Origin of the sequence: Marinibium conchae (assembly GCF_015595035.1) — a bacterium.
Classification (GTDB): Bacteria; Pseudomonadota; Gammaproteobacteria; order Enterobacterales; family Alteromonadaceae; genus Glaciecola.
Genome location: NZ_JADNRN010000004.1, coordinates 230,686 through 288,356, shown reverse-complemented (window position 1 = coordinate 288,356; position 57,671 = coordinate 230,686). Strand labels below are relative to the sequence as shown.

The following is a 57,671-nucleotide window of genomic DNA, read 5'->3' as shown; positions in this document are numbered from 1 at the left end:
CCAACCTATGATGTTGTATGGTTACGGCGCATACGGTTCCACCGTTGATCCGCGCTTCTCAACGCTTCGCTTAAGTATGCTCGACCGTGGAATGTCTTATGCCATCGCTCATGTCCGCGGCAGCGACATGCTAGGGTATCAATGGTATCTCGACGGCAAGCTTACTAAGAGAACTAATACCTTTAACGACTTTGTTGACGTGGCTCGCCACTTAATTGACGAAAAGTATGTTGCTAAAGGAAATATCAGTATTTCAGGTAGAAGTGCCGGTGGTGAGCTTATGGGGGCTGTCACCATTCAAGCTCCTGAATTATGGAGTTCAGTGAATTTAGGTGTTCCTTTCGTAGATGTATTGAACACCATGTTAGACGCTACACTGCCTCTTACACCGCCTGAGTGGACTGAATGGGGTAATCCTATTGAAGATCCTGTTGCCTATGATTACATCCAGAGTTATTCTCCTTACGACAATATAGAAGCCCGAGAGTATCCTCCTATGCTGGTAACCGGCGGCTTAAATGATCCTCGAGTAACGTATTGGGAGCCTGCAAAGTGGACTGCAAAAATGCGTGATCTGAAAACTGATGACAACCTATTAGTTATGCGCATAAATATGGGCGCCGGGCACTTTGCAAACAGCGGTCGTTATGGTCGTTTGCGCGATTATGCCGAAGAGTATGCATTTACCTTACTTTCTCATGGAATAAGCGAATAAAGCGGTCTTATGTTTGAAGATTCTTTAGCTTAGCAATCAATATTAGCTTGCTAAAACATTCAAAACGCCCTTTACTGTGATTCAGTGTTGGGCGTTTTTTTATCCTTCATTTGCCCTATTAGATTTTGATGATATACGAATAATATAACAGGTGGAAACCTATCAGATTAAAGGAATATTTGATGTTAAAAAGTATATTTGCGATAGTTATTGTTTTATTTTTGATTGCTTCTACCAGTGCACATGCAAGTTTGCGGGGGGAATCGAAACTCGACAGTTTACCGTCTAAGATATTAGGCGAAAAGCGCGAACTGATAGTGCGCCTGCCAAATAATTATTATCAAAATACTGACTTGAGTTACCCCGTACTTTATCTTTTGGATGGCCAGAGAAACTTTAGTCATACCGCAGGTACTCTTGATTTTCTGAATCAAGATGGAAAGTCGCAAGAAATGATCATTATTGCGATCAAAAATACTCATAGATCGAGAGATTATACGCCCACCTATGATGAAAACTACAATCGATGGGGCACTTCTGGTGGTGCTGATAACTTTTTGGATTTTATCGAAAAAGAGTTAGTTCCATATGTTAATAAAAATTACCGCGCTAACAACTTTAAAATACTATCTGGTCATTCTTTGGGAGGTTTATTGGCACTGTACTCGTTGCAGTCAAGGCCGCACCTTTTTCAAGCGCATTTTGCTTTCAGCCCAAGTATATGGTGGCACAATCAGGTCATCATGGAAAATGCAAAGACTTTCTTTGGTACTGATACTGCATTAAATAACTTCTTGTATATAAACTTAGGAAATGAAACCGGAAATATGCTCACCGCATTTGAGGTATATACCGAAATATTGAAAACAAATGCTCGTAGCGAATTTAGTTATCACGCAGATATTGACGTTAACGAATCTCACGGAACTACAGCCCTTATTGGACAAACACACGCTTTTCGTCATCTTTATAGGTCATTGCAATGCCCCGACGAGATAATTGCTCAGGGCTTACCCGCGATCAATGCCTATTATAAAAAGCAGTCGGATAAATTTGGTTACCCAATACAAGCTTCCTACCGTGCAATAAATAGTGCTGGTTACAACGCACTAAAAGCCAAAAACTTCGCCAAAGCGATTGAAATATTTAGAATCAATGTAGAAAATTATTCATATAAGGCTGATGCATATGACAGTTTGGCAGATGGCCTTGAAGCAAATGGTCAGCTCAATGAAGCGCTTAAGATGAGAGAGATGACTATTCAAAAAAGCCTCATTGAAAATGTCGAAAATAACGCTTATAAAACTCGTCTTATTAATTTAAAAGCCCTGATCAGCCAACAATCGTCAATGTGAAAGAGTATCGGCATTGATCTTGGCCATTAGCGGAAAGATCAATGCTCTTAGCTTTTATTAGACAGCCCTGATGATCGCTCTTCTAAGCAAAGTGGCAAGTGTTAGGCTTACTAGCAGCCAAACGCCTGTCGACCCTCCACGCTCAACAACCACAACATCCACTGGCTCGACATACTCATAGTTTTCACTTTCTAAACTAATAAAAGCTAAGTCGGCATCATCAGTACCGTCAGACACAGCGACAACTTCATCGGTGTCGGCATCATAAACGACCACCATCAGCTCATAATCATTGCTGGGAAAGCCGGAAAGTAACGTGTTCTCTATGACTATTGAATCATTTGTGCTATCGCTGTTGATTCGATAAATGTCAGTTGTATAAAACAGTGAAAACACATCAGTTGTCGTCGAGTAAACTTCAGCATATATTGCTGCTTGGTTATAAATGGTGTCAACATCGAACTCTAAGGTGAAGGCCGAGTAGTAACCATCGTAGTCGATGTCAGCATCAAGAGTGATATAGCTGTCGTAGATCCAAAAATCTGGGTCATCACTTGCTCTCGCCATTTCCCTACTGAGTGAAATCGTTTTGTTTTGGCTTGACTTGGGTGTTGCAATAAGGTCGTTTTTAGCCTTGTTCGAAGAGCTGCTACTTAGCTTGCGTTGTTTACCATCACTCAGTGACTTCGCTGTAATGAAAGGATTACCTTCGGCATCAATGAGGCTCGGTTGATACTCTTTAGCACTTACTTGCTTTTGCTCAGTGTTGCGGGGTTCAACTTTTTGCGTTGCCGCCTCTGAAGAGTTATTCGCATTAGCAATTGAAGCACCAGAAAATAATGTGAGTGCAAAAGAAGCAAGCAGTGTTTTGGTGAATTGGATAGCCATAATCTACAACCTTTAGTTTAAAACTTGTTGTAGAGTATGGCTCAGTGAAGCTGAACAGAATCTGAAAATTAGCTGAACCTTAGCTGACTAAGTTAGCGACTCTAGTCATCGTACTCGTCAAAGTTGTCGCTATTATCGATCTGGTCTGGGCCTAGTGCGCCATCGCCTATGAAATAAGTTCCCCAGCCATCGTAGAAGACTTTGTGTTTATCAGCAATTGCGATTAGTTTGTCTGAATCAGCATTAAAAACATCTAGCGATAGTTTTTTTTCAACAATTGCGTCGAAGCAAAATACCGTTTCACCATCATCCAACATTAGCTCTTCCGCATCAGTTACCTCGAAACCTGCTTTAAAAGCGTCGACGGCGGCTTTCTCTAATGCGTCAAAATCACTGCTAGCTATGTGATGCTCTATCTGATGTGGCTTCGATATATCAGTGCCATCAGCAGTCAATGCCTCGATAGTCTCTTTATTAAATTCATACCACTGTGATGCATCATGTTGACTCATAATTCGTCCTGTTTGTCCTGTTTTTGTTGCAATGTGCTATTGGCTTATACGCTTCGATGTTGCCCATCAATATTCTGGGCTTCAATATTGAGCTCAGCGATTTTTTTAGCCATTATTTCGTGGTAATACACTGACAATTCTTTTGCACTCATACCTTCAGGCATTTCGATTGGTGCTAAGGCTTCTATGACCACTGTACCGTTATTCCACCGATTTAATTTGACCTTGTTGTGTAATTCACTTGCGCACACCGGCACAATAGCCTCTTTCGCTGCAAGGGCAAGTCTAAATGCACCCGTCTTAAATGGCAGTAAACCTCGTCCATAACTGCGAGTGCCTTCAGGGAAAAACCAAATGCTCAATTTATTTGCACGCATCTTCTCTAGCGTTGCGGTGAGCGTGTCGCGTGCTCGCCCGGTATTTTTTCGGTCTATCATGATATTAGCCGACAGCCAGTATATGACACCAAAAATGGGGATCCACTTCAGGCTCTTTTTGCCAACAGTGACAACACCTGGAAGCGCAGCTTTGCATATAGTAATGAGGTCATAGCTATTTTGATGGTTCGCTATAAATATATAATTTTTGTTCGGATCAATTTGCTTAGATACCCGCAGTTCAATTTTGAGCCCAACGATAGTGGCCATGGTCGCATACATCTTGCCGCATAGGTTCACGTTATTTCTGTGAAACGGGCGAAATAGAAATATAACGAACAACACGGCGTTAACACCGATAAAATAAGCAAGAAGTGCAATGAAACGAATAATAGCTAGCACAGAAATTCCAAATTACTGACAGTATCGGTAATTATACGGACATTTCTCACTGATGATAGCGCAGCAATTAATTTAATACATGAAATCTGTCTATTAGCCGATATACTTATCATTGGAATAGACATTAAAAGAGCAGTTACATGCCAGTATTTAAGCATGAAGAATTGGAAGACGACATTCTACACGACTTAATGGATGAAATTAACGAGCTATATGAAGCGAGTGAGCAAACTCTCATTGAGTTAGAGTTAACACCCAAAGACAATGAGTTGCAGCGAGCTCTTTTTAGGTCTGTACATACCATAAAAGGTGATCTTGGTTTGGTCTCGTTCACGCCGATGATCGCCATACTGCAGCATTTAGAAGACCTTCTGGATTTGCTTCGTAAAGGTGAAATTGATTACACCAGTAATATGAGTGATTTAGTCTTGTTACTGATGGATAAAGTAAAGGTCTTTGTTGAAAGCTGCATGGAAAATGGATATGCAGAATACGATGAGCAACTCAACAATTCAGTCATCGACGTTATTAGCAAAATCAATCCAAGTAATAAAAACCGTCACGAGTTCTTATTTGCTAACGCAGTCAATTTGATTGATCCCAGTCGAAATTTAGAACAAGGCGAAGAAGGGTTTGCTGAAGCTCCAATTCGTCTAGCACGAACAGGTATCCCACAAAATTTAAGTCCTGAGCAGCAAGTCGACTTATTGTTTTTTCGCGAATTAATGAAACCTATTGAAAAAAGAGTGGGTTATGAGGAAGGTCGAGGCGATCGAATTGCTAAATTAGCATTTTATATCAACAAGTTAAGCGACCAGCCAATTGATGAAGCGCAATTAGCAGTTGCGTGCTATGTACATGATTTTGGGATGTCTTTTATGCCGGCCGAAGTGGTCAATAAAAAAGAGGCTCTGAGCAGTTTAGAGCAAAATTTAATGCGTTCTCATGTTTATAAGAGCGCTAGATTACTCGAAAACCTATCATTGTGGGATGAAGCCAGAAAAATCGTGATGGAACATCATGAGTGCATGGATGGTAGCGGTTATCCATTGGGCCTCAAGCGTGAGCAAATATGCGAAGGTGCTAAGTTACTTGGTATACTTGATCGCTACGACAGCATGATAAACCCAAGATCAACTGAAAAAATATCGAAAAAAGATGCTGTTATTGCACTAAATAAGAACTTTAAAGGCCAAGTAAGCGGCACATGGTTAAGATTGTTTAACCAAGCAATGACTAAACTACTCAGTCAGTCAGCTTAGATTCAGTTTCGTCATGCTACTTTATTACCAATAAAATGTGATACGTTGACTATAGCCACTACTAAGCAGGTCGTATTTATCAACTATCCTAATTGAGCAAATTTACCGAGTGATAACATGAATTATTTTAAGCTTATAGCAAAATTATCAACCTTCTTAATCGTCCTGGCTGTAAGTCAAAATCTGTTGTCAAAGGAAGCGGTTGTCAAGCAAAACCCTGCACCTTCAGTGTCTAAGCAGTCATATGAGCAAGGTACTAAAGCGAACAAATGGAAGTTAGACAAAAAGTTCGCTGAGATTGCTAAGTGGCAACACCGTCAGTATTCAGCCTGCAACACAGTAGAGACAAATTGCAAAAGTAGTTGTTCGCGCGAAGTGCCTGAATTGTTCGACAGCTGCATTCAGTTTTGTGATAGTCCTGTGCCTTGCCAACAAAAGGGAAGTGAGTTAGCGCAGCAATACAGAGATGAGGCAAAGCTTGATTACACAGAATCTGTGATGATAGATAAACAAAATATCGCGATTAATACTGGAACGATAGAGGCTGAAGAATGTGTAAGCGGAGTAGATGTTGGAAGCCGTCTCAAAAATGAGATATTGGCAAGTGTCAGTGCAGAAGCTAAAACAGAAAAGGAAGCAATAAAAGATTTTAGTTTTAAGTCGCATAATGCTTCATCTAGCATAGCCAATGTAAACAAAGCTGATACAAAAGTCTTGTGTCAGTAATGTAAGCTGATTCTCACAGCGACTAAAATAAGCTGATATTGATACTATTGTTAACCAATATTGTTCTAAATACGCTAGCACTTCACTCTTAATTCCTAATAATCCCTGCATTCATCTCCTTTTATATAATCCAAATGAAAAATTAAATTGTTAATTGCAAGTAAATTGGATAACATTGAGCTTAACAATGTATAGTGAAATTGTATTACCAAAAATCATTTTTTGGTAATTGCATTGGTGCTGTGGTTCTTAGCAGCATTGCTCGCATGCCAAATAGTTAATTGGACTATCGCACCAGCAGTAAATAGGGATATATTAATGAAAATAAGTAAAGTGCTATCAGTTAACATCACCGTATTGTTAATAATGATGTCCTCAGCGGTATTTTCCCAAAACTCCAGACCAAGTGAGCATGGTCCACATGCTAATCTTGAGCAGGGGCGCTTGCTTGGCGATTTATCAACACTTGACCCTAGAAAAAAACCAAGCCAAAACTTCGATCTACAAGACTGGTCGCTCACCCTGCCAACTGATATTAATAAAGACAAAAAAGCAGACATTATCTATGAGCCAGCTTTAGATAAGGGCTTTGAACTTAAACCTTTTTTTTATACTGGCGGTGATGGGGGGCTTGTTATGGCCTGTCCCAATATTGGCTCTACACCTTCATTGAATGCAAAGTACTCACGAACAGAATTGCGTGAGATGCTGCGTCGAGGCAACCCGAGAGTTAAAGTCAGTGGCGTTAACAAAAATAATTGGGTTTTTGGGTCCGCACATGGCTCCATGAAAAGAAAAGCGGGTGGTATCGATGGGAGTTTGGAAGGGACTCTTGCGGTAAATCGAGTGTCAACCAGCGGTGACGAAGACATGATTGGACGCGTCGCTATCGCACAGATCAACGCCACAAAACATGAACCGCTTCGTTTGTATTATCGAAAATTGCCAGGTAACTCTAAAGGCTCGGTGTACTTTATTCATGAGGTAAATGGCGTATTGGATGCAACTGTCAGGTTAGTTGGTTCTAAGTCAAATACACTAGAGAATCCTGCCGATGGCATAGAGTTGAACGAAAAATTTTCCTATAAAGTGTCGGTAGAAAATGAAATATTATATGTTACCTTGATTAGAGAGGGTAAGAAAAACATTACTGGTAGTTATAATATGTCGAGAAGCGGTTACGACGGTGGTGATCAATTTATGTATTTTAAAGCTGGTGTGTATAACCAAAATAACGGTGGTGTGAAAGGGGACTACGCCCAAGCCACATATTATCACCTTAAAAATTCTCATGCTGGTTACAAGTACTAATTATTATAGTGTCTCGCTCAGAGAGCAATTACACTAGTGAAGTCTTTCCACTACTAATTTCAGCTCGTCAAGGCTGCTATCGCCTTTCACCAAATAATCGCTCACGCAGTCGAAGCTGAGCGCCCGCTCTTTATCTTCTTCTAAACTGGAAGACGAATAGATGACTACTTTGCAGCGTTGGTATGCTTTTTCTTTAGCCATTTCAACAAAACGCTCAAGAAAGTCAAAGCCATTAACAATAGGCATGTTTATGTCGAGGAATATAATGGTTGGAGGGAACTTTTCTTTAAGTGTGCGCATGTTTTCTTCAAGCGCAGAGAGAAAGGATAGGGCGCTACTACCATCGTCGTTCTCAAAAATATGCTCTATACCCACAAGCTTCAGTTGCCTATTAAGTATGTAGCGATTTATTTCACTATCATCAATGATGAGTGCGCTTATGTTGTTCATTAATTTCTCGTTTTGCATATGCTTATTCAACTACCGTATTGTTAGGTGCTGGTATATTAATCTCAATAACAGACCCTAGTGATTCCGTGCTTGCTTGTGAGGGCGATATGCTTATCGAGCCTCCCATTAATTCTATATGTTTTTTTACTATTGCTAGGCCCAAACCTGATCCTGAGCTTAAGGAGCTATGAAAGCGAGTAAACATCTCGAACGCTTCTTTTTCTCTATTTTCAGGAAAGCCTACACCATTATCCTCGAAGCATAAATTGAGGCTGTTTTTATCAATATTTGCGCTTATAGTTAACCAACTTGTTAAACGCCTGTCACGGTATTTAACGGCATTGCTTAGCAGATTATCAACTACTTGTTGCAATCTCACCTTATTTGCCTCGAAAAATAACTTATCGTCGGCAGTCATTCTGATATCAAGCTTGGGCTCTGTCGACCGCCTCTCTAAAACAGCGATCCTTTCTCTTAGGAGTTCCGCGACATTGATGATATTGGATGAGTCTTCAATTTCTGTCGCTTTAGTCAATGACAAAATACCACTTATATGGGCTTCTAGATCTTTCATTTGCAACTCTACCTTCATTGCATCGGCTTTTGCTGCCGTATAGTTGCCTGCATCAATATCTTGTTGAATGAACTGGGCAAGGCTTTTAGAAGCAGAGACCGGTCCCTTTAAGTCATGTGATGTTCTGTAAGCAAATCTAGTGAGTTCGTCATTAGCGTGACTCAGCGATTCGGTCCGCTTGAATACAAGTTGCTCAAGTTTTTCATTAATCTCTTCTTGCAATACCGTCTCCCGTGCTCGCTCACTTGCTACGATCAAAAGTTCCCGTAACTCACCCGTAGTCGTCGCAAAAATATCCTCTTGAGAGAGAGACGAATTCTTTTCCTTCATTACCCGAATGGTGCTGCCAATTGATTGGGTAATATTCCTCGACAAGAAGGTAATAAGTAAAATGTTTAACAGTGAAATAATAACAACTAAAGGAATGAAAACCGCTAAGAGAAAATTAACTGTTTGCGTGATGGGTTTTTCAAACAGAGCTGAATTTTCTGTAAATATTATTGCGGATGCTTCCATGTTACTTAGAAAGGCTGGCAGACTAAGTTTCTGCGCTCTAAACTGGTCAATGCTATCCAAAGCTTTATCCACATCCTTAATGTCTTTTTCGCAAAGCAGATAAGCTTCATAAGTGCCAATAGCTTTCATTATGATGATATTTAGTGCATTTACGATATCTAAGCAGTCCAAAGGTTGCTGTTTTATTTCTAGTACGGTCTTTTCCATCGAATTCACTTTTGTGTCAATGTCAGTATCAATGTCACTAACAAAATCACTGACTTGCCGAGAAAAGATAGCACTGTTTTTAAGATGTAAAGAATTTAGTTGATGCAAGGTCGCACCTTTTGAGAGCTCTACAACAGACCAAAGAGTGATGCTAATTTCGATGAGCGTTAATACAACGATAAACATCAATTTATAGGAAATTCTCAAATCCTTGCTCCATTATTGAACTGACTGACAATTAATTTATCTGGATTAGGTGTTTTGTTGATGGAAGCCATTGATAGTAGCCATAGATGGTAAATACATGTGTATTGTTCAAGAGTCACACAGAAAGACGCTTGATGAATATGCTAAGTGTGAGTCACTAAAGTGTATTTCTCAATTAAACTTTAGTGCTAAATTCGACCGGAATAACTCACTTTATCGCCATTTGATAGTGAACGCTAGTAACCTCGCTCGAAATTGATGATCCCTTCCGGTGTACCGCCGTTGACGAAACAATTAAGGTTTTGTTCAAAAAATTCCCACACCAAGGTGTGCTGACTAGATGCAGCGGTATGGTTTGTTACCAAAAGGTTCTTCGTTTCCCAATATACATGGCTCGATGGCAAAGGCTCAGTTTTAAATACGTCGAGTACAGCGCCGCATAAACGTCCGTCATCAAGTGCTGCCACGATATCATCGTCGTTTGCAATGACATTTCCTCTCCCTGCATTAATGAAAAGCGTAGCAGGATTGAGGGCCTCAAAAAAGGCCTTGTCACATAGTCCGTTGGTTGTGTCTGTGTGGGGAAGCAAGTTCAGTATAACATCGCAGTGTTGCACAAAGCTCTGAACGTCATTTAGAAAGAAGTGTTGGTTTGCGACGCTCGGACGAGAACGGGCATTTAGACTATATACTTTCATATCAAAGGCTTTAGCTGCAATTGCCACTTCGTAACCAATATTGCCAAGGCCCATAATGCCAAGACGTTTTCCTTTGAGCGTGGGGAGCGTTTGCTGCTGCCAGTTTTTTTGTTGCTGATAGGTGCCGAAATCTCCAATTTTGCGCTGAAAGTATAGAATATAAGCCATCACATATTCGCGCATTTGACCACCAAAAACATCTTTTAAGCCGCTTAGATGATAGTCTCTTTTAGTGACGTCAATAAGCGGTTTAACGCCTGCCCATGTTGACTGAAGCCAGCGTAGCTTATCGCAATGATGGACAAACTGAGCGGCAATGTTCGGATTCGCCAAGATGAGTTCTACATCTGCAAGGCCCGAAAAGCCCTCTACACTAGCACCAGACCAAAGTAGCTCGACATTCTCAAATGCTCCAAGACACTTTTTCGCAGTAAATGCCCGCTCATATTCTTTGTGATCTCTTGAAACTATAGCAAGTTTGAACATACAAAAAGTCTTAATTTTAGGTGAAGAAAATCAGAAAATAGCCGATATAATTTTTAACACAAGTAACAATAAAAAGTGAAGTAGATACCATGTATGATTTTACCATCAACGGGACATTGAACGCCGGTCTAAACGATGTTTATAGTGCGTTTCATGACCCCAACGTATTAGTACGGTGGTTTGCACCGGGAAACATGATGGTATCTCAGTTCATGTCTAACTTTACTGAAGGTGGCAATTACCGCTTAATTTTGCAATCACCTGACGGTTTCCAACAAACCATTATCGGCAGTTACGAATCGATCAATCAAAACGAGGAGCTTTGCTTCACATGGCGATGGGAAGATACTAACGATATTACCAAAGTGAGTATAGCGTTTACTTGTGACAATGACACAACAACCTCAATTCGCTTAAGTCAAAGTGGTTTCAAGCGAGAAGAGGACATGCTTCATCAACAGTATGGTTGGATTGCCTCGTTAGAAAAGCTCAGCCTCGTCACACGTAAACAAGCTATGGTTGCCTAGTTGTTACTCGGCAACATGCATGGCGAGCATGATTCGTTTGTTGTTGTCCAACATAGCAACTTTTTTATCTGCAATAATTGCAAATTTAGCCGCCTCAGACTTAGCAATAGGTTCGGCTTGAGGTAGCTTGACTGTTCGTGGATTCCTGTGAACACCATTAACCAAAAATTCATAATGTAGATGCGGCCCTGTGACCATACCAGTGGCTCCTAAGTATCCGATCGTTTGCCCTTGCTTTACAGTGTCACCTTTCTTAACCGCGCGCTTGGAAAAATGCAGGTACTTTGTCGTATATTTTTCGCCATGTTGAATGAATACATGATGGCCATTATAACGGTCGTAAGCTGCCTTGATGACTTTTCCATCGCCTGCAGCCATAACGGGCGTTCCTACTTTTGCAGCATAGTCGACACCGCGATGAGCCTTCCAGCGCTTTTGAACAGGATGGAATCTGCGCTTTTTGAAGCTAGAGCTTATATATTTGAAAGACACCGGTGCACGTAGAAAGCTCTTGCGCATGCTTCGGCCGTCGGGTGTGTAGAAATTGCCATCTTCATATTTAATGGCTTGAAACACGTCGCCTTGGTTAATAAACTCCGCTGCGACTATATCACCGAAACCAACAAATTCACCGTCGATATACTGCTCTTCAAAAATGACATTGAAGGTGTCGCCCTGACGTATCTCTTGGCCAAAATCAATATCCCATCCAAAAATGCCAGCAAGGCGCATAATTTGATTATAAGTAAGCCCTGAGTCGATACCTGCATTCCAAAAGCTACTCTTTATTTCACCTTGGGCGAAGTTCAGTACTGTTTCGACTTGCTGCACCAATATGTCACTTTCGAGCTTATCATTCGCATTTTTCTTTATACTGAGGGTTTCCGTTTTCGATAAGGGGTAACGCAATGATTGAAACTGCTTGTTTTCGTCAATTTGAATATAAAGTAGGTCACCGGGTTTAATCTTAGTTAAGTTTTTGGCTAACTTGCCGGCGCTGCTAACATTGTGTGTATCGGTAGGCGATAAGCCTAGGTTAGAAAAAATGCGAGCAAGGGTGTCGCCGCTGCTTACTTTATGCGTCGTCCAATTTTCCGTCTCGTCGTGAAGCGACTTAGGAACATCACTGGACCTTAACTGAGGAAGAGTAATGTCGTATTTGACCCCCGGAACTAGCTGTTTTACCTCAAGATTCCGCGACGCCTTAACAGAGTCAGACGGAAACAAGGCTAAGACCACTAATATCGCAGCAACGCACGCTAAGGTTAAACGATGTGGTTTTGGGAGTTGTTTTATTGTATTCGTAATCATACGACCGTAAAATAGCACCAATTCAAAACACCAGAATATAATGATTTTAGTCTTGAATCCAGCGTAAAGGTTCAAAATCGCTGCTATTTAATTTGCAATTAATGGTAGGTTTAGAGCAAGTAAAATGTTGGCTCAATTAAAACTCAATTAATTTAGTAGGTTATGAAGCTCGACAACAGTGTCAGTTTTAATACCTTCAGTATCACAGGAATAAGTAATGACAGATTGGCAAGCAGCATTCGCGGAAATAAAACGCGGATCAGACGAGATTTTAATTGAAGAAGAGCTTATTGATAGGCTAAAAGCTGGAAAGCCTTTAAAAATAAAAGCAGGCTTCGATCCTACCGCGCCAGACCTACATTTAGGACATACAGTTTTAATAAATAAGCTACGTACCTTTCAGAACTTAGGACATGAAGTTATCTTTTTAATTGGCGACTTCACTGGTTTAATCGGTGATCCAACCGGTAAAAACGTGACTCGTAAGCCATTAACCAAAGAACAAGTTCTTGAAAATGCTAAAACCTATCAGGAACAAGTATTTAAGATATTAGACCCAGCAAAGACAACGATTCGTTTTAATTCAGAGTGGTTTGATAAAATTGGTGCCGACGGCATGATTCGCTTGGCAGCGAGTCAGACGGTGGCTCGCATGTTGGAAAGGGACGACTTCAAGAAGCGCTATGCTAATGGACAACCCATCGCAATACATGAATTTCTCTACCCCTTGGTTCAGGGGTGGGATTCAGTGGCACTTGAAGCAGACGTGGAACTTGGTGGCACTGATCAGCGCTTTAACTTGTTGATGGGTAGAGAACTGCAAAAAAATCAGGGTCAAAAACAGCAAACCGTTCTTATGATGCCGCTTCTTGAAGGCTTAGATGGTGTTCAAAAAATGTCTAAGTCTTTAGACAATTACATTGGCATCACCGATTCGCCAACCGACATGTTTGGCAAAGTGATGTCGATTTCTGACGAATTAATGTGGCGTTATTACGAATTATTGAGCTTTAAACCCATTGACGACATTCAGCAACTTAAACGCGATGTTGAGGGTGGCAAAAATCCGCGAGATGTAAAAATTGCCTTAGCTCAGGAACTTATTGCTCGTTTTCATAGCGAAAGTGATGCAGATGCTGCTTTGCAAGATTTTATTCAGCGCTTCCAAAAAAATGCGATACCTGATGATATGCCTGAGTTGGAAATTGACGCAGGAGAAGGAATTGCAATTGGCAACCTCCTGAAGCAAGCAAATTTGGTCGCTTCAACGTCGGATGCAATGCGCATGATCAAGCAAGGCGCAGTCAAGATTGATGGCGAAAAAGTGGACGATACGCGCTTGGTATTAAATGAAAAGGGTGTGGCCGTATATCAAGTAGGTAAGCGCAAATTTGCACGCATTACACTAATCTAGTTTAAATACTTTTAAGCTACTGCCACTGCGGCGCGTTCGCTTAGTCTTTGCCGAGCGCGCTCAATAGCAATACAAAAAAGCAAAGTACTAGGTTAAATAATGGCAATTGCAGACTTGAAGGCATGGTGTATATAAGGACCACCGCTGGAAGCCATACACACCAAGTGCTGACAATGGTTGCGGGGAGTCTATGAAATAAATAGTTGCTTCGCAAATTGTCGATGCACTCACTAAAATTAAATTCTGTTTCTCTCCACATATACAGCAAGGTTATCAAGGGGCTAGTAATAAAAACGCTAAAAATAAACTGATCGGTGAGGGTCTTTTTTAACACTGTTTGCCATTCATTGTTATTGCCAAACCAATCGCTTTGAAGCACGTAAAAACTATCAATAAGCCAGCCCATAAAAGCCCAGACGACAATGAAAAAGAGCAAATGGTACAGCCAGTTTTTGAGCACTTTTCCTTTTATTATTAGAAATAGATATGGCAGCAAACCACCAAATATTGAGGTTGATACAATAGCAAAAACACTCGGGTATTGAAGTTTGAGCTCAGCGGCGAACAGAAATGCAGGTGCAGTTGCTGGCACTTTGAAATAGAGAAAAACAATTAATAGGGCAAAGGATTGAAGAATAAGGCCTGGTATGAGATTCGTTTTTGCAGCGCTTTTGACTTCAGACAGCAGAGACGACATTAATGAAGCAGCCTTTATTTTTAATTCAACGAGTTAACTGCCCGTTGTTCTCTCGTCCACTCTAACATATCTCCTTGAAGATGTTTAACGTTGGTAAAGCCATTATTTACGAGCATTGTGATCGCTTTACTTGCGCGTTCGCCGTGTTCGCAGTAGACAATAATGGGGAAGTCTTTGAATTCCGAGAGCCGCTCTATGCTGCTTGTAATTTCTTCAAGTGGCATGTTTACCGAACTAGGAATATGTCCTTTACTGTATTCTTTAACACTTCGCACATCCAGAAGAAGACGCTTACTTGTAGGTAAGTTTTCGAAACTTTCTGTACTGATATGATCATCAGCATATGTGACCGAAGACAAGAGTGCACAACATAGGAGGGTGCTTAGGAGCAGAATAAAACGGTTGCCTAGTGTTTTGACTTGCATGGAGCCCACCTTTGTATCAATTACTTAAGATATTACATTGTGATGCTCTAAATATAGTAGAAGAAAATAGATAGTCAAAGATAGGCTTGTTCGCATAGCTTTTCTAGTGCTGGAAGCACTCTTGGGGTAAAGCGGTGTAATGCGTCTGGATTTACTTGCAGTAATTTAGGGGAAAGCACACTTTCGTGCATATTCCAAAATGTCTCTATGTTTGCTTTATTATCATTTAAGGCGGCAATAATTAATTCGGGTTGTTTTCGAATAATATCGGCTAGGGAAAACTGCACAAAGCCAGCTGTTAAGTCTTGGTAAACATTGCTGATCCCGCAGCTTGCAAGTAGGGAGTTGAGCCATGGGTCGTTTGCTACGCCACTCAATGGCTGGCTATTCATGTAATAGACGGCGCTTTTATGCTTGCCAATATGGCTTTCTTTTATGCGACTAAATTGAGTGCGTAATGACTTTAGCAAAGTAGCGCCCTCGCTTTTAGCATGTAAAAGTAAAGCAATATCTTCTATTTCCTCGAGTAAATCACTCACATTTTTAGGTGCAGATCGATAAACAGTGAATCCTAGTTGCTCCAAACGAGCAAGGTCTTGGGCCTTATTGCCGCCATCCCATGCTAGGATATGAGTAGGTTGTAGGCGAACGATTTGAGCAATGTCAGCTCCTTGATAACTTGCTACAGACGGTGCTTTAATTGAGCAAGCTTGGTTTAAGCAACCTTGGCCGAAGGGGTAGTCACTGTAATCGCTCACAGCCACTAAATTTGTTTGCCTATTCAAAGCAAAGACGATTTCGCTCAGATGGGGGGAGAGAGAAACAACACGTAACTCTTCGGTTTGTGAGCTCTTATTGGGTTCGAATAATGTCGTGTCATCAGCTGCAACACTTGCTGTCGAAAACAAGCTAATAAGAACGAAGCAAAAGGCGTTAATAAGCATAGGCTGAATATATGAGTGAATGACTTAAATGACTAAAGTGATTGTTTGAATGATAACGCACAAAAGTAATAAGACGAAGATATATAGAATGGTCACGCGATTCAGTATCGAAATTGCCATGGGCATAAACGACGCATTCGGCTCAGCTCTTCCCAAGTAGTTACTCCGCCGGTATTTTGTTTTTCCATAGTAAAGCGCACCACTTAAATGAGTATTTAATGCAAAGTGGCTAGCTCTTAATAATATTGCGCCCTTAGTTTCACGAAAAGAGCGACTAATTCGATGTTTTTTCAGGTAGATAAAAAGCCCAAAACCTCTACCGCTGATGATTGCTAAAACGGCAAGTAGTCGAACGGGTAGCCACTGTAAAAAGGAGCATATTTTAGCCACAACGAGGCCGAAATATCGATATTTCACCACTTTTGTATTCCAACTGTGATGTAATTCATAGCAACAGCGGTACGAGAGTGCAGCAAATGGGCCAAGAAGAGCAAACCAAAAAAGGGTTACTCCTAGCTGATAATAGTATCGTAAGCTTACGGCCTCGATAGCTGCTTTACTTACTCCTATTGTCGATAAAACCTTAGTGTCTCGCAGCACCATAGGTTGTAGAAGCTCACGAGCCAATGTCTTTTTTTCTAATAGTAGTGCCTTTCGAACTTGTAAGAAGCGAGCAGAATTACGACTGAATTGAATGCTAATGTAAAGCAACAAGGCGTCGAAGAGTTGAGGGTAATAAACAAATTCACGGAAGATGACGAGTATAACAAGAAAAGGCACAATGATAAGGAATGCGCCAAGGGCTCCAGATATTATGTGCTGTTGACTGCTGGCACTTTTAGCTGGGAGCACTTTTATGGCCATTCGCTGGCCCAAAAAGTTCACGAAAGCCATTGGGTCCATCCTGACTGGAATTTGTATACTGCGCTCAAAGGCCAATACAGCAACAAGTATCAGCCAATTTTGGATCGAGGTGAGGGATATGAGGTTGAGAAAAGTATCCAAAATCCTAACTTAACTCTTTGAGCATTCCCATTACTAATTCTGCGCTATTTTTCGCGGCTTTCTCCAAATACGCCTCAAATGATACTGTTGAGGTTTTTCCGGCAATATCGGATAAGCTTCTAATTACTAAAAAAGGAATACCCAACAAGTAGGCGGTTTGCGCAATTGCGGCTCCTTCCATTTCAACAGCGGTCATTTGTGGGAATTTAGCTTGTAGGTCTGAAGCGGCCTCATCACTGCCGATAAAGCTATCACCAGTGCACACCAGTCCTGATTTTGTTTTTATACCACTTATTTTACTTGCGGAGGCTTCTGCTGCGGCAATAAGACTTTCATTGCAAACGTAGGTTTCGGGCATGCCAGCACATTGTCCCAAGGCATAACCAAAGTGAGTAATATCAACGTCGTGATGGGTCACACTTTGGCTGATAACCAAGTCGCCAATATTCAGCTCCTTATCGAAGCCGCCGGCTGAGCCTGTATTGACCACGTAATCGGGCGAGAATTTATCGATGATGAGGGTTGTCGCAATAGCTGCAGCGACTTTACCTATTCCACATTTCACTATAACCACTTCTTTGCCGTGAAGTTCACCAGTGTAAAAGCTAAGGTGAGCATGATTGATTTCAGCTAGATTATGAAGGGATGCTTTCAGTAAGGCGACTTCTTCATCCATTGCGCCTAATATTGCTATTTTCATGTGTTTTCTCTTAGGTATTTATGCTGAGTTTAACTAGCACAAAGTAAAACGCAAGTACTCATGGAGTGCCTTGCGTTTGGAGGTAGTGTTTAATCTGTCTTGTTTCGTTTGAATAACTTACGTCAGCTCTTAGCGATTATGCTGCCACTTGTCGAGATGTTTTCACTGGGCGCGTAGGACGCTTCGTTGGTGTAAACAAGCTTGACTGATTATCAGCCGCTGGGAGAGGGAGTTTGCCTTGCTGTCGGCGCAGAGCAACCAACTTTGCTTCGATACAGGCTCTTATATCCTCTACTTTGTATCCGTGTCTAGCTTTGATGCGAGCGTGAGGTATACCAGCAGAGTCTAAAGCTCCGGTCACAAAAAAGTCTTTTTTGGTTTTGTGTCCTTCTTTCCCTAAATTATGAACGATATCAAGAGCAAGCACGGGCGTCATGTCTTCCTTGTTTACCAATACGTAATCGATTTGTTTTCTGCCAGCCCTTAAAAGTGCGGTTTTAGCGACTTTCTTATTTGTATTTCTTCGCAACGAGAGAATATCAGTAAGCTTAACCCTAGAAACCACTCGGAATTCGTGTCCCACCGCTTTTTCAATCATATCTAAGAACTGATGCTCAACGGGCGAAAATAAGGTGTTTCTACGCATGAAGGGAAAATCGACTTCATCTTCGCTTAGTTTAATTGCGGCAACCGCGACCACAATTAATATCATGATTAATATAATGGCAAATTCCATAACAACTCCTAATGTAAAAACGTCAATAATTTGTATCGTTGACAAGCTATATGAACTAAAGCAAAGCTTGTGCCACAATCGTTTTGTGTTTCACAGTAAGATGGAAAAAAGCGTAAACGTGAAATATAAGGAAAATGAAGAAATAGGGGAGCTGTAAGTAAAAAAGCAGTTCAAAGTAACTAACTCCGAACTGCTTAAATTTTGTTGCTTGTAAAGCTACGTTATTGTAAGTATTAGATAATTGGTTGCTTAACCAATATGTCAACCTGTGTGCCGTTTCCATCTTTTGAGATGATCAGGGTGGTGTTGTTATCCACACTTTTGAGCATTGTGCGGCTCTTGATTGTTTTTGGCTCAACAAACTTATCAGAAGACGCTAAATAGTAATTCACCACTTCTTCCGGCGTTTGTGGAATATGCAATATCATCGACGCCGGAAAATCTGCGGCAAAGATTTGGCATAGCTTTCCGTTTACCGGAATATCGATGTTATTGAAGCTTTCTGGGCAACCTTCGGCTCGTATGGCTACTTCAACCTTGGCACCAATTTGGTCTTGAGGCTCGGCAGATACTGCTGGTGTATTGTCTGTAGCTTTATTGTCAGCGTCTATTTTCTCAGTGCTCGAAGGCTCGTTCGCAATGAACTCATTGTTTTCAGTCAATACAGCCTCTACAACTTCTGCTTCTATCTCAGAGGCAAGCTCCTGTGCAGCCGCTTCTTGGCTTTCGGCTTTAGCAGCAAGCTCTTGTGCAGCTGCTTCTTTTCTCTTTGCTTCAGCAGCAAGGGCTTGTGCAGCGGCCTCTTGTCTTTCTGTTTCAACAGCAAGGGCTTGTGCGGCGGCCTCTTGTCTCTCTGTTTCAGCAGCAAGGGCTTGTGCAGCGGTCTCTTGTCTTTCTGTTTCAGCAGCAAGGGCTTGTGCAGCGGTCTCTTGTCTTTCTGTTTCAGCAGCAAGGGCTTGTGCAGCCGCTTCTTGGCTTTCAACTTCAGCAGCCAGCGCTTGTGCATCAGCTTCTTGGCTTTCGACTTCAGCAGCGAGTGCTTGTGCATCAGCTTCTTGGCTTTCGACTTCAGCAGCGAGTGCTTGTGCATCAGCTTCTTGGCTTTCTACTTCAGCAGCGAGTGCCTTTGCGTCAGCTTCTTGGGCTTCGACTTCGGTAACTAGTTCTTCAACTGCAAGTGTTTCCTTTGCTTTTTCCAGTTCTTTTTCTTTGGCTTGCGCTTCTAGTATAGGTGCAGGCAATGCAGGAAGTTCAGGTGCAGTTTCTTCCGCCATGTCGTCACTTTTTTGTTCTTCAGCTTTCTTTGCAACGATTTCCTCTTTTTCCGTACTCTCGTCGTCCTTCGAAGCTTCATCCTTTGCTACTGCCTCGTCAGCGACTTCATCTTCAGATGCTTCATCTTTTTCTACTTCATCTTTCTCGTCTTGGTCTTCTTGAACTGCGGTCTCTAGTGCAGATGACATTTGCATTTCTACGTCGTCGCTCAGTTGAGAAACAGATGTGATATCTTCTACTGCGTAATCACGCATTACTTCAGGGGCAGGCGTTGCTTCTTGAGGTATTGCAAGATCTGTAGAGGCTTGCTCTTCGGATAATTCGCTCTTTGCTTCGCTTGTAATAGCAAGGCCAGCCATGATCAATTCAGAAACCGACTTTTCTGAATGGTCTTGTGATTTAGGTGCAATCGCATCTTCAGTCGAGATGAGCATAGTCGTCGCTGTAGGAACTTGCTTGGCTGGTGCAGGCTTTTCATCCGTACTTTTTGTGGTCAACAGTGACGATAGAGCTTTTTCTACTTGCTCAGGTGTTTTCTCTTTGGTGTCGGTGTCATTGGCAATGGCGGCAGATGATATTCCAACAGCAAGCATACCGGCAGTTAAGCCAAGTAACGCCTGAGATTTAGAAATACGATAATTTGAGGGCTTGTTATTCACGTTACTGTTGTTCCTGTGAGTCTCTTGTCGATTTTTCATTTCACTGCCTGTTGTTTTCTTTGTTGGCCAAGGTATGGATTCAGCATCCCTAATATAAGTCATTGACGGCAGAATACTAGCTGTATTGTGCGATTGGAGTCTATTTACTAATAGCTAAGTATATTAAAAAATAACCAATCTACAAAATAAAGCCCAATTACCTTTTGTCGATAATTGGGCTTTCTGCTTATGTATTATTTCAAAAAAATTAGATTTTGGCTATACGCCCATATAATCTAATATGCCTTCAGCAGCTTTTCTGCCCTCGTCAATGGCAGTAACTACGAGATCTGAACCTCTCACCATGTCTCCACCACTGAATATTTTGGGGTTAGATGTCTGGAAAGCATAACGTCCTTGTGCAGGAGCACGGACTCTTCCTTTTTCATCAAGTATGATGCCATAGTCTGCAAACCATGGTGCTGGACTTGGCTGAAAACCAAAGGCAATGATAACAGCGTCGGCTTCAAGTATATGCTCTGAACCTTCTATTTCTACTGGGCGGCGGCGACCCGCATTGTCTGGCTCACCCATCGTTGTTTTGATCACCCGAACACCAATTGTTCGGCCTTTTTCGTCAACAGCAATATCGATAGGTTGAAGATTGAATTGAAACTCCACACCTTCTTCTTTTGCGTTTACAACTTCTCGGCGTGACCCAGGCATGCTTTCTTCATCGCGGCGATAAGCACAAGTTACGCTTTGTGCGCCTTGTCTAATAGAAGTGCGCACACAATCCATAGTGGTGTCTCCGCCACCTAAAACGACCACTTTTTTACCTTTCATATCGATGAAATCAGCGGGGTCTTTTTCTATTCCCATTACGCGGTTGATGTTAGCGATTAAGAAGGGGAGTGCCTCAAAAACGCCAGGTGCATTCTCATTATCGAATCCACCTTTCATCGATTTGTAGGTGCCCATTCCTAAAAACACAGCATCGTAATCATTGATCAAGCTTTGAAACGCTATGTCCTTGCCTACTTCGGTGTTAAGAACGAATTCAACACCCATGTCGCTGAAGATTTGACGTCGTAGTTTGATGACTTCTTTTTCTAATTTAAACGACGGAATACCAAAGGTAAGCAAACCACCGATTTCTTCATATTTGTCGAATACAACAGGTTTTACGCCATTGCGTACTAATATATCAGCGCAGGCTAATCCTGCTGGCCCCGCACCTACAATGGCAACTTTCTTATCGGTCGCGACAACATCAGACATGTCTGGTCGCCAACCCATTTTAAATGCTGTGTCAGTGATGTATTTTTCAATACTACCTATCGTGACTGCACCGAAGTCATCATTGAGAGTGCATGCGCCTTCACATAGTCTGTCTTGTGGACAAACACGACCACATACTTCTGGCAAACTATTCGTTTTGTGAGATAGTTCTGCAGCCTCGATGATCTTCCCTTCATTAGCTAAATCAAGCCATTGAGGAATAAAGTTGTGTACCGGACATTTCCATTCACAATACGGGTTACCACAGTCTAAACAACGGTCAGCTTGGCCCTCAGTTTGAGACTGTGTGAGAGGCTGGTATATTTCACCAAAGTCCTCTTTTCTCACCATAATGGGTTTTTTGGGTGGGTCGATTCTTTCAACATCAACAAATTGATATACATTTTTAGCCATAATACTTCTCCCTTTTCCTATTGCGCTTGAACGCGAAGTTCCGCGCTGGAACGGCTAATATGACCAAGCAAATTTTTAACATCACTGGTTTTCGGTTTAATTAACCTAAACTTCTTACTTTCTTCTGCAAAGTTGGTAAGTAGAGCTAAAGAGTGTTCACTCGCAGTTTCTTCGTAGTGACCATTTATTAAGCCACGTAAGTGCTCAGACAAGATCACTTTGTCGTTAACGCTCATTACATCAACGAGTTCTATATTCACTCTGTGCTCAATGTCACCAAACTCATCATAGAGATAGGCAAAGCCGCCGGTCATACCGGCACCGAAATTCACACCAACACTGCCCAACGACGCAACAATACCACCAGTCATGTATTCACAGCCGTTATCGCCCATGCCCTCGACTACTGCAACAGCTCCCGAGTTTCTGACGGCAAAACGTTCACCTGCTCTGCCTGCAGCATAGAGCTTGCCGCCGGTGGCACCATACAAGCAAGTATTTCCCATAATGGCGCTGGAATGAGTGTCGAAACTGATATTGCGCGGTGGATGAATTACCAGCTTGCCACCTGTCATACCCTTACCCACGTAATCATTTGCATCGCCAATCAGACGCATATTTAAACCGCCTGCATTCCAAACCCCGAAGCTTTGACCAACGGTACCAGTTAAGGTTAGGTTAATAGGCTTGTCTTCCATTCCAGTATTACCATGAATACTTGCTATGTAGCCAGATAAGGTCGCTCCTACGCTGCGGTCTGTATTGCGCACTGCATAAGACCTATTTGCGCCGCTTGATTTGTCGACAGCTTGCTGAGTGTCTGCAAGTATTTGTTTATTGAGAACACCCTTATCAATCGGTTCATTTGTCGTCTCTGAACAAAATAAGCGAGTGTGCTTTCCTGCTTCTGGTTTCTCAAGTAAAGGTGATAGGTCTAAGCGTTGCTGCTTCGCGGTTTGACCGTCTAAAAGCGTTAACAGCTCTGTTCTACCGACTAAGTCCTCGAACTTAGTCACGCCAATACTCGCCATTATTTCTCTGACTTCCTGTGCCACAAATTTAAAGTAATTCATGACCATGTCTGGAAGACCAATGAAATAGTTGTCGCGCAAGGATTTGTCTTGTGTTGCAACACCTGTTGCACAATTATTCAAATGGCATATGCGGAGGTATTTACAACCCAATGCAACCATTGGTCCGGTACCAAAACCAAAGCTTTCAGCACCTAAAATTCCTGCTTTAACCACATCTAAACCCGTTTTCAAACCGCCGTCGGTCTGAACACGTACTTTATGACGCAAACCATTTTCAACAAGCGCTTGCTGTGTTTCCGCCAAGCCTAACTCAAATGGGCTTCCTGCGTATTTCACCGACGTAAGTGGGCTTGCACCGGTGCCACCGTCGTAGCCGCTGATCGTAATCAGGTCGGCGTAAGCCTTTGCTACACCAGTAGCGATCGTACCTACACCTGGTTCAGATACTAATTTCACCGATATAAGCGCTTTCGGATTCACTTGTTTTAAATCGAAAATAAGCTGGGCTAAATCTTCAATAGAATAAATATCATGATGTGGTGGTGGTGAAATAAGTGTTACACCGGGAACAGAGAAGCGTAGCTCGGCAATGTATTTGTTAACTTTATCGCCAGGAAGTTGGCCGCCTTCACCGGGTTTTGCCCCTTGTGCGACTTTTATTTGAATAACGTTTGCATTCATTAGGTAATGTGGTGTAACGCCAAAGCGACCTGATGCAACTTGCTTGATTTTGCTGTTTTTCTCGGTATTGAATCTAGCTGGATCTTCTCCACCCTCACCCGAGTTCGACTGACCGCCCAAGCGATTCATTGCAATAGCCAGCGCTTCGTGCGCTTCGGGGCTTAATGCGCCTATCGACATGGCTGCGGTGTCGAAACGTGGGAATAAATTCTCAGCAGGCTCCACTTGGTCTACATGAATCGCTTCTTTGAAGCTCTTTATTTCCATTAAATCGCGCAGATGCGACGGCGCTCTTCCATTTACAAGATTACTGTAAACTTTATAGTCATCGTAGTCGCCACTAACGACTGCTTTTTGTAGTGATGTAACCACATCTGGATTATATGCATGGTATTCCCCACCATGAACATATTTTAGCAAGCCTCCGTGCGATATAGACTTGCGCTTAAGCCAAGCTATGCGAGCCAAATTAAGAATATCTTGCTCGAAGTCTTCAAATGCAGCGCCTTGTATACGTGAAGGTACTCCACGGAAGCATAGCGATATCACTTCTCTGTTAATACCGACAGCTTCAAATAGTTTTGAGCTACGGTAGCTAGCGATTGTACTGATGCCCATTTTAGACATGATTTTGTACAAGCCTTTATTGATGCCTTTACGATAATTCAGTACCGCCTGCATTGGAGTAATATCTAGCTCATTGTTATCTACCATTTGCTCAATGGTCTCATAAGCCAAGAAAGGATATACAGCAGTAGCACCAAGGCCGATTAACACTGCAAAATGATGAGGGTCTCTCGCCGATGCTGTTTCAACCACAATGTTTGCATCACAGCGAAGCTGGCTGTCAACCAGTCTGCGTTGAACGGCACCCACAGCCATTGCCGCAGGAATGGGCAGCATGTCTGGTGATATTTTACGGTCAGTTAATACAACGAAAACCGCAGAACGCTCGCGAACAGCATCCTCAACCTCATTACAAACGCGCTCAATAGCGGTCGCTAGGCCTTCACTAGGCTTGTAGTTTAGTTGAATGGTTTCATGGTGGTAGTGTTCGCTGTCTAGCTCGCGAAGTTGTTTTAAATCGGTATACATTAATACTGGTGATTCAAACAACACTCGGTTGGCATAGCCACTGGTTTCATTAAATACGTTTTGTTCGCGGCCTATGCAGGTTGCTAGCGACATAACATGGTTTTCACGCAAAGAATCGATTGGCGGGTTAGTTACTTGAGCAAACTGCTGTCTAAAATAATCATAAACAGTGCGACTCTTCGACGACATCACAGCCATTGGAGTGTCGTCGCCCATCGAACCTACAGCTTCTTGACCGTCTTTAGCAAGCACTTTTATTACTTGCTGCATTTCTTCGTAACTGTAGCCAAACAGCTTGTGATAGGTCGCCATTGTGGTGTCGTCAAAAGAGCGTTTGCCAATCAACTCTGCCTCTGTTTGATCGAAGGGCACAAGATGTTTTATATGACTGTCTAACCACTCTTTGTATGGGTGACGTGATTGTAAATCTTCGTCGATCTCGTTAGTTCGCCATATCTTGCCAGTATAGGTATCAACAGCCAGCATTTCACCTGGCCCAACACGACCTTTTTCAATCACATCTTCTTGTTTGTAGTCCCAAATACCAATTTCGGAAGCAAGCGTGATCAAGCCGTCTTTGGTGATCACATAACGTGCAGGACGTAAGCCATTTCTATCAAGGTTACACGCCACATGTCGGCCATTGGTTAGTACGATACCCGCAGGGCCATCCCATGGTTCCATGTGCATTGAATTGAATTCATAAAATGAACGCAGGTCGTCGCCCATTGTCTCATTGTTTTGATAAGCGGGTGGCACTAGTAGACGCATCGCGCGGAATAAGTCCATACCGCCGGCAAGAAAGAGTTCAAGCATGTTGTCGAGAGAGCTTGAGTCAGAACCTTCGGTATTAACAAAAGGCGCAGCTTGCATCAAATCTGGTATTAGTGGCGTGGCAAACTTACCCGCACGAGCCATAGCCCAGTCACGATTACCCTTAATCGTGTTAATCTCACCATTATGCGCAAGAAAACGAAAGGGCTGTGCCAGTGGCCATTTTGGAAGTGTATTCGTTGAAAAGCGCTGATGGAATACGCAGATGCTTGATTCAAGCTCAGGGTTCGCTAAGTCGAGGTAGAAGCTTGGCAGATCCTTCGGCATAACCAAGCCTTTATAGACCGTTACTAAACCCGATAGACAGGCTACGTAGAAGTCGGGGTCGTCGGCTAAGCGTTTTTCAGCTCTGCGACGGGCCATGTAAAGTCGACGCTCGAGATCCTCGGGGCGCCAGCCGGTTGGGCTATTCACGAAAATTTGTTCTATCTGCGGCACGCCCGTTTTAGCCAACTCACCTAGTACGGTTTTATCAACTGGAACCTCACGCCAGCCCAATACGGGTAGCATTTCTCTTTCAATTTCTTCGCTTAATATATCGCGAGACTGTTGGGCTAGGGTCGGATTTTGGCTAAGAAAAATCATCCCCACACCGTAATTTTTGCTAAGCTTCCAGCCCTTATCATCCGCAATTTTTTGATAGAAGGAGTCGGGTTTTTGTAGCAGTAAGCCACAGCCATCGCCGGTTTTTCCATCCGCAGCAACACCGCCGCGGTGCTGCATTCGGTCTAAACCTTCAATAGCAGTCAATACAAGTTGATGACTCGCGTCGCCATGGGTATGGGCAATAAGACCAAATCCGCAGTTATCTTTTGAATCATTTGGGTGATATAAACTCATTTGTTCTCCTTCTACAGCAAGCATGCCGTAGTGCGCCCCGTAATAATGTTGACTGTTAAAGGCCGCGTTATCTACATTTTCTATTAGCGCGATATTTTGCGCGCATTTTTATGCAATTTTTAGCAGGCGATAAAGATACCCATTTAGCTAGCCAAAATCAATTATAAACACGATTAATATCATTATTTATTTGGTGAATGATTCATATATAAAAGCGCTTTTAAGATTATATCCCTGTATTTTAGAACCATGTAGCGATGGTCTTATGTAGCTACTTTGCGACATTTTGAGATTTTTTTGTGATTTTTTTACGTGAAAAAATGCTTGGTGAGAACTGAAAATATGAATGAACATTCACCAATTGCTGCATATTTATAGAATTGACCACCGCTACATTCAGCTTTTACATGACTTTCTATAAAAAACAATATTATTGATATATCTTTTCCTATTTCTACTTCAAGCGCTTTACTGGTAGCATAGCGGCATTGAAAGACAAAGAAATCTAAGTTAATGCAATCAAAATCATCAAACGAATCATGGGCTATCAGGTTTGCTAAATTTGTCGACCGTATCGGAACCTTGAAAGTCAGCATTTTATTCGTTGTATTTACTTTATTGTTTACCCTAGCAGGTTCGTTTCTTATCAGAACAAGTATGGGAAGCGAGATTGAATTCGACGACTTCATAAGCGCTATTATACTTACCTTATTGAGTGCGCCTTGGGTTTTGTACTTTTTTAGCGAATTGATAAAGCAGCTCGAGCATAGCAGAATTAATCTTGAGGATGCCGTGAGTCAGCTCGAGAGGTTAAGAAAGCATGATGTGATACTCAACCGCGAACTTCAAAACAATATACGCCAATTAAACTATGAAATAGAACAAAGACGCCATGCCCAGCTAGAGCGTGAAAGTGTATTTGAAGAGTTGGAAAAAGAAATCAAGGAGAAGTCGGAACAGGAGATGCAAGCTCGTCGTCTGTCCACACTCACGCGATCTATCATCGATGCGTCTCCTGATCTCATTTACTATCGAAACGAAGAAGGACGATTTGCTGGCTGTAACCGAGTTGCCGAGCAGGTCACTGGAAAGACCGAAGACGAACTTTTAGGCTTAACGCCACACCAAGTATACGATGAATCCCTTGCTCGCCAAGTTGCTGCCAGCGACAATGAAGTATTGGAAACAAATGCAAGCCTTACCGAAGAGCTGTGGCTAAAGTTCGCCGATGGACGCAGGCGTTATTTTGAGATGCGCAAGGTACCTTTCTTCGATAAGGAAGGTCATCGCTTGGGTTTGTTGGCATTTGGTCGTGACATGACTGAACGAAAGCAGGCTGAAAGTGCAGTTGAACAAGCCAGTAAGGATAAAACCAAGTTCATTGCCACAATAAGCCATGAACTGCGAACGCCCTTGAATGGCATTGTTGGCTTGAGCAGAATGTTACGAGATACAAAGCTTTCAAAAGAACAATTTGAGTGGGTGAGTACCATTTATGCTAGTGCGATAACTCTCGGAAATATTTTCAACGATATTATTGACTTAGATAAACTTGACCGCGATAAGATTGAAATTGAACTCAAAACAGTCAATTTACGAGACTTCACTAATGAGATAAGCAGCATTATCCGCCTGCTAGCGCAAGACCAGAATCTTACTTTCCATTCTGAAATTATTGAACCCATTCCTGTTGCAATTGAAGCAGATGGTACTCGTTTGCGCCAGGTATTATGGAACATATTGTTTAACGCGCTTAAGTTTACCCAAAAGGGTGAGGTGAAGCTGACAGTCGAAGCCAAGGTAGAGAGTGCCGACCATGCCAAAGTAACCTTTAGAATTAACGACACTGGCGTAGGCATTCCTGAGGAAGACTTAGAAAAAATATTTGCGATGTATTATCAGGTCGATCACCCCGATCATCAATCTGCGACGGGAACAGGTATCGGTTTGGCTATTTGTAAACAAATGGTCGATAAGATGGATGGCGATATTCTGGTCAATAGTGTCGTTGGTCAAGGCACTTGTTTTGAAATTATTTTGCCTGTGGCTATCAGCAAGCAACAGGCTCGCATGGCTGAGCTTGAAGTAAATAACTTGAATATTTTATTAGTTGAAGATATCGAGTTGAATGTAATGGTGGCTAAGGCCTTGCTTGAAAAGTTAGGCCAGCGAGTTGAGGTGGCGATGACAGGTACCGCTGCCATAGAAATGGCGAGGAAGACCCAATATGATCTTATCCTACTAGATATTCAATTGCCCGACATGACTGGCTTTGATGTCGCTAGAACTTTACATGAAGAAGAGCTAGTTTTACAAACCCCTATCGTCGCACTTACTGCCAACGTAATCAAAAAGCGCGAAGAATATTTGCAAAACGGAATGGATGATATTATTGCGAAGCCAATTAAGAAAAGCCGAGTGATAGAGGTATTCAATGAACTGTTTTCGGCTGAGCAGCCTAAGTCAGAAAGACCCGCAGCGAGTGAAGTAGTGAGCATACCAAAGGTAGACAAGATATTAGATATTGAAATGCTTCAGATGCTTATTGACACTATTGGTGAAGATATGGTCCGCACTAGTTTGGGTGTCTTTCAGGAGAAAATCCCAGAATATGTCGAGCTTCTAAAAGTATCCCTTGCCGCCGACGAAAAAGCAGACGTATGCTCTCAGGCGCATAAAATTAAAGGTGCAGCGGGCTCGGTAGGGCTTCAGCGCGTGCAGAAAACTGCAAATAAAATACAACAGGGTGACCATCCTGCATGGTGGGAAAATGTGCACGACTGGGTTGAAGAGTTAGATATGGCCATAGAGCAGGATGTGGAACATCTATTAGAGTGGGTTAATGCCAACAAAATAGATGATTGATGAAAGAACGGCTCCGCAACAAGAAGACGAAAATATTAAAAAAAATGGAGCCAAATTGGCTCCATTTTTAGTTTGTATTTATTTCTACTTTCGCTTGAATTTTGAAGCAAAGAGTAAAGGCAGAAAAAGGGCAAAGAACAACACAACTTGTGGAGCATTAACAGAAGTTAATCGTGCGTTACCTAATCCTTCAGTTCCAGTATCAACAACAATGAAGGCGAGACCTGTTCTATCGTTAATATTAAGTCCAGAAATAGCTTCGCTAGTTGAAAAGCCGAAGTCAGAAATTGCGGCGACGTAAAATCCGATCGACAGGCTGATTTCACTGATTAATGAGTTGTTAAAAGCACCCGATGGACCGCATACACTACTCGAACAACCGTCGTCGTTAGTTTCGATGAAATCATCTGTGCTTAAGTCACCATCATCGATAAACAAAAAGAGAACTGGATCTATTGTTGGGCCCATCGTATATATGTCGAAAACACCACTTTCGGTAACTTCGAAAAACGTATAGCCGATAGAGCCTTCGCCTGAGGCAGTGATGTCGTGCGATTGACTAATAAGTGCTGCATGACTTGAGCCCGCCATAATTATCAGTATGAAAGCGATTAGCTTTTTCATTTTTGATTCCTAATTACTGTCTAAAAAGCACGGCGCCTTTTAGTTTTTATCAGGGTTGCAATTATCACACCGTTTCTTAAGGCGTTGATTATGTGATGAATAAATTTGTGTTTTTTGTATGATGTAAAAATTATGGACACTTTCTCTTTGCTTGGAGAGCAGTAAACGTAAACCGGTCGAATGTGGTCAAGACTTATCTAACAAAAATGTAATGCAATACTTGCATTAAACAAAACCCAAAGCCTAGTTTACTACGTAATCTTTGTAACGAAATTGTTATGAGCTTTTGTGAATTATTTCACAGCAAGGATTACCATGAGTACAACATCAGAACAACAGGCCAGTTACAACAAAAAGGTGAACTGGGTAGCGCATTTCTTTGTGACCGTCGTTATCTTAATTATTACCGCCGCAGTGCTTAGCGCTTTATTTAGCAGCAAGCCCGAAGCGAGACGTTGGGGTGGTGACCGTCCTGCGCCAAGTGTGGCCGTAGATATTGCAGATATAGAAGTTCGTGATTTCGAGGTATGGGTTGATTCATACGGAACAGCTGAACCTTTGACTCAAACTGGGTTGGTTGCAGAGGTTAGTGGCCGCGTCAATTCGGTATCAGAGAAAATCCGCGCAGGGGCTAGCTTTAAAAAGGGTGATGTACTGGTGTCGCTCGACAGTCGTGACTATGAAGTTGAAGTAGATATAGCTGCCTCTGCTGAGGCCGACGCTCAATTGCGTTACCTTCAAGAAGTTGCCGAGGCAGAGTTAGCAGCTCAACAATGGAATAAACAACCTACTACTGAAGCGGCCCGCTTATTGGCATTAAGAAAGCCTCAAGTGGCTGCAGCCGAAAGCGCTTTGCGAGCTGCGAAGGCACGTTTGGAGAGAGCAAAACTTAACCTTGAACGAACCACCATTGTGGCGCCTTTTGATGGGCGAGTATTAACTCAAATGGTCGATGTTGGACAAGTAGTGAGTCCCTCACAGATGATTGCAAATATTTATAGCACTGATGCCATAGAAGTGCGCTTACCTGTGAAAATAGCAGACTTAGAGCATCTATATTTACCAAGTGAATCAGGTTCGCAGCTAGCTGACGATGCAGAACAACCTAGAGTGCGTCTATTAGGTGAACTTGGTAGTCAAACATATCAATGGGATGGCATTATTGTTCGTAGTGAAGGGGCTTTTGATCCGTCAACCAGAATGCTGTATTTGGTAGCTCAGGTAGATAGACCTTTTGAAAATACTGATTCAAGACCAGCCATTAGGGTCGGTCAATTTTTACGTGCGCAGGTGCAAGGCTCCACTTTAAGAGACGTCATTGTTATTCCCCGCAGAGCGGTATCACAAGACAACATGGTAAGCGTTGCCGATGAAGGCGTGTTGAGAAAGCGGCGGATTGAGCCGCTGTGGACAGATGCCAGCTCCGTGGTTGTTGCCAGTAACCCCCTGCCGTCTAAAGAGAGTGTTTACCCTCAAGACAGTTTTCGAAGCGCTTTATCAGCTAGCGATAAATTAATACTTACGCCAACGGCAAACTTGCCAGATGGTACTAAAGTGAAAGCAATCTTGACTGAACAAGACACGCCACCATCGCCTGCAAAAGAGATCAACACAGCGGTGAATGCCGTCGCTGCAAACTAGGTCTGAGGGAGAATACAATGATAGCATGGTTTGCAAAAAACGACGTTGCCGCGAATATCCTTCTTTTCGTGATAATGATAAGTGGCATTTATGTCGCGACAACAAAAATTCCCGTCGATTTGTTTCCTGAGTTCGAACAACGAAATGTACAAATATCGATGACCCTGCCTGGAGCTTCTCCGCAGGAGGTTGAAGAGGGCATCACGATAAAAATTGAAGAAGCCATTCAAGATCTTGAAGGAATTCGCCAAATAACTTCTTCCAGTCGTGAGGGCGGCGCGTCGGTGACAGTTCAAGTCGAGGAGGGCTATGATGTCAGAGCGATGCTCGATGAAGTGAAAATTCGGGTAGATGCGGTTAATAATTTCCCAATTGAGGCTGAGAACTTACTCATTCAAGTTCCTCAATGGCGAAGAGATGCTATCGGTGTGGTGTTATATGGTGATTACGATGCGTTAACGCTGCGTCGCTACGCGGATAATATTCGCGATGAAATAGCAAGTCTGAGCGAAGTATCGCAGGTGGAGGTTGAAAATGTACTCCCTTACGAAATTTCTATTGAAATACCTGAATGGGCCCTTCGTCAATATGATATCAGTCTTGAGCAGATAGCTGGCGTATTAAGACAGAACTCTAATGATGTATCTGCCGGCAACCTTAAAACAGATGGCGGTGACATCTTCATTAGAAGTCGGGGACAAGCCTATCGAGCTGATGATTTTGCGGATATTCCGATAATCACTACTCAAGATGGCACAATGGTGCGCCTAGGTGACGTTGCTAACTTACGTGATGAGTTTGAAGAAACACCTCTACGAATGAGATTTAACGGTGTCTCGGCGATTGAAGTCGAGATTTTCAGAACGGGTGACGAGAGCATCATTGATGTTACGACCGCTGTTCGCAATTATATAGAAGATAAACAGTCGCAAATGCCACAAGGAATGAGTATCGACTTTTGGCGGGATAGAAGTGAACCGATAAAGGCTAGGTTACAGACTCTCTCTACCAGTGCTTGGCAGGGCATGTTACTGGTTATTATCTTGTTGGCCCTATTTCTGCGGCCTTCAGTGGCATTTTGGGTGTGTTTAGGCATTCCAATGTGTTTTATGGGGGCTTTTTTATTCATGCCCCTGTTTGGGGTAACGCTGAATTTGATGAGTCTGTTTGCTTTTATTTTGGTGCTGGGTATTGTGGTCGATGACGCTATTGTTACTGGCGAGAATGTGTATTCGCATTTGCAGCGTGGAGCAACACCTTTAGATGCCGCTATAAACGGTACACGAGAGGTTGCAGTCCCTGTTACTTTTGGGATTTTAACTACCGCAGCAGCGTTTCTTCCTCTGGCTTTTCAAACCGGCAGAGGCAGTTGGTATGCTGCTATTCCTTACGTAATCATTCCTGTTTTGCTGTTCTCTTTGATTGAGTCAAAATTCATCCTGCCCGCTCACCTAAAGCATGTGAAAGCGAGAAGTGACAAAAAGCCGGGTCGACTCTTGAGACTACAACAAAAAATAGCAAATTCTTTGGAGTTGCTTATTGAACGGGTTTATCAACCTGCGTTAGCACAAGCCATGCGGTGGCGTTATGCATCTTGGATGACGATGTTTGCTTGTTTGGTGATTATCATAGGAACGATTGCAGCAGGACAAACAAAATTTGTCTTCTTTCCAAGAGTGCAAAGTGAAGTGGCGACTGCGAACTTAGTGATGCCAGCGGGTACTGCATTTGAGAGCACTGATCGCATAGTGTCTAGCATTACTAAACACGCCAAAGACTTGCAAGAAGAGTATCGCGATGACGATACCGGCGAGTCAATCATCCGTAATATTTATTCTATAAGCGGTGGAAGAAATTCGACCACTGGCCGTGTACAGATCGATATGATCCCGCCAGAAAAAAGAAGTATTGATATTACTACCCGAGAAGTGGTCAATGAATGGCGCAAGCGAGTTGGGCAAGTTGCTGGCGCTGAGCAGCTAAATTACCGAGCAGAAATCGGTGGCTGGGGCGGGTCAGCTATTAATATCGAGTTAAAAGGGCGAGACACCGAAGCATTGGCGGCCTTAGGCGAGCGTTTAAAAACTCAGTTGGCAACTTACTCTGCGGTTTCCGATATTGAAGATACACTGTCTGATGGCAAAGAAGAATTGCAACTTGAATTGAAACCAGAAGCCCGCTTGCTCGGATTAGACTTGAACACTGTTGCAAGACAAGTTCGTCAAGCCGTGTTTGGATTTGAAGTACAAAGAGTTCAGCGTGGACGTGAAGAAGTGCGCGTAATGGTGCGTTATCCTCTTGAAGCACGACAATCCATCGAGACCTTAGAGCAAATGACTATTCGCATCGGACCGAACACCGAAGTGCCCTTGTGGCAAGTTGCAAATGTGTTCCCAGGTCTAAGCCCAGATAATATTTTGCGCGTTGACCGCCAGCGAACGCTATCTGTTAGCGCTGATTTCGATAAACAGGGAGGCGATTTATCATTAGTACAAGAAGAATTAAGAGAGTGGTTAGCACAAGAAGTCAGTGCTTTCCCGGGCACAAACTTTGAAATGGCTGGTGAAGCCAGAGACCAAGCAGAGTCATCGCAGGGTTTGATGGTTGGGGCAGTGGCATTGCTAATATTGATATATATACTCTTGGCCATTCCGTTTAAATCTTATTCTCAGCCAATCATTGTTATGTCGGTCATTCCATTTGGCCTAGTTGGTGCGGTAATAGGGCATTGGATCATGGGAATGGATCTCACTCTACTCAGTTTCATGGGGATGTTGGCGTTATCAGGTGTGGTTGTAAACGACTCTTTGGTATTAGTCGACTATATCAATCAGCGAAGAAAAGAAGGCGTTGCCCTAAAAGATGCTGTTTTTAATGCGGGTGGTAGACGCTTCAGACCAGTCTTGTTGACCTCTCTTACGACTTTTGCTGGGTTAATCCCCTTGTTATTCGAAAAATCGACGCAAGCACAATTCCTTATCCCAATGGCTATTAGCTTGGGCTTTGGTATCCTGTTTGCGACCCTTATTACCCTGTTTATTGTGCCAATTAACTATCTTATCTTAGAGGATATTAAGGCATATTTTAGACGCTATAAGTCAGATATGATGAGCTTATTTGCTTCGAAAAAGCAGAATGTATAGGGAAAGCATCAGCTTGAAACGCACACTAACTTAGGTGTGCGTCTTTTGGCTCTGCTTGTTACGTAGACGCAAATCAGCAGAATCTTCCTCGGTGTTACCTTCCTTGGTGTTAGATGAGCTTAAGACGCGTTGCAGTTGCAGCGTTTCGTTCTCGCTGAACATACTGTCGAAATTGTCATGCTTCACATTAATTCTGCGTTTATTTTCAGGTGCGATAGCTAAATTCGCTTTTTTTATTTCAACCAAGAATTGTGGAACTGAAACATTATAGTATGTCGATACCCCTTTTTTTCTTGGGCCCGAAGCCGACAGTACATCGTCATGTTCTAACATAAAGTCTTGTTTAAATACGGCTTGTGAATGCGTGAAATCTATATCGGTGCTGCGTAACAAGGCGGCGTCGGCTACTGCTTTTATTCTTGTACTTTCTCCCTTGGTTTGCCATGTAACCGCGCAAAGGCTAATGTTAAATGCAATCTTCTGACCTGCGATAGCGCTTTGTTTTAAATAATCATGTTCATTTTTACGAATATCCTTAAGCACTTCAGATAAAGACGAAAAGTTCAGTTCCTCAAACGTTACCTTTCCGTGCTTTGATTGATAGCTCAACTTTAAGGTATTTTCGAGATAATAGACTTCTCCAGTATCTTGCCACTGGTCTTCATTACTCTGTTCTGGAGTTGATGATCTCTGGTGACAGGTTTGCTTGCGAGACTTGTTAATATGCCTATTGTAGGAAAGTAAAGAAGATAAACTGCGTATTACGGAAAGCATATATAGCCTCAGCATGATTCTAAATGGTATGAAGCCCAAAAGGATGAGCTAAACACAAAATAAGGGTGACAGTATATATATGCCGTAATGACAACGAAGGTTTAGTTATTTGTGAGCTTTGAGAAGAAAATTAGTTTTTCTTTCGGTATTGTTCAAAAATGGCCAAGGTCCATGGCCGCATGGCAACAACCAGAGCAGTGCCGAATTTATCGTCAAAGTCTACTACCTGATCTTTATCGAGAGCAGTATTAAACGCGGAACCTAATCGCTCTATTCTGTTAATTAAATCGGCTGAACTAGCTTTGCTAAGCATTCCCGAGAGAAACAAACGAATTTCTGAGTTGGCTGTAAATTTGCTACGAAAAAAATCAGACTGCACATGTTGCTTGTAAAACTGCTCAATTGGGCCATTTTCTATCCACTTGAAATCACGGCTTACCTTCAATTTTACTCTGTTTCCCGGAAGAAGGTCGATGATCTTCATTTTGTCGAGTTGAGCAAGACAACGTGTGAGCTCGTGCTCGCTATAATCATATTGTGCGATAACATCGCTGCATGACCAATGGCTCATTAACAGGTGGCTTAACATGAGCAATTTTGTATTGCTAATCAAGCTACTCTCCTGTTCAAGACTCAAACGTTCTGTAAGCGGTTTATCTTCAAGCATAATTGTTGTGAGGTCTGAAATCTCTATTCCTAATAGTGTGCATAAACTCTCTAAACGAGATAAGGAGAAGTCATTATTGGCAAACATGCGTTTTATTGCGGCTTCGGATAGGTCTAAGTGCATAGCCACTTTCTTATAGGTGAAGCCTTGGGTTTTGAGTAGTTTTTTTAAGGTGTTTAGTAATGCTATCTTTTGGCTCAAAAATCGACTCCTGTACTGGCAACTGACAGCAAACTATTTACAGTAAAAATAAGGTGGCCGTACCTAAGAAAGCGAAGATACCAACAACATCTGTAATGGTGGTTAAGATAACACTGCCAGCAAGCGCGGGGTCAATATTATACTTTTTCATAATAATGGGGAGCGTTGCCCCTGCAAGACCTGCTGCTATCATGTTCATCATCATCGCAAAGGCAATAACTGCGCCCAGCATGAAGTCCTGTTTCCACAATGCTATTACCGACGCAATCAAGCTTGCCCAGATCACACCATTTAAAAAACCAATCGCTAACTCTTTCCTTACTAGCCAAACTGAGTTACTCGGGCTGACATGCCCCAGTGCCATGCCTCGAATGACTAGCGTGAGAGTTTGGTTTCCAGCTACGCCACCCATACTAGGAACAATGGTGTTAAGAATCGCCAACACCGCTAACTGGCTAAGCGTCGCTTCAAATAGGTCGCTTACTGCGGCTGCTAGCAACGCAGTAACTAGGTTAACACCTAACCATATCGAGCGGCGTTTGGTACTCTGGCCTACCGGTGCGAAGGTATCTTCCTCATCATCAAGACCGGCCATACTCATCATACTGTGCTCTGCGTCTTCACGAATAATATCAACCACGTCGTCAATCGTAATTCGTCCTACCAAGGTTTGTTGTGCATCTACTACTGGCGCTGAGAGCCAATCATAGCGCTCAAACATACTTGCCACTTCGCTGTCACTCATATCTACGGGAATGGTTTCAGCTTCTTCGTTCATAATATCACTCACACTCATGTCAGGAAGTGAGGTGAGTAGTTTGGTGACCAATACAGTGCCGATGAGGTTGTCGTAGCGATTAACAACATATAGCGTGTCGGTGTTTTCCGGTAAGTTACCTTTTAAGCGCAAATAGCGCAACACCACGTCGACCGTCACGTCGGGCCTTAGTGTAATGGTGTCGGTATTCATGATGAAACCAGCCGTGTCTTCACCATAAGAAAGTGCTTTTTCGGCGCGTTGACGGTCTTGAGTATCCATCGATTTCAGAATGCTTTGCAAGACTGTGTCTGGAAGTGTGCTGAGGGTTTCGGCTAAGTCATCGGTATCCATGTCCTCAAGTGCGTCAACCACACTTGAAGGAACCATTTTCGTGATAATACCGTTACGCACATCCTCTGAGAGCTCTTCAAGTACATCACCATGGAAATCTGCGTCAAGCAATTCCCAAAGCTCGATACGTGTCTTTGTAGGGCTAGATTCAAGGAGTAGGGCGACGTCACTTGAGGGGAGGTCGTGCAGAAGTTTTCGAACTTGCACAAAAGTACCATCGTTAAGCGATTCACTTATCGATGATAATTGGCTTTGAACGTTGCTCGATTCTAATGTTTCTGCCATAACACCCTTTAGCATTTCTAAATTAGTAGCACCTTTGAGGCGTAAACTAAGTTGTGTTGATGCAGCTAGTATAACACTAGATTGCTCTAGTGTTATTTGTCTTGTTGATTTTATTGAAATTTATGTATTTTGCTTAGTCGCAATTTTACCGGGTACGCCCCCTTTGTTGCTGCGACTACTATTCGTCTTCGTTGAATTTATTGCTTATAAGATGTTCGATCGCATCAAGGGCATTTTGCGCGTCAGGGCCATCACACTTAAGCAATACTTCTTTCCCCTGGCTACTTTCTAGCATCATAAGAGCAAGGACACTGTTGGCAAACGCTTCTTTTTCACCTTGATGGAGAGTAATAGTGGCATCAAATTGATTGGCCAGCTTTGCAAGTTGTGTTGCAGCTCGAGCGTGTAAACCAAGTTTATTAACAATTGTCAGTTTTTTCTCTAAGGTCATTTGCTAGTGTCCGCATTTTCACTACTTTTACTCGCCATAATATGTTTAAGCTCACGATGGCGTATTTGAACGTCTCCATGACTTGATTTGAAGCTGGTTGCAAGCGACTCTGCAACGAATACCGAACGGTGTTGTCCGCCAGTGCATCCAATTGCAACGGTAACATAGCTTCTATTATTACGTTCAAGATGCGGCAGCCAAGTGCTGATGAGATTTTGAATCTGCCATATAAATTTAGTAACTAAAGGCTGCCCGCTGAGAAACACTTGAACAGGGCCGTCTAATCCGGTAAGCGGTTTTAGGTCGGGCTCCCAATGGGGATTTGGTAGAAAGCGTGCGTCAAAAACATAATCTGCATCTTTGGGGATACCATACTTAAATCCAAAAGATTCAAATACAATAACCAAGTTTGTACTTTTTTTGCCAAGTACTCGTTCTCGGATGAGCTCAGACAATTCATGTAATGAGAGGTTATCTGTATTAATATGCAGGTCGGCTTTTTCTGAAACCGGAATGAGGATCTCACGCTCTGCTTCTACAGATTCTGACAGCGATTTCCCCAGTTTATTCAAAGGGTGAAGGCGTCGTGTTTCACTATAACGCTTAATCAAAACGTCATCACTTGCGTCTAAGTATAATATGGTCACTTCCCAAATTTTAGGGAGAAAGTCGACAATTTCAGATACCTCGGTCGCCATTTTAGGAATATTTCGAACATCGATACTGACGGCAACATTTTCGTGTTCGTCTGCTAGAGCATGAGTGAGCGTTGGCAGTAAGCTAACTGGAATATTATCTACGCAGTAATAGCCGAGATCTTCAAGAGAGCGTAAGGCAATAGATTTGCCTGAGCCTGAGCGTCCACTAATTATCAAAAGATTCATTTCTCGGGCCTACTGGTAATGGGCTTAATGCAAGGCTGCAATGATTTGGTCTTTCGTTGAGGCTTTTCGCAGTGCCTTAACAATACTTTTATCACTCAGTTTTTGTGCAATGGATGATAGGGTTTGCAAATGCGCGTCGGTTTGTTCGGCGGGCACTAATAATGCAAAAAAGATATCGACAGGTTTGTCGTCAATAGCGTCAAAGTTGATGGGATCTTCACTTGTAACAACAACTGCAATAATGTCATTAATACCTTCTATACGACCGTGGGGAATAGCGATACCGTTCCCAATACCAGTGCTACCCACTTTTTCTCGGTTAAGCATGCTAGCAAGTACGGTATCGATATCTAAGTCGGGGCGCTGTTTAACAGCAATTTCACTAATAACTTCAAAGATTCGTTTTTTGCTTTGGCAATCGACCGCACATTCAGTGCGGTCTAAAGATACTATATCGGATATAATCATAACGAACTGACGACTAGTGTCGTTTTAGTTTTTCCTTGTGCTTAATAACTTGTCTGTCGAGCTTATCAATCAAGCCATCTATGGCTGCATACATATCGGTATGCTCGGCATTGGCATGCACAACATCGCCTTTGAGATGCACTGTTGCTTCAGCTCTCTGATTTATTTTTTCCACGTTTAGCACAACGTGTACGTTGCTAATATGATCGAAGTGCCGTTCTAGTTTTTCAAATTTTGTATCGACGTATGCTCTGAGTGAATCGGTAATATCAACGTGGTGACCAGTTAGGTTAATTTGCATAATGTTACGTCCTCTAGTTTCGTCTTATAACAGACTTTTTCTTTGGTTCGACGGGGGAATCGAGAGAGACTCTCGATATTTTGCAATTGTCCGCCGTGCAACTTGAATGCCTTGCTCGGCTAACAATTGCGCAATTTTGCTATCACTTAGGGGCTTAGCAGGCAGTTCTGCCGCCACTAATTTTTTAATAAGCGCCCTGATCGCAGTAGATGAGCACTCTCCGCCAGATTCCGTGGAAACGTGGCTGGAAAAAAAGTACTTAAGTTCATAAATACCACGAGGCGTATGCATGTATTTCTGAGTAGTCACCCGCGATATTGTTGACTCATGCATGTCGACCATTTCGGCCACATCATTTAATACCATTGGTTTCATCATTTCAGGGCCATGTTCGAAGAAGCCCATCTGCTGCTGTACGATACAGTGCGATACCTTCATAAGTGTTTCGTTACGACTCTCCAAACTCTTTATAAACCATTTAGCTTCTTGTAAATGAGACTTAATAAATTGCGAATCGTTCGAATTTTTTGTTGTTTTACTCAGTGCAGCATATTCTTTATTGACTACAAGAGGTGGTAAAGAATCATTATTTAGCTCAACTACCCAGCGACCATTTTTCTTAGATACGCTTACGTCAGGAATAACATACTCAGCTTCTTTTTGTGATATCGCCGACCCAGGACGCGGATTCAGTGTTTTCAACAAACGCATGACTTCTCGCAGCTGGTCTTCCTTCAGTTTTGTTTTGCGCATCAAAGTACGGTAGTCTTTGCTACTAATTAAATCGCTGTGCTCAGTTAATAGCATTTTAGTTTCCGCAACCCAAGGTGTGTCGGGGGCGAACTGATTAAGTTGCACCATCAGACATTCTTGAGGATTGCGCGAACCCGAACCGATTGGGTCGAACATTTGAATGCGCTTCAATACACACTCCACTTCGTCGAGCTCAATTTCCTCATTTTGCAGGCTATCGAGTATTTCTTCGCAACTTACTGTCAGATAACCAGATTCGTCGATACTGTCGATAATGGATATTGCAATCGAGCGATCGATATCCGAAAAGGGTGTGAGTTCCATTTGCCACAACAAATGATCCTGAATATTTTCGCTAGTTTCGCCCTGAAATACATAATCATCATCGGGGCTGGCGCCACCTGTCATGGTTGCGGGGGCAGATGATGAACTTAAATATTCTTCCCATGAACTATCGATGGGGAGGTCATCGGGAATTTCATTATTCTCGAGTGCATCGTGGCTGTCGACGTTGTCAGAGTTTTCAGCATTCAACGATGTGTTATCGAGATAGTCACCATCGCTTTCGTCGCTGCCGTCATTACTGGATTTATCCGACAATTGTTTGTCGTCTGATTTATCTGCATGACTGTCGCTTTCGTCCAGCTCTAAGAGAGGATTTGAATCCAGTGCTTCTTGAATTTCTTGCTGTAAATCAAGGGTGGAAAGTTGTAAGAGTTTGATCGCCTGCTGAAGTTGCGGCGTCATGGTAAGTTGTTGACTGAATTTTAACTGTAATGAAGGCTTCATTGATGTCCTTCTCTCGTAACATCCAAACTCGACATAACTGAGCGAGTAAAGCCAGTCATTTGAGAATGCAGGGAGTCTTGAGTAAGACGATACTGCCGAATTTTGAACATAATCAATAATTACCTATTAAAACGATTTGACTACAGAACGAATTGCTCACCAAGATACACATCTCTCACCTTTTGGTTTTCGAGAACTTCTTCTGCGCTACCTGACGCGATTAACTCACCGTGACTCACTATATAAGCTTGTTCACATACATCTAAAGTTTCTCGAACATTGTGATCGGTGATCAATACACCAATATCTCGTTCTTTTAGTTGCTGTATTATCTTCTTTATATCATTAACAGAAATTGGGTCAACACCGGCGAAGGGTTCATCGAGTAAAATAAATTTCGGATTCGCTGCTAAAGCGCGAGCAATTTCGACTCTACGCCGCTCTCCACCTGATAAACTCATGCCTAAATTATTTCTAATATGATTCACATTAAACTCATCCATTAAATCATCAGCTTGCTGTTCGCGCTGATCTTTTGTGAGTTCTTTGCGGGTTTGCAAAATTGCCATTAGATTTTCATAAACGGTGAGTTTGCGAAAAATTGAAGCTTCTTGAGGTAGATAGCCTATGCCGTGTCGTGCTCTCTCATGCATCGGTTGCACCGATAAGTTGAGTTGGTCGATGGATATTTCGCCTTTATCGAGGGGCACTAAGCCTACTATCATGTAAAAGGTGGTTGTTTTACCTGCACCATTTGGGCCCAATAAACCCACAATCTGCCCAGTGGATACTTCCAAGCTAACATCTCGCACAACTTGGCGTGACTTGTATGATTTTGCTAAATGGCTGGCAACAAGTTTACTCACGCTCACTGACCCTCATTATCTTGTTGCTTATTGTTTTCGATGCTTTCTTTGGTTTTTTTGATGCTTTCAGGATTAAAGATAGTTACTACTTGAGAGTCGCTGTTTTCATTAGTGTTTGCCAGTACTTGCTCTTTTTCCATGTCGAAAATGATAGAATCACCCTCAATCGAAAAGGCATTCTGTAACAACTCAGCATTACCTTTTAAAGAAATTGTTCGGTCTATCTTCACGTATTTGATTTCATTTGCTCGCGCTGTAACCATACTACCGTCGGCAAGTTGCTGGGTATACGAAGCTGGGTTACCAGTAGCTATAAATACTTCGCGGCCTTGGCCTTCGCCAGCAACTATCTGTACTTTATTCGCTTCAATTGACAAAGACCCTTGAGTGATTTTTACATTGCCCTCATACAAGCCTGTTTTCTCTTTACCATCCGCAAAGTTTTTATCTGAGGCTAGTCGCAGCGGTTGCTCAAAGTCACTTTTTTTCACCAACTCTTGACTTAGTGATTGACCAGAAAAAATAAGAAAGAAAGCGCTAACGAGCAGGTAAATATTCAGTTTGTACATGTTTTGATAACTCATATTGTTGTGTGGCTATATTACCTTCGAAGCCAATACTATTGATAATAAAGTTTGCACCAGAAATAACAACAGGTTGGTCTGATGAGAGACTTTTCGTTTGTAATTGTATTTCGATAAATTCGGTGGAAATGGTTTGTACATAATCGTCGACTTGCAGACTGGTAATAGTGACGTCGTCACTCAGTTGTATTCGATCACCTTCGATAAAAGTACCCTCACTGGCATTGAGTTGCCAGCGCTTACCCGATTCCTCGAGGTAAATAGTGTACTGCGGATCGATAAAGTTAACGTAGTCTAGTTGGTCGAAATGTTCCATTTTTGCTGCATTAACTCGATGAGTTAGGCGGCCGTTTTTATCGAATATCTTGGTTCTTAAATTTTTAGCTTCGTAGTTTGGAATAAGTGCTTCATCGGTGTCGCTAAAAATGACTTGCTCTTCCTCTTCCAACCAAACCGGAAGATAGAGCGCGATAGCAGCACCAAAAATAAGCGTAATACTCCATGCTAAGCGGTTCATACACTAGCACCGTGTATGGTTTCCAGTTCGCCCTTGGCTTCAAGGATTAAGTCACAGACTTCACGCACAGCGCCTCGGCCACCCTTGAGCTGAGTGCAAAAGGAGGCTGTGTTTTTTACCATCGGATGGGCATCCGCAACCGCTATCCCGATTGCGCTTGAGGCAAACATACCAAGGTCGGGCATATCGTCACCAATACTGGCAATTTGGTCGACTGAATAGTCATGCTGACTAATTAACTCATTCAACGCGTCTAGTTTATCTTCTCGGCCTTGCATGATGTATTTCACATTAAGCGAGGTCATTCTATTGTGAACAATTTTTGACTCTCGGCCGGTGATAACGGCAACATCAACGCCTATTCTTGAGAGAGCTTTTATTCCATAACCGTCTTTTGTGTTGAAGGCTTTGAGCTCCTCGCCGTTATTTCCGAGTAATATGGTGCCGTCGGAAAACACACCATCAACATCACAGACAAAAAGTTTGATGTTAGCGAATTTTGCGAATAATTCTGCGTCAATATCGCCATAAAGTGTGCTCACTGTCGGCATGTTAAACAACTCCTGCTTTGAGTAGCGTATGCATCTTTACTGCTCCGACTGGCTTATTTTCTGTGTTAATGACAAAAAGTGCGTTAATTTTTTTGTCCTGCATCGTGTTAAGTGCATCTACCGCAAGGCGACCTTTTTCAAAGGTAATGCTTCCATGAGTCATAAGCTCAGACACGAGTGATTGATGAATATCGATATGTTTGTCTAGCGCCCGACGCAGATCACCGTCGGTAAATACACCAAGTAAGTTACCTTGTTGATTCGTTACACCAGTCATGCCTAAGCCTTTATCTGAAATTTCAAATAGGGCATCGGTGACCTTGGCATCTTCATTTACCAATGGTAGCTCGTCTCCGGTAGCCATCACGTCATCAACAGTTAGCAACAACCTGCGACCAAGTGAGCCTCCTGGATGCGATAAAGCAAAATCTGTTGCAGTGAAGCCTTTGGCCTCAAGAAGTGCAACTGCCAGCGCATCGCCTAACACCAAGGTGGAGGTGGTGCTGGTGGTTGGAGCCAATCCAAGCGAGCAAGCCTCTTGGTCAACATGAATGTTGAGCACAACATCTGAAAATTTCGCGAGAGTGCTTGTTGGATTATTCGTAATAGAGATAATCGGCACTTCAACGCGCTTTACGACAGGCAATAAATTATTTAATTCAAAGGTTTCACCAGAGTTAGATATGCCAATCAGCACATCTCCCTTACTAAGCATGCCTAGGTCGCCATGGTTAGCTTCGCCTGGGTGCATGAAAAATGCCGGTGAGCCAGTACTGGCAAGTGTTGCTGCAATTTTATTACCGATGTGCCCCGATTTTCCCATGCCACACACAACAACTTTTCCTGTGCAATTCATGATAAGTTCACAAGCATTATCAAAGCTATCGTCCAACTGAGACTGTAGACTTGAAAGTGCGTTTATTTCGTTCTCAAAAACGGTATGTGCGGTTTTTAAAAAGCTCATCGGGTTCCCGTATTATGGATAATCAAACCAATCTTTAGCAGTATAGTAAGCATTCAATGAATGTATTCTGAACATAGCTGTGAGTATTTTTAGCTTCACACCGTGAGTTCACTGTCATATTGAATATTCTTTCCAAGTGACTAACTCTTTAGCTTACTGAAATAGCCAAAATTGGTAGGCACAAAAAGCCACCACTAACAAACCACCTTCATAGCGGTTTATTTGTCGGGTGCCACGAAGGTTGAAGCAAAATACAAAAAGTATCACGGTGAGGCCAAGCATAACGTAAGAGTCACGTGTTGAAGCATTAATGTCGATTGCACCCGGTGCGATCAAGCCTGGCATTGCTAGTACCGCTAGGATATTGAATATATTTGAACCAATAATGTTACCTAATGCAAGGTCATCCTCACCTCTGCGAACCCCTGCGATACTCGCTGCAAGCTCTGGCAGACTGGTACCCAGTGCAATGATAGTTAGACCAATAACTAAGTCACTTACTCCAAAGTACTCAGCGATAACTACAGCGCTCTCAACAAGAAAGTGAGCACTCAGCGGAAGCATAACAAGGCCGATTATCACCCACATCACCGCGTTGATAGTAGGCACATTACTTGGTATTTCATCTTCGGTTTCGGCGATTAATGGGTCGTTCTTCTCAACTTTAAATGATAACCAAGCCATACCTGCCAAAACCAGTACAAATAGGGTGATGAGGGTAACCCCTTCAATTTGAGTGAGTTGGTTATCGGACAGGAAAATCACCGCAATAAGGGTAATGACCAATAGAATAGGGAGTTCGCGTTTAAGCGTAGTAGAAGACACTAGCAAAGGCTTCAGCAGTGCAGTAAGCCCTAACACTAATGCAATATTAGTAATATTTGAGCCCAAAGAGTTTCCGACCGCGGTATCAGGATTTCCCGCAAGTGACGCAGTAGCCGACACTACAATTTCGGGAGCGCTAGAACCCATAGCAACTATCGTTAAACCAATCATCATCGGCGATACGCCAAGATTTTTGGCCAAGGCAGAAGCACCATAAACGAATTTGTCAGCGCTCCAGCTTAAAACGGCTAGCCCAATTAAAAAGATAATGATCTGTGTTAACACTAATTTATTCTCTACTGGCAAATGAGCGATGCGCTCAAAGATGCTCAAAATAAGTATAGGCTCAAAATGAACCTACTGCCCTTCATTGTCGCAAAAAGTATATCTTTTTAACACCAAAAAAAGTGAAAGTTGGTAATCTATCAACATTTTAGGCGCTAAAATATAGCGCATGGAACAAACTTTCAATTGAATTGAAGATGTAACTCAACATTCTTTTCGCATTTGCAAGATATTAGCCTTGAAAATCAACAAACAATGACTACATTGCACTTCTTAATACGCTATAATCCACCATTGTGAGCATATTTTGATCGAATTGCGCGATAAAAAATGCTTGTGTGAATAAAAGTTGAAAAATAACGGTCTTGTTCAGCTAGCAGTCATTAATTATTCGTAATATATAAATATGAACCGTTTGAGACGTATTTTCGTCTAACATAGCAATTGCGAATGGCTTAGCAGCCAACGCAAATAATAACTTAAGCTTGCGCTATAGTCGCAAACCTAAAATAGAGCCTATCAGGAAATATAACAGAACTAATGTCCAATATTTTAGTTGATATCAAAGACATGCATTTTGAACGCGGTGAACGTGTCATTTATGACAGCATATCGATGCAGGTCAAAAAAGGCGGCATTACAGCTGTGATGGGCCCAAGTGGAATAGGCAAGACAACTCTGTTGAAGCTTATTGGTGGGCAACTTACACCAGAGCGCGGCGAAGTCCTGTTTCAAGACGAGAATATCCACGCCATGAGTAGAAAGCGTTTGTACGATGTACGACGCAAAATGAGTATGCTATTTCAAAGCGGCGCTTTGTTTACCAATATATCCGTTTTCGACAACGTCGCATTTCCGCTCCGTGAGCACACCGAATTGTCAGAGTCGCTTATCGAAACTGTGGTGATGCTAAAGCTTGAAGCCGTTGGGTTACGAGGGGCTGCGCACCTTATGCCCAGTGAATTATCGGGAGGTATGGCAAGGCGAGCAGCACTTGCTCGAGCTATTGCTCTTGACCCCGAATTGATAATGTACGACGAGCCTTTTGCTGGCCAAGACCCTATTTCAATGGGCGTTTTAGTGAAATTAATTCGTGAATTAAATACTGCATTGGGTCTCACTAGTATTGTCGTAACACACGACGTAACAGAAGTGCTTACCATTGCTGACTACGCCTACATTCTTGCTGATAAACGTATTATTGGTGCTGGCACACCAGATGAGATAAGAGAATCTAAGTCGGAACTAGTGCAGCAGTTTCTTCGTGGGAATGCCGATGGCCCAGTACCTTTTCACTTCCCTGCTAACTCTGTAAAAGAAGCATTTATAGGGGCATCATCTTGAATTGGTTAATAAATTTAGGTGCTGGAACCTTAGCAAAATTATCGGCTATCGGTAATGCGTCATTGATGTTATGGGGCGCCCTTGTTGCTTTTCCTCGCTTTAAAAATATTCCGCTAATCATCCATCAGATCTACATAGTGGGCGTGCAGAGTTTACTAATTATAATAGTCTCAGGGCTATTCATCGGCATGGTGATGGCACTTCAGGGCTATACTATTTTAGTCAATTACGGGGCTGAAGGCTCGCTTGGACCAATGGTTGCTTTATCTTTATTGCGCGAATTGGGCCCTGTAGTTACAGCGCTGTTATTTGCTGGTCGAGCGGGCTCAGCACTCACCGCGGAAATTGGTTTGATGAAAGCCACCGAACAACTCAGCAGCCTTGAGATGATGGCTGTTGACCCACTTCGCCGAGTAATAGCACCGCGTTTTTGGGCCGGTGTGATTTCAATGCCACTGCTTGCCATTATTTTCAGTGCGATTGGCATTTTGGGTGGGCACTTAGTCGGTGTAGATTGGCTTGGTGTTGATGCCGGAAGTTACTGGTCAATTATGCAGGCCACTGTTGATTGGGATAAAGATGTTGTTAATGGCATTATTAAGAGCTTAGTGTTTGCGCTCGTTGTTGTATGGATAGCTTTGTACAAAGGCTATGCGGCTATTCCTACATCAGAAGGTATTAGTAAGGCGACAACTGAAACGGTCGTATTTTCGTCACTCACTATATTAGGTTTAGATTTCGTGCTAACAGCACTGATGTTCGGTATTAATTAGGATAAAAAATGACAAGCAAGAAAACAGAATTGATGGTTGGTATCTTTGTCGCCTTGGCCATTGCAGCTACCTTGTTGCTAGCGTTACAAGTTGCCAATAAAGGCATGAGTGGAAGCGGTGAAACTTATACTGTCCATGCTAAGTTCGATAATATTGGTGGACTTAAGCCTCGTTCATCAGTGAAAGTCGGCGGAGTAGTGATTGGACGTGTATCTGATATTTATTTAGATGAACAAGAACTGATTCCTGTGGTCGTAATGGAGATATCTGACGAATATGCAGAAACATTTCCTGAAACGAGTTCTGTGTCGATACTCACCGCTGGCCTCTTAGGTGAGCAATATATCGGTTTAACGCCGGGCTTTATCTTTCCAGGAGAGGAGCCTATTTATCTTGGTGACAAGGATGGCGAAACCAAATTTATCGTCGATACGAAATCAGCATTAGTGCTTGAAGACCTGATAGGTCAATTCTTATTCGGCAAAGATTCAGATTAATAATCATCGCAACTACTAGGAGTAAAGCGTGAACAACATTTTTAAACAAGCAAGCAAGTGGTTAGTATCCGTTATTGCCGCGATGACATTTTTTCTTAGCACTCAAAGCGTTATTGCTGCTGAACAAAATGATCCGTATGTAATGATCAAAGAAGTTGCAGGCCTCACTTTTGAGCGAATGAAAACCGAGAAAGACGCTATAAAACAAGACCCTGAGCTATTGCGAAAAGTAATGGAAGAAGAGCTCTTGCCCTATATCGACTATAAGTTTTCTGCATTTAAAGTGTTAGGCAAGCAAGCTAATCAAATACCCCGTGAAAAGCTATTAGAGTTTATTTCGGTATTTCGTGAGTACTTAATCACAAGCTATGCAGTTGCTTTGGGCTACTATGACGATCAAGTCGTTGAATTTGCCCCTGCAGTGGATTTTTCTGGTCGTGCTGACGTGACCGTTCGAGCCGTTATTAAAGATGATGTACGTCCTGATATAAAAGTCGCTTTTAAGGTTCGTAAAGATAGAAAATCGGACAAATGGCAAGCCTACGATATGGTAGCTGAAGGTATTAGCTTACTTTCTAGTAAGCGCAGTGAGTTCGAGTCTATTTTGCGTACCGAAGGTGTTGATAAAGTTATCGAGCTGATGCGTGAAAGCATCGATCAACCTATTGTGTTAGAAGCTAATGACTAAGTCTCTAGAGTTAGTCACTACGCTACAGGAAAAGGATGGCGACTACGTGTTGAGCATTGCTGGTGAACTAAGCCAGCTTTCGCTGAAAAAAGACTATTGGTTAGCCTTAAATAAACAAGACAAAGATGCCCTGATTCAGAAAAAGCAACTAGTGGTTGATCTAAGCAAAGTTCAACGAGCCGACAGCGCCGGTTTGGCGTGGCTACTTAATTTGAAACGTGATTTAAATGCACATACTATTAATGCTACTATTTGCCATTCGCCTGAAAAGCTGATTAATTTGGCACGCTTGAGTAATACCGAGGCTCTTCTGGCCTAATATTCAAGTCAGTTCGCTAATGGTGAGCCAAGTCTCACTTATCGTGATGCTTGGCCTAGCGCCATCATCTACAAAACAGATATTGAGTTTACAGAGTAAAACATGACAAACGAAGAAATTGCTGAGTTATTAAAATCAGAGCTTTCGCTACACGATGTGAAAGTGAAAAGCGAAGGGTCACATTTTCAAATAATTGCCGTAGATTCGCGTTTTGAAAACATGAGTCGCGTGAAAAAACAACAGCTTATATACGGGCCACTTTCAGATAAGATTGCCGATGGCACTATGCATGCAATCACCATAAAAACTTTTACTGAAGAGCAGTGGCAGCGCGAGAAACTTTTTCACTCGTAAAGAGTCAATAACACTACCCAAAGCAAACAAGCATTTGCGCAACAATTAATAATAAGAGAGTCCCCTTGGATAAACTAGTCATTAAAAAAAGCCCACCGTTGGCTGGCAACGTTACTATTTCGGGGGCAAAAAATGCTGCGCTTCCACTATTGATCGCAAGCTTGTTAGCCGATTCCACAGCGTCATTTGAAAACGTGCCAGCACTTCGTGATATCAATACCACTTTATTATTGTTGAAGGACTTTGGTGCCAAGATCAATCAAGTGTCGAAAAACCATGTTGAAATTGATGCGAGCAAACTCAATAGCGTCACAGCCTCCTACGACTTAGTAAGAACTATGCGCGCTTCAATTCTCGTGTTAGGCCCGCTACTTGCCAAACATGGAAAGGCTAACGTGTCTCTGCCCGGTGGTTGTGCTATCGGTGCTCGTCCGGTCAATTTGCATTTGTCGGGGCTTGAGAAAATGGGCGCTAAAATTGAAGTTGATGAAGGCTACATCAGAGCTGAAGTGGACGGTAGATTAAAAGGCGCTAGGATATTCATGGACATGGTGAGTGTTGGAGCTACTGAGAATTTGATGATGGCGGCAGCGTTGGCTGATGGCGAAACCATACTCGAGAACGCTGCACGAGAGCCTGAAATTGTTGATTTAGCAAATTGTTTGAACCGCATGGGGGCCAAAGTTGAAGGTGCTGGTAACGATAGCATTAAAATAACGGGTGTCGAAAGCTTAAAAGGTTGTCACTATTCGGTGTTACCAGACCGTATCGAAACGGGTACTTTTTTGGTTGCTGCGGCAGTATCCGGTGGTAGTGTGCGCTGTGAAAAAGCCGATCCATCTACACTCGATGCCGTGCTTAGTAAGCTCGAGCAAGCGGGTGCTTCAATAAAGGTAGGCGAAGATTGGATCGAGTTAGATATGCAGGGGGCTCGGCCTAAAGCTGTTAACTTAAAAACTGTGCCACATCCTGGTTTTCCGACTGATATGCAAGCGCAGTTCATGACCTTAAATGCGGTTGCAGAGGGCTCTGGTGTTATTACTGAGACCATTTTTGAGAACCGATTTATGCATGTGCCTGAATTGCAAAGAATGGGTGCTGAAATAGAACTTGAAGGCAATAGTGCTCTTTCTAAAGGCAACTCTAAATTAAACGGCGCTCAAGTGATGGCAACAGATTTACGCGCATCGGCAAGTTTGGTTATTGCAGGTTTGGTAGCCGAAGGCGAAACCACCGTCAACCGTATCTATCATCTTGATAGAGGTTATGAAGCAATAGAGCACAAGCTAGGTGGCTTGGGTGCTAACATTAAAAGAGTATCGGAATAAGTCTCTACTAACTAGCCACAGCACCAACGACGACGCTCATGACGATAAGCTGGTTATTTCGCATTACCTCCAGTGTGAGCTCCGTCCCCGGGGTGCTGTCGGCAACGAAAGCAAGTGCTTTTTCGGCGTCGCTTAATGAAATGCCGTTAATTGATAATAAAATATCGTTCTCTCTCAAGCCCGCTCGGGCTGCACCACCATTGCGAAATACTTCAGTTATTACCATGCTCGAACCATCATCGGCCAAGCTCACTTCGAAGCCTAATTCGCCGCGAATAACGGTACCTGACATTATGATCTCGTCCATGACGCGCTTGGCTAACTCGTAAGGCACTGCAAAATTAACGCCGTCTACAGAAGTGATAACGCGTCGGTTTTGATCGATGCGTTTAAATTCAGCGTTGGTTATACCCATTAAAAAGCCATTACTATCAACTAAGGCGCCACCTGAGTTTCCTTGGTTGAGTACGGCATCAGTCTGTATGTAGTCAAAGTAATTTGCTAAACCATTTCTGCCCATACGGCTAACAATGCCTTGAGTGAAGGTTTGGCCTAAATTAAGTGGGTTACCAATTGCAATAACAACATCACCCACGCGCAAGTCTGTGCGCTCTACTTGCGGCATAACCGGTAGGTTTTCTGCATCCACTTTAAGCACAGCTAGGTCGGTGATCCTATCAAAGCCAACGATACGAGCCTCTAGTCTTCTGCTATCTTGCAGAGTGACGTAGATGAGATCGGCATCTTTGATTACATGATAACAAGTCAGTAAGTGTCCATCCTCGGTCATGACAACACCTGAGCCCAGGTTAGTTCTTTCAGAAACACCACCTCGCAGTGCATTTCGGTTATCCATACTAATACTGTAAATATTGACTACAGAAGGGGCGCTTCTAGTTAATGCGCCAAAGTAGCTCTCTCGCTCAGGTGCTTTACTCTCTTTTTGGAACCAAGTGATATTGATACCACTACCTTGTCGGAATTCAGGAATAAATACCAATAGAATGGCAGCAACGGTGACCCCTAAAATGATAGGTTTGAGTAGGGCGATGAAAAATCGTTGCAGTTTAGACATAAAAAGTTATCAGATTCAATATAGTATCGAAATGGTAGCAAATTTTGCGCTTTTTTCACAGGCACAAATACAAAAAGCCCCCCGATAAACTGACGCTCAACGAGGGGCTTTTCACGCGCGCGTTTTACTGCGGTCGAATAACTACATAAATAGCAGAGTTGCCTCGCTTAACATTCAAGGCGATTACGTTACCTTTACTCTCCTCTACTAGGCGTCGAAGGTCGCTAACGTTGTTAACGCGCTGACGGTTCAGTCCGATAATCACATCGTCGTCGCGCAAGCCTATTCTCGCCGCTGGTGAGCGTGGCTCAACACTTGAGACAACAACGCCTGCATTACCTGCAGCATCTTGACCATTGCTTAATTCGCTGCCTTCAAAAGCAGGGTGCATTTCTTTCGCTTGTTCTGGCGGCAAACCAGCGTCACCAAGCGTGACATTGATCTTTTGTTCTTTACCTTCTCGCACTATTGTAAGCTCAACTTCAGCTCCAGCGCCCATGCTTCCTACTTTAGCGCGCAGTTCGTCAAAACTTGAAAGCGCCTTACCATTTATTTCGGTGATAATATCACCTGCACTCAAGCCTGCTTTATCTGCGGCTGAGTCGTCGACTACTTCGTCAACGAATGCGCCTTTATTGCTTGGTGAACGCATTGCTTCGGCTAAACCAGCGTCAACATTACTGCCCAATATGCCAAGTAGGCCTCTTCGCACCTCACCGAACTCAATTATTTGTTTAACAAGATTGTCCATCATGGTGCTGGGTATTGCGAAACCGATCCCAACGTTTCCGCCATTCGGACCAAAAATAGCGGTATTGATACCCACTAACTCACCGCGTAGGTTTACCAAAGCCCCACCAGAATTACCACGGTTAATCGCCGCATCAGTCTGTATGAAATCTTCTAGCCCACCGATGTTTAAGCCCGAGCGACCAAGAGCGCTGACGATGCCCGATGTAACCGTTTGGCCCAAACCAAATGGATTACCGATTGCGACAACAAAGTCACCGACGCGCAGCTCATCTGAATCGGCTAATGGCACTTCAATTAGGTCGTCGGCTTCTATTTGCAATAAAGCCACGTCGCTCTGTTCATCTGCGCCTAACTTTTTAGCAATCAACTCACGCCCATCAATTAATTTAACCGTGATTTCATTGGCGTTATCGACTACATGGTTATTCGTTACCACATAGCCTTTTTCCGCGTCAATTATCACGCCCGAGCCCATTCCTCGGAAGGGACGTTCGCGAACTTGTTCGTTTGGAGCACCAAAAAACTCACGAAACATTTCAGGTACTTGCTGGCGGGTTACTTGTACCCCTTCAACGGAAATACTTACCACCGCAGGAGACGCTTTTTCGATCATTGGAGCGAGTGAAGGTACTTCGTCCTTACTGCTCGAGAAAAAAGGTATTGATGCTGATGCTGTTGTTACTGTTCCGAAAGCGAGAGCTCCGGCGGTAACACAGACCGCGATTTGACGATAGATTGCTTTCATTAATCTCCATACTCCATTGTATATATCTAAGTTAAATACCTACAAGAGACTAATGAAAAGCGAGTTTAGTTCATTAGCCCTATGATTTATTCTCTTCTTTCGCGCCAGCTTCAGAGCCAACGAATACACCAGAGCCACTATTTGCAAAGTCTCTAGGTTGAGCGTCGGGCTGTGCTAATGCAAGGTCCTGTTTGTCGTTTTTTAAGTTGTTACGTAAAAACAAGCTTGCATGTTCACCAAAGAAGGTATCTTTGCTTTCTTCACCACTAGTTGTAGCTTGAGTGAGTGAATTTTCATATTCCGTTAATTGCTTCGCTAATTCTTCTGATTTAAGTTGAATATCAGCTAAAGCGTTGCGCGATACATCAAGATGCTGACGCGCTTGTATTGCAAGCAAGGCTTTTAATTCTTGCTCAGTGTGACTCATTTTTTGGTCAGAGGCGTTTGCTGCGCTTTTCATTAATACGTAAGCTACAAGAGCGCCAGTTGCAATACCAACTACAAGGCCTATGATGATTCCTACTACGAGTGTCCCGATTTCCATGATAACTCCAAAATGAGAAAGACTTCTCGAGTATGATCTGTCATTCAAACCATCCATGCAAGCGCTACTTTCGATAAAATTGTAATAAGACTTTAATCTTGATTTTCAAGCACTCTCGCAGCCTGTATACTATTACTACATTTGGTTGCTCATTTATTTTTTCAACCCACCTTTTTGACGTTTTTTGAGAAACTTTCATGACTCCATGGGAAAAATACCAAGACGATCTATCCTTGATAGATTTTCAATACGATGCCGCACAAGAAAATGCTGTTAAAGAGCTTCAACGCTTATACGACGAACTTACTCATCCTGAAATAAAACCGTCATGGCGCTTGAAACTAAAGCAAGCGTTTGGCAAAGGAATGGTAAGGCCAAGTATTCAAGGTATTTACTTTTGGGGAGGCGTTGGGCGTGGAAAAACCTATTTAGTCGACACTTTCTACGACTGCCTTCCTTTCAATAACAAGATGCGCGTGCATTTTCATCGCTTCATGCACAGAGTTCACAGCGAGCTCAAAGTGCTAGCGGGTAAGCAAGATCCGCTAAAAATTATTGCGAAAAAACTGTCGGAAGAAGCACGAGTTATCTGTTTTGACGAGTTTTTTGTGTCCGATATCACTGATGCAATGATATTAGGCACCCTGATGGAAGAATTATTCAGGCATGGCATCGTACTCGTGGCAACCTCCAATATCATTCCTGATGAGCTCTATCGAAATGGATTGCAACGCTCTCGGTTTTTGCCTGCCATTGAGTTGATTAATCAAAATACGCGGATTGTAAATGTAGACAGCGGTGTTGATTATCGCCTGCGAACCTTAGAACAGGCTGAAATTTATCACTTTCCACTCGACGATGATGCTACAAGTAATCTTAAAACCTATTTTACAAAATTAGCGCCTGAAGAAGGTCGAGAAAATATCAGAATTAGCGTTGAAGGACGCGAAATTCCAGCGTTACGCGATGCCGATGGCGTGGTTATGTTCTCCTTTCGCGATATTTGTGATGGCCCGCGAAGCCAACGTGATTACATTGAGATTAGCCGTTGTTACCATACTGTCTTGATTGCTGATGTTGAGCAGATGAGCGCAAGCACCGACGATATTGCAAGACGATTTATCGCCATGGTAGATGAGTTCTACGAGCGTAAAGTAAAATTGATTATGTCAGCTGAGGTTGCGCTGGAAGAATTATACAGCGAAGGGCGTTTGAACTTTGAGTTTCAACGATGTTTGAGTCGCCTGCAGGAAATGCAATCACGAGAATATCTCGGGCTGCAGCATATCGCTTAAGCCAATAATGTGACTTTGAAGTGTTAAACGCGGCTCTGTGATATCGGCTTGTCGGAATTGCAAGCTGGCAAAGTGAGCTAAAAACAGTACAATCACAGCATTAAGGTAGTATTTATCAAATCCATCATGAAGAGTAGAAGAAATGGGTAGAAAGTTTGAAGTAAGAAAAGTAGCAATGGCGAAAACGGCAGGGGCCAAAACTAAGGTTTATTCGCGCTACGGTAAAGAGATTTATGTTGTCGCAAAAAATGGCGGCACTGATCCAGAAGCAAACCTGCAATTGCGTCGCCTGATTGAAAAAGCCAAAAAGGACCAAGTACCTAGCCATGTTATCGACAAAGCAATTGATAAAGCAGCGGGTGGCGCAGGTGAAGATTTCGTGCCCATGCGCTACGAGGGCTTCGGGCCAGGCGGCTGCATGGTTATCGTAGATTGCCTTTCTGATAATGCAAATCGCACCATAACCGATGTGCGCAACTGCTTCACTAAGACCAACTGTAAAATTGGTGCGCAAGGCTCTGCTGCTTTTATGTTTGACCACTTTGCTATTTTCAGTTTTGCAGGCGACGATGATGAGACTATTCTTGAAGCCTTAATGGAAGCCGATGTAGATGTGTCGGATGTTGAAGTTGATGATGGTACGGTTACTGTGTTTGTTCCACATACTGAATTCTTTAAGTGTAAGACAGCGTTAAGTGATGCTTTCCCAGAGCTTACAATAGACGTAGAAGAAATTACTTGGGTACCTCAAGACACCAAAGATATCAGTGAAGAAGATATGCCGATGTACGAAAAATTCATGGATATGTTAAACGACTGCGACGACGTTCAAAACGTATATCACAACGCTAACGTTTAGTGTAAACTGCGCCCTGAGTTGGCCAGGCAATCGCCGCTCTATTCATGCTCGCATGTTTTAGAGGGGAGGAAAGTCCGGGCTCCACAGGGCAGGGTGCCAGATAACGTCTGGGCGGTGTAAACCGACGACAAGTGCAGCAGAGAGAAGACCGCCAGTTTCGACTGGTAAGGGTGAAAGGGTGCGGTAAGAGCGCACCGCGTTGCTGGTAACAGTTAACGGCAAGGTAAACTCCACCCGGAGCAAGACCAAATAGGTTCCCTTACGGCGCGGCCCGCGTTGGGAACGGGTAGGTTGCTTGAGCCAATGAGTGATTGTTGGCCTAGACGAATGATTGCCCTAGACAGAACCCGGCTTATCGGCCAACTCAACTTTCTTTTTCTTCAAATATTTATTGTAAAAGCAAAGCATCCTGCGGATACTTGAATATTATGGAGAAAAGCTTATGCATTCGTTAAATTCCACCCTTAATACTAGAGTAACTACTGTCTTTGTTTGTCTGTTATTGATGACGGCTTGCTCGGTGTTTACGGCCCCATCGGAATTCGCTGACAATAAGGTAATCAAAACCTCACTCGACCCACTTGTTGCTAATACAGGGCAGCCCTTTTCTGAAGTGGCGAGAAAAACCGACGTGATTGCATATGAAATTGATTTAGAGCTATTTCCCGGCAGTAAAAGTATTTCAGGCTTTGGCTCTGCAACCTTCACTATGCTTGAACCTTCCTCACAACTAGAGTTAAAGCTCGATCCGCGTTACTTGATATCTCGGGTTGAAGTTGACGGCGAGCCTGCGTCTTATGTAGCTAAGAATGGCAGTATATTAATCAAGCTAAAAGACGAAGCTTCTCCCAAACAAAGAGTTAAAGCTTCGGTTTTTTACTCTGGACAGCCTCACATTGCACTTAATGCCCCTTGGGATGGTGGTTTTGTGTGGGATAAAACGCCAAGTGGCGAAGACTGGATTGCAACGGCGGTGCAAGGCGAAGGTTGCGATGTATTTTGGCCTTGCAA

54 protein-coding genes and 1 other RNA gene (2 of these 55 only partly in view) are annotated in these 57,671 nt (G+C 42.8%); 21 read left to right on the top strand and 34 right to left on the bottom strand.

The features are described from left to right. Positions 1-715, top strand: partial view of a S9 family peptidase gene (locus ISG33_RS16230; protein ID WP_229333651.1) — the 3' end only. 1,490 nt of this gene lie to the left of the window's left edge; the window shows 715 of its 2,205 coding nt (coding positions 1,491-2,205); the start codon falls outside the window, past its left edge; the stop codon is at positions 713-715. 182 nt (positions 716-897) lie between these two features. After that, positions 898-2,070, top strand: a complete 1,173-nt coding sequence (locus ISG33_RS16225) for an alpha/beta hydrolase (protein ID WP_195734676.1) — start codon at positions 898-900, stop codon at positions 2,068-2,070. Positions 2,071-2,127: 57 nt separating this feature from the next. On the opposite strand, the gene ISG33_RS16220 is transcribed toward ISG33_RS16225, so the two are convergent. From ISG33_RS16220 to ISG33_RS16210, 3 genes are all read right to left on the bottom strand, one after another. Further along, positions 2,128-2,958, bottom strand: coding sequence for a choice-of-anchor H family protein (locus tag ISG33_RS16220; protein ID WP_195734675.1), 831 nt, complete (start codon positions 2,956-2,958; stop codon positions 2,128-2,130). Between the two features lie 101 nt (positions 2,959-3,059). Next, entirely contained in the window at positions 3,060-3,470 is a 411-nt protein-coding gene (rraB, locus tag ISG33_RS16215) for a ribonuclease E inhibitor RraB (RefSeq protein WP_195734674.1), read from the bottom strand. A 44-nt stretch (positions 3,471-3,514) separates the two neighbouring features. Continuing rightward, positions 3,515-4,249 (bottom strand): 1-acylglycerol-3-phosphate O-acyltransferase, encoded by a 735-nt coding sequence (locus ISG33_RS16210; protein ID WP_195734673.1) that lies wholly within the window; start codon positions 4,247-4,249, stop codon positions 3,515-3,517. A gap of 140 nt (positions 4,250-4,389) precedes the next feature. Between ISG33_RS16210 and ISG33_RS16205 the strand changes: the two genes are divergently transcribed. The 3 genes from ISG33_RS16205 (at position 4,390) to ISG33_RS16195 (ending at position 7,548) form a co-directional block, all read left to right on the top strand. Next, positions 4,390-5,511: an HD-GYP domain-containing protein gene (locus tag ISG33_RS16205; RefSeq protein ID WP_195734672.1), complete on the top strand. Its 1,122-nt coding sequence runs from the start codon at positions 4,390-4,392 to the stop codon at positions 5,509-5,511. A 117-nt stretch (positions 5,512-5,628) separates the two neighbouring features. After that, positions 5,629-6,237 (top strand): hypothetical protein, encoded by a 609-nt coding sequence (locus tag ISG33_RS16200; RefSeq protein WP_195734671.1) that lies wholly within the window; start codon positions 5,629-5,631, stop codon positions 6,235-6,237. 318 nt (positions 6,238-6,555) lie between these two features. Then, positions 6,556-7,548 carry a polysaccharide lyase family 7 protein gene (locus ISG33_RS16195; RefSeq protein ID WP_195734670.1) on the top strand — a complete coding sequence of 331 codons (993 nt, stop codon included), beginning with the start codon at positions 6,556-6,558 and terminating at the stop codon, positions 7,546-7,548. 33 nt (positions 7,549-7,581) lie between these two features. Here ISG33_RS16195 and ISG33_RS16190 read toward each other — a convergent pair whose 3' ends face one another. The 3 genes from ISG33_RS16190 to ISG33_RS16180 all read right to left on the bottom strand — a co-directional run bounded on the left by ISG33_RS16190 (position 7,582) and on the right by ISG33_RS16180 (position 10,686). After that, positions 7,582-7,998: a response regulator gene (locus tag ISG33_RS16190; RefSeq protein WP_195734669.1), complete on the bottom strand. Its 417-nt coding sequence runs from the start codon at positions 7,996-7,998 to the stop codon at positions 7,582-7,584. A 22-nt stretch (positions 7,999-8,020) separates the two neighbouring features. Further along, positions 8,021-9,502, bottom strand: a complete 1,482-nt coding sequence (locus tag ISG33_RS16185; protein ID WP_195734668.1) for a sensor histidine kinase — start codon at positions 9,500-9,502, stop codon at positions 8,021-8,023. A 236-nt stretch (positions 9,503-9,738) separates the two neighbouring features. Then, positions 9,739-10,686 (bottom strand): NAD(P)-dependent oxidoreductase, encoded by a 948-nt coding sequence (locus ISG33_RS16180; RefSeq protein ID WP_195734667.1) that lies wholly within the window; start codon positions 10,684-10,686, stop codon positions 9,739-9,741. Positions 10,687-10,775: 89 nt separating this feature from the next. On the opposite strand from ISG33_RS16180, the gene ISG33_RS16175 reads away from it, so the two are divergent. After that, positions 10,776-11,213, top strand: a complete 438-nt coding sequence (locus tag ISG33_RS16175) for an SRPBCC family protein (protein ID WP_195734666.1) — start codon at positions 10,776-10,778, stop codon at positions 11,211-11,213. 3 nt (positions 11,214-11,216) lie between these two features. Here ISG33_RS16175 and ISG33_RS16170 read toward each other — a convergent pair whose 3' ends face one another. Then, positions 11,217-12,524, bottom strand: coding sequence for a peptidoglycan DD-metalloendopeptidase family protein (locus tag ISG33_RS16170; RefSeq protein WP_195734665.1), 1,308 nt, complete (start codon positions 12,522-12,524; stop codon positions 11,217-11,219). Positions 12,525-12,741: 217 nt separating this feature from the next. Between ISG33_RS16170 and tyrS the strand changes: the two genes are divergently transcribed. After that, positions 12,742-13,938 carry a tyrosine--tRNA ligase gene (gene tyrS, locus ISG33_RS16165; protein WP_195734664.1) on the top strand — a complete coding sequence of 399 codons (1,197 nt, stop codon included), beginning with the start codon at positions 12,742-12,744 and terminating at the stop codon, positions 13,936-13,938. 40 nt (positions 13,939-13,978) lie between these two features. Here tyrS and ISG33_RS16160 read toward each other — a convergent pair whose 3' ends face one another. From ISG33_RS16160 to gltB, 9 genes are all read right to left on the bottom strand, one after another. Next, on the bottom strand, positions 13,979-14,635 hold the full coding sequence (locus ISG33_RS16160) for a hypothetical protein (protein WP_195734663.1): 657 nt from the start codon (positions 14,633-14,635) through the stop codon (positions 13,979-13,981). Between the two features lie 20 nt (positions 14,636-14,655). Next, positions 14,656-15,060 (bottom strand): rhodanese-like domain-containing protein, encoded by a 405-nt coding sequence (locus ISG33_RS16155; protein WP_195734662.1) that lies wholly within the window; start codon positions 15,058-15,060, stop codon positions 14,656-14,658. Between the two features lie 74 nt (positions 15,061-15,134). After that, positions 15,135-16,004: a helical backbone metal receptor gene (locus ISG33_RS16150; protein WP_195734661.1), complete on the bottom strand. Its 870-nt coding sequence runs from the start codon at positions 16,002-16,004 to the stop codon at positions 15,135-15,137. 24 nt (positions 16,005-16,028) lie between these two features. Then, positions 16,029-17,009, bottom strand: coding sequence for a cobalamin biosynthesis protein CobD/CbiB (locus tag ISG33_RS16145; RefSeq protein WP_195734660.1), 981 nt, complete (start codon positions 17,007-17,009; stop codon positions 16,029-16,031). Positions 17,010-17,013: 4 nt separating this feature from the next. Further along, positions 17,014-17,709, bottom strand: a complete 696-nt coding sequence (locus tag ISG33_RS16140; protein WP_195734659.1) for a 5'-methylthioadenosine/adenosylhomocysteine nucleosidase — start codon at positions 17,707-17,709, stop codon at positions 17,014-17,016. Positions 17,710-17,845: 136 nt separating this feature from the next. Continuing rightward, the gene (locus ISG33_RS16135; RefSeq protein WP_195734658.1) at positions 17,846-18,445 is read right to left on the bottom strand and encodes a DUF2726 domain-containing protein; all 600 of its coding nucleotides are present in this window, start codon (positions 18,443-18,445) and stop codon (positions 17,846-17,848) included. 233 nt (positions 18,446-18,678) lie between these two features. Next, a complete protein-coding gene (locus ISG33_RS16130; protein ID WP_195734657.1) occupies positions 18,679-20,418 on the bottom strand; it encodes a hypothetical protein in 1,740 nt (579 codons plus the stop codon). A 219-nt stretch (positions 20,419-20,637) separates the two neighbouring features. Further along, positions 20,638-22,053 carry an FAD-dependent oxidoreductase gene (locus tag ISG33_RS16125; RefSeq protein WP_195734656.1) on the bottom strand — a complete coding sequence of 472 codons (1,416 nt, stop codon included), beginning with the start codon at positions 22,051-22,053 and terminating at the stop codon, positions 20,638-20,640. 17 nt (positions 22,054-22,070) lie between these two features. After that, positions 22,071-26,537, bottom strand: coding sequence for a glutamate synthase large subunit (gene gltB / locus ISG33_RS16120; RefSeq protein WP_195734655.1), 4,467 nt, complete (start codon positions 26,535-26,537; stop codon positions 22,071-22,073). Between the two features lie 513 nt (positions 26,538-27,050). Here gltB and arcB point away from each other — a divergent pair. Beyond that, entirely contained in the window at positions 27,051-29,402 is a 2,352-nt protein-coding gene (gene arcB, locus ISG33_RS16115; RefSeq protein ID WP_195734654.1) for an aerobic respiration two-component sensor histidine kinase ArcB, read from the top strand. Positions 29,403-29,486: 84 nt separating this feature from the next. Here the strand turns inward: arcB and ISG33_RS16110 are convergent, their stop codons facing one another. Further along, a complete protein-coding gene (locus ISG33_RS16110) occupies positions 29,487-30,026 on the bottom strand; it encodes a DVUA0089 family protein (RefSeq protein ID WP_195734653.1) in 540 nt (179 codons plus the stop codon). Between the two features lie 315 nt (positions 30,027-30,341). Between ISG33_RS16110 and ISG33_RS16105 the strand changes: the two genes are divergently transcribed. Then, a complete protein-coding gene (locus ISG33_RS16105) occupies positions 30,342-31,667 on the top strand; it encodes an efflux RND transporter periplasmic adaptor subunit (RefSeq protein WP_195734652.1) in 1,326 nt (441 codons plus the stop codon). 17 nt (positions 31,668-31,684) lie between these two features. Next, positions 31,685-34,810, top strand: coding sequence for an efflux RND transporter permease subunit (locus tag ISG33_RS16100; RefSeq protein WP_195734651.1), 3,126 nt, complete (start codon positions 31,685-31,687; stop codon positions 34,808-34,810). Positions 34,811-34,840: 30 nt separating this feature from the next. Here the strand turns inward: ISG33_RS16100 and ISG33_RS16095 are convergent, their stop codons facing one another. From ISG33_RS16095 to ISG33_RS16030, 14 genes are all read right to left on the bottom strand, one after another. Next, entirely contained in the window at positions 34,841-35,584 is a 744-nt protein-coding gene (locus ISG33_RS16095) for a hypothetical protein (protein ID WP_195734650.1), read from the bottom strand. Positions 35,585-35,714: 130 nt separating this feature from the next. Then, positions 35,715-36,452, bottom strand: a complete 738-nt coding sequence (locus ISG33_RS16090) for a helix-turn-helix domain-containing protein (protein WP_195734649.1) — start codon at positions 36,450-36,452, stop codon at positions 35,715-35,717. Between the two features lie 37 nt (positions 36,453-36,489). After that, positions 36,490-37,848 carry a magnesium transporter gene (gene mgtE / locus ISG33_RS16085; RefSeq protein WP_195734648.1) on the bottom strand — a complete coding sequence of 453 codons (1,359 nt, stop codon included), beginning with the start codon at positions 37,846-37,848 and terminating at the stop codon, positions 36,490-36,492. A 178-nt stretch (positions 37,849-38,026) separates the two neighbouring features. Continuing rightward, positions 38,027-38,299, bottom strand: a complete 273-nt coding sequence (locus ISG33_RS16080; RefSeq protein WP_195734647.1) for an HPr family phosphocarrier protein — start codon at positions 38,297-38,299, stop codon at positions 38,027-38,029. After that, complete coding sequence (rapZ, locus tag ISG33_RS16075; RefSeq protein ID WP_195734646.1) at positions 38,296-39,183, bottom strand: RNase adapter RapZ; 888 nt, start codon at positions 39,181-39,183, stop codon at positions 38,296-38,298. The genes ISG33_RS16080 and rapZ overlap by 4 nt, the downstream gene beginning before the upstream one ends. A gap of 24 nt (positions 39,184-39,207) precedes the next feature. Next, positions 39,208-39,651 (bottom strand): PTS IIA-like nitrogen regulatory protein PtsN, encoded by a 444-nt coding sequence (gene ptsN / locus ISG33_RS16070; RefSeq protein ID WP_195734645.1) that lies wholly within the window; start codon positions 39,649-39,651, stop codon positions 39,208-39,210. 13 nt (positions 39,652-39,664) lie between these two features. Then, complete coding sequence (gene hpf / locus ISG33_RS16065) at positions 39,665-39,952, bottom strand: ribosome hibernation promoting factor (protein WP_195734644.1); 288 nt, start codon at positions 39,950-39,952, stop codon at positions 39,665-39,667. Between the two features lie 24 nt (positions 39,953-39,976). After that, positions 39,977-41,494: an RNA polymerase factor sigma-54 gene (locus ISG33_RS16060; RefSeq protein ID WP_195734643.1), complete on the bottom strand. Its 1,518-nt coding sequence runs from the start codon at positions 41,492-41,494 to the stop codon at positions 39,977-39,979. Positions 41,495-41,634: 140 nt separating this feature from the next. After that, complete coding sequence (gene lptB / locus ISG33_RS16055) at positions 41,635-42,360, bottom strand: LPS export ABC transporter ATP-binding protein (protein WP_195734642.1); 726 nt, start codon at positions 42,358-42,360, stop codon at positions 41,635-41,637. 2 nt (positions 42,361-42,362) lie between these two features. Then, complete coding sequence (lptA, locus tag ISG33_RS16050) at positions 42,363-42,929, bottom strand: lipopolysaccharide transport periplasmic protein LptA (protein ID WP_195734641.1); 567 nt, start codon at positions 42,927-42,929, stop codon at positions 42,363-42,365. Next, entirely contained in the window at positions 42,898-43,461 is a 564-nt protein-coding gene (gene lptC, locus ISG33_RS16045) for an LPS export ABC transporter periplasmic protein LptC (protein ID WP_195734640.1), read from the bottom strand. The genes lptA and lptC overlap by 32 nt, the downstream gene beginning before the upstream one ends. Beyond that, positions 43,458-44,012 (bottom strand): 3-deoxy-manno-octulosonate-8-phosphatase KdsC, encoded by a 555-nt coding sequence (kdsC, locus tag ISG33_RS16040; protein WP_195734639.1) that lies wholly within the window; start codon positions 44,010-44,012, stop codon positions 43,458-43,460. The genes lptC and kdsC overlap by 4 nt, the downstream gene beginning before the upstream one ends. Before the next feature lies 1 nt (position 44,013). Further along, complete coding sequence (locus ISG33_RS16035; protein ID WP_195734638.1) at positions 44,014-44,976, bottom strand: KpsF/GutQ family sugar-phosphate isomerase; 963 nt, start codon at positions 44,974-44,976, stop codon at positions 44,014-44,016. Between the two features lie 153 nt (positions 44,977-45,129). After that, on the bottom strand, positions 45,130-46,086 hold the full coding sequence (locus tag ISG33_RS16030) for a calcium/sodium antiporter (RefSeq protein ID WP_195734637.1): 957 nt from the start codon (positions 46,084-46,086) through the stop codon (positions 45,130-45,132). Between the two features lie 540 nt (positions 46,087-46,626). On the opposite strand from ISG33_RS16030, the gene mlaF reads away from it, so the two are divergent. From mlaF to murA, 7 genes are all read left to right on the top strand, one after another. Beyond that, positions 46,627-47,430, top strand: coding sequence for a phospholipid ABC transporter ATP-binding protein MlaF (gene mlaF / locus ISG33_RS16025; RefSeq protein WP_195734636.1), 804 nt, complete (start codon positions 46,627-46,629; stop codon positions 47,428-47,430). Then, a complete protein-coding gene (gene mlaE, locus ISG33_RS16020; protein ID WP_195734635.1) occupies positions 47,427-48,203 on the top strand; it encodes a lipid asymmetry maintenance ABC transporter permease subunit MlaE in 777 nt (258 codons plus the stop codon). Before mlaF ends, mlaE begins: the two co-directional genes overlap by 4 nt. A gap of 8 nt (positions 48,204-48,211) precedes the next feature. Then, entirely contained in the window at positions 48,212-48,700 is a 489-nt protein-coding gene (gene mlaD / locus ISG33_RS16015) for an outer membrane lipid asymmetry maintenance protein MlaD (protein ID WP_195734634.1), read from the top strand. An 82-nt stretch (positions 48,701-48,782) separates the two neighbouring features. Next, a complete protein-coding gene (locus ISG33_RS16010; protein WP_195734713.1) occupies positions 48,783-49,388 on the top strand; it encodes an MlaC/ttg2D family ABC transporter substrate-binding protein in 606 nt (201 codons plus the stop codon). Continuing rightward, positions 49,381-49,707 carry an STAS domain-containing protein gene (locus ISG33_RS16005; protein WP_195734633.1) on the top strand — a complete coding sequence of 109 codons (327 nt, stop codon included), beginning with the start codon at positions 49,381-49,383 and terminating at the stop codon, positions 49,705-49,707. Before ISG33_RS16010 ends, ISG33_RS16005 begins: the two co-directional genes overlap by 8 nt. 102 nt (positions 49,708-49,809) lie before the next feature. Continuing rightward, positions 49,810-50,061: a BolA family protein gene (locus ISG33_RS16000; protein ID WP_195734632.1), complete on the top strand. Its 252-nt coding sequence runs from the start codon at positions 49,810-49,812 to the stop codon at positions 50,059-50,061. Between the two features lie 65 nt (positions 50,062-50,126). Beyond that, entirely contained in the window at positions 50,127-51,389 is a 1,263-nt protein-coding gene (gene murA, locus ISG33_RS15995; protein WP_195734631.1) for a UDP-N-acetylglucosamine 1-carboxyvinyltransferase, read from the top strand. Between the two features lie 7 nt (positions 51,390-51,396). On the opposite strand, the gene ISG33_RS15990 is transcribed toward murA, so the two are convergent. The 3 genes from ISG33_RS15990 to ISG33_RS15980 all read right to left on the bottom strand — a co-directional run bounded on the left by ISG33_RS15990 (position 51,397) and on the right by ISG33_RS15980 (position 54,506). Further along, positions 51,397-52,464 (bottom strand): trypsin-like peptidase domain-containing protein, encoded by a 1,068-nt coding sequence (locus ISG33_RS15990; RefSeq protein WP_195734630.1) that lies wholly within the window; start codon positions 52,462-52,464, stop codon positions 51,397-51,399. Positions 52,465-52,588: 124 nt separating this feature from the next. Further along, on the bottom strand, positions 52,589-53,962 hold the full coding sequence (locus ISG33_RS15985) for a DegQ family serine endoprotease (RefSeq protein WP_195734629.1): 1,374 nt from the start codon (positions 53,960-53,962) through the stop codon (positions 52,589-52,591). Positions 53,963-54,041: 79 nt separating this feature from the next. Then, a complete protein-coding gene (locus ISG33_RS15980; RefSeq protein WP_195734628.1) occupies positions 54,042-54,506 on the bottom strand; it encodes a ZapG family protein in 465 nt (154 codons plus the stop codon). Positions 54,507-54,703: 197 nt separating this feature from the next. Here ISG33_RS15980 and zapE point away from each other — a divergent pair, with 197 nt between their 5' ends. The 4 genes from zapE to ISG33_RS15960 all read left to right on the top strand — a co-directional run. Then, positions 54,704-55,801 carry a cell division protein ZapE gene (gene zapE, locus ISG33_RS15975; RefSeq protein WP_195734627.1) on the top strand — a complete coding sequence of 366 codons (1,098 nt, stop codon included), beginning with the start codon at positions 54,704-54,706 and terminating at the stop codon, positions 55,799-55,801. 142 nt (positions 55,802-55,943) lie between these two features. Next, complete coding sequence (locus ISG33_RS15970) at positions 55,944-56,660, top strand: YebC/PmpR family DNA-binding transcriptional regulator (protein WP_195734626.1); 717 nt, start codon at positions 55,944-55,946, stop codon at positions 56,658-56,660. 14 nt (positions 56,661-56,674) lie between these two features. Further along, positions 56,675-57,031, top strand: an RNA gene (gene rnpB / locus ISG33_RS15965) — RNase P RNA component class A. Positions 57,032-57,102: 71 nt separating this feature from the next. Beyond that, positions 57,103-57,671, top strand: the 5' portion of a protein-coding gene (locus ISG33_RS15960) for a M1 family metallopeptidase (protein WP_229333650.1). Its footprint extends 1,192 nt past the window's final position; 569 of the gene's 1,761 nt are visible here — the first part of the coding sequence; its start codon is at positions 57,103-57,105; its stop codon lies off the right edge, out of view.

Excerpts from the sequence above, each read along its gene's own strand:
- ISG33_RS16035 (WP_195734638.1), bottom strand. The coding sequence starts at position 44,976 with ATGAGCTTTTTAAAAACCGCACATACCGTTTTTGAGAACGAAATAAAC.
- ISG33_RS16225 (WP_195734676.1), top strand. The coding sequence starts at position 898 with ATGTTAAAAAGTATATTTGCGATAGTTATTGTTTTATTTTTGATTGCT.
- ISG33_RS16000 (WP_195734632.1), top strand. The coding sequence starts at position 49,810 with ATGACAAACGAAGAAATTGCTGAGTTATTAAAATCAGAGCTTTCGCTA.
- lptA (WP_195734641.1), bottom strand. The coding sequence starts at position 42,929 with ATGTACAAACTGAATATTTACCTGCTCGTTAGCGCTTTCTTTCTTATT.
- arcB (WP_195734654.1), top strand. The coding sequence starts at position 27,051 with ATGCAATCAAAATCATCAAACGAATCATGGGCTATCAGGTTTGCTAAA.
- hpf (WP_195734644.1), bottom strand. The coding sequence starts at position 39,952 with ATGCAAATTAACCTAACTGGTCACCACGTTGATATTACCGATTCACTC.
- rraB (WP_195734674.1), bottom strand. The coding sequence starts at position 3,470 with ATGAGTCAACATGATGCATCACAGTGGTATGAATTTAATAAAGAGACT.
- tyrS (WP_195734664.1), top strand. The coding sequence starts at position 12,742 with ATGACAGATTGGCAAGCAGCATTCGCGGAAATAAAACGCGGATCAGAC.
- mlaF (WP_195734636.1), top strand. The coding sequence starts at position 46,627 with ATGTCCAATATTTTAGTTGATATCAAAGACATGCATTTTGAACGCGGT.
- ISG33_RS15970 (WP_195734626.1), top strand. The coding sequence starts at position 55,944 with ATGGGTAGAAAGTTTGAAGTAAGAAAAGTAGCAATGGCGAAAACGGCA.
- ISG33_RS16160 (WP_195734663.1), bottom strand. The coding sequence starts at position 14,635 with ATGTCGTCTCTGCTGTCTGAAGTCAAAAGCGCTGCAAAAACGAATCTC.
- ptsN (WP_195734645.1), bottom strand. The coding sequence starts at position 39,651 with ATGATTATATCCGATATAGTATCTTTAGACCGCACTGAATGTGCGGTC.
- ISG33_RS16220 (WP_195734675.1), bottom strand. The coding sequence starts at position 2,958 with ATGGCTATCCAATTCACCAAAACACTGCTTGCTTCTTTTGCACTCACA.
- ISG33_RS16175 (WP_195734666.1), top strand. The coding sequence starts at position 10,776 with ATGTATGATTTTACCATCAACGGGACATTGAACGCCGGTCTAAACGAT.
- ISG33_RS15990 (WP_195734630.1), bottom strand. The coding sequence starts at position 52,464 with ATGTCTAAACTGCAACGATTTTTCATCGCCCTACTCAAACCTATCATT.
- ISG33_RS16195 (WP_195734670.1), top strand. The coding sequence starts at position 6,556 with ATGAAAATAAGTAAAGTGCTATCAGTTAACATCACCGTATTGTTAATA.
- ISG33_RS15985 (WP_195734629.1), bottom strand. The coding sequence starts at position 53,962 with ATGAAAGCAATCTATCGTCAAATCGCGGTCTGTGTTACCGCCGGAGCT.
- lptC (WP_195734640.1), bottom strand. The coding sequence starts at position 43,461 with ATGAACCGCTTAGCATGGAGTATTACGCTTATTTTTGGTGCTGCTATC.
- rapZ (WP_195734646.1), bottom strand. The coding sequence starts at position 39,183 with ATGAATCTTTTGATAATTAGTGGACGCTCAGGCTCAGGCAAATCTATT.
- ISG33_RS16105 (WP_195734652.1), top strand. The coding sequence starts at position 30,342 with ATGAGTACAACATCAGAACAACAGGCCAGTTACAACAAAAAGGTGAAC.
- mlaD (WP_195734634.1), top strand. The coding sequence starts at position 48,212 with ATGACAAGCAAGAAAACAGAATTGATGGTTGGTATCTTTGTCGCCTTG.
- kdsC (WP_195734639.1), bottom strand. The coding sequence starts at position 44,012 with ATGCCGACAGTGAGCACACTTTATGGCGATATTGACGCAGAATTATTC.
- ISG33_RS15980 (WP_195734628.1), bottom strand. The coding sequence starts at position 54,506 with ATGGAAATCGGGACACTCGTAGTAGGAATCATCATAGGCCTTGTAGTT.
- ISG33_RS16110 (WP_195734653.1), bottom strand. The coding sequence starts at position 30,026 with ATGAAAAAGCTAATCGCTTTCATACTGATAATTATGGCGGGCTCAAGT.
- ISG33_RS16095 (WP_195734650.1), bottom strand. The coding sequence starts at position 35,584 with ATGCTTTCCGTAATACGCAGTTTATCTTCTTTACTTTCCTACAATAGG.
- ISG33_RS16135 (WP_195734658.1), bottom strand. The coding sequence starts at position 18,445 with ATGGAATTTGCCATTATATTAATCATGATATTAATTGTGGTCGCGGTT.
- ISG33_RS16060 (WP_195734643.1), bottom strand. The coding sequence starts at position 41,494 with ATGAAGCCTTCATTACAGTTAAAATTCAGTCAACAACTTACCATGACG.
- ISG33_RS16140 (WP_195734659.1), bottom strand. The coding sequence starts at position 17,709 with ATGAAAATAGCAATATTAGGCGCAATGGATGAAGAAGTCGCCTTACTG.
- ISG33_RS16130 (WP_195734657.1), bottom strand. The coding sequence starts at position 20,418 with ATGAAAAATCGACAAGAGACTCACAGGAACAACAGTAACGTGAATAAC.
- zapE (WP_195734627.1), top strand. The coding sequence starts at position 54,704 with ATGACTCCATGGGAAAAATACCAAGACGATCTATCCTTGATAGATTTT.
- ISG33_RS16100 (WP_195734651.1), top strand. The coding sequence starts at position 31,685 with ATGATAGCATGGTTTGCAAAAAACGACGTTGCCGCGAATATCCTTCTT.
- gltB (WP_195734655.1), bottom strand. The coding sequence starts at position 26,537 with ATGAGTTTATATCACCCAAATGATTCAAAAGATAACTGCGGATTTGGT.
- ISG33_RS16205 (WP_195734672.1), top strand. The coding sequence starts at position 4,390 with ATGCCAGTATTTAAGCATGAAGAATTGGAAGACGACATTCTACACGAC.
- ISG33_RS16200 (WP_195734671.1), top strand. The coding sequence starts at position 5,629 with ATGAATTATTTTAAGCTTATAGCAAAATTATCAACCTTCTTAATCGTC.
- ISG33_RS16125 (WP_195734656.1), bottom strand. The coding sequence starts at position 22,053 with ATGGCTAAAAATGTATATCAATTTGTTGATGTTGAAAGAATCGACCCA.
- ISG33_RS16155 (WP_195734662.1), bottom strand. The coding sequence starts at position 15,060 with ATGCAAGTCAAAACACTAGGCAACCGTTTTATTCTGCTCCTAAGCACC.
- ISG33_RS16150 (WP_195734661.1), bottom strand. The coding sequence starts at position 16,004 with ATGCTTATTAACGCCTTTTGCTTCGTTCTTATTAGCTTGTTTTCGACA.
- ISG33_RS16180 (WP_195734667.1), bottom strand. The coding sequence starts at position 10,686 with ATGTTCAAACTTGCTATAGTTTCAAGAGATCACAAAGAATATGAGCGG.
- ISG33_RS16170 (WP_195734665.1), bottom strand. The coding sequence starts at position 12,524 with ATGATTACGAATACAATAAAACAACTCCCAAAACCACATCGTTTAACC.
- mgtE (WP_195734648.1), bottom strand. The coding sequence starts at position 37,848 with ATGGCAGAAACATTAGAATCGAGCAACGTTCAAAGCCAATTATCATCG.
- ISG33_RS16010 (WP_195734713.1), top strand. The coding sequence starts at position 48,783 with ATGACATTTTTTCTTAGCACTCAAAGCGTTATTGCTGCTGAACAAAAT.
- ISG33_RS16190 (WP_195734669.1), bottom strand. The coding sequence starts at position 7,998 with ATGAACAACATAAGCGCACTCATCATTGATGATAGTGAAATAAATCGC.
- ISG33_RS16080 (WP_195734647.1), bottom strand. The coding sequence starts at position 38,299 with ATGACCTTAGAGAAAAAACTGACAATTGTTAATAAACTTGGTTTACAC.
- ISG33_RS16005 (WP_195734633.1), top strand. The coding sequence starts at position 49,381 with ATGACTAAGTCTCTAGAGTTAGTCACTACGCTACAGGAAAAGGATGGC.